Source organism: Desulfobulbus alkaliphilus (assembly GCF_016918545.1).
Lineage (GTDB): Bacteria > Desulfobacterota > Desulfobulbia > Desulfobulbales > Desulfobulbaceae > Desulfobulbus > Desulfobulbus alkaliphilus.
The window spans coordinates 1-57,671 of the sequence record NZ_JAFFQC010000002.1 but is presented as its reverse complement, the minus strand read 5'-3'; the positions used below and the strand labels follow the sequence as shown (position 1 = coordinate 57,671).

Below are 57,671 nucleotides of genomic sequence, written 5' to 3'. Positions count from 1 at the left end.
GAAAGCAGATCTCACACCGTATCTGGCCAGGGACAAGCCCGGAATAATGCTCGCTGAATTCGTGGCAAAAATCGATACCAACCCACAACAGACAATCGATTTTCTCGTTGCCCTGAATACCATGGTGGCCAATTCAGTTAAATATCTCATCCGCATGGCGCCAAACGTGCAAAGTTGTGAGCAGACGCTTTCCTTTGGCAGCGGTTCATGCAGGGATTCCGCGTGGCTACTGGTCAATATTCTCAGACATCTGGGACTGGCCGCCCGTTTTGTTTCCGGTTACCTGGTCCAGCTGAAACAGGATATTAAATCCCTGGACGGCCCTTCCGGTGCTGAAAATGATTTTACCGACCTGCATGCCTGGACCGAGGTGTATGTACCTGGGGCTGGATGGATCGGTATGGACCCGACCTCTGGTCTCTTTGCCGGTGAAGGGCATATCCCGCTTGCATGTTCTCCGGAGCCACAGAGCGCTGCACCGATCACCGGTGCTTTGGACAAATGTGAGGTTGTTTTCAGTCACACCATGTCGGTGCAGCGCATTCTTGAGGCGCCACGGTCAACCAGGCCCTATCCCGAAGAGGTCTGGTCTGCCATTACTGATCTGGGCGAGCTCGTTGACCGGGAACTGGAAAGTCAGGATGTTCGGCTGAGCATGGGCGGCGAACCCACCTTCGTGTCCATAGACAACATGGACGGTGCACAGTGGAATACGGAAGCACTTGGCGAAGAGAAACAACAACTTGCCGAGGCATTGATAAAAAAATTAAAAGAGGAATGGGCTCCGGGCGGACTGCTGCACTACGGCCAAGGCAAATGGTATCCTGGCGAATCCCTGCCCCGCTGGGCGCTTGGCTGCTACTGGCGCAGAGACGGTAAACCTATCTGGCAGGACAGCTCCCTGCTGGCGGATATTTCCAAGGATTACGGCTTCGGGATTACCGAGGCCCATGTTTTCATTGAGGCTCTGGCTGGTAATTTAGGGGTAAGTAATCGTTTTATCAGGGAAAGTTATGAGGATATATTTCATTTTCTCCATCAGGAACAACAGCTGCCGGTCAACCTTGATCCCAGTGATCCAAAACTCAATGATCCCGAGAAAAGGGCGCGGATGGTACACGCTTTTAACAAGGGACTCGGTTCTGTGGTTGGCTATGTCCTGCCTCTTCAGCATGGTTCCTGGAAGAGCGGTCCATGGCCCTTCAGGGGAGAGCATATGTTTCTGCTGCCGGGCGATTCACCCGCTGGTCTGAGATTGCCGCTGGATTCCCTGCCTTGGGTTTCACCGCAAGACCTGCCAGTACAGTTCAGCCTTGATCCGATGGCAGATCCAGGGCCTTTGCCGGATCTGCATAAAGGACAGCAGGCCTTGCCGGGAGAACCCGAAGAACACTTCAGTGAGACAATAACCTGCCAGCCTTCGCCATATACAGAACCCGAGATGGTTCAAGGCGAGTCCGCCGCTTGGGTTGTCCGAACAGCACTGTGTGTGCAGCCGCGCGATGGGCGAATCTATGTATTCATGCCTCCCATAACCACCTCGGACGGATATCTTGAGCTGACAGCAGCCATTGAAAAAACGGCTAAGGCAACTGATATTCCCGTAGTCATTGAGGGATATACGCCGCCCTTGGATTCAAGACTGGAATACCTCAAAGTTACCCCCGATCCCGGTGTCATTGAAGTCAATATTCAGCCGATGCACAACTGGCAGGAGATGGTCAAGTACACCACCAGATTATATGAGATTGCCAGGGAGTGCCGCCTTGGTTCAGAAAAATTCATGGTGGATGGACGCCATACCGGGACCGGGGGGGGCAATCATATCGTCGTTGGCGGTGCTACTCCAGCTGACAGTCCTTTTTTGCGCAGGCCGGATTTACTGCGCAGCTTCATCACTTTCTGGAACAATCATCCATCCCTCTCTTTCTTGTTTTCAGGCCTGTTTATCGGGCCAACCAGTCAGCAGCCCCGTATCGATGAAGCCCGGCACGACAGTCTCTATGAACTGGAAATCGCCTTCGCTCAGCAGGATCGTCACTCGAAATCCGGCCATCCCTGCCCACCATGGCTGGTCGACAGGTTGTACCGCCATCTGCTCGTTGATGTCAGTGGCAACACCCATCGGGCTGAATTCTGTATAGACAAGCTCTATTCACCCGATAGCTCTTCAGGACGACTGGGCCTGCTGGAATTTCGTGCCTTTGAAATGCCGCCGCATGCGCGTATGAGTCTGGCTCAGCAGCTTCTTCTGCGTATTTTCATCGCCTGGTTCTGGAAGGAGCCCTATCGCCAGGAATTGGTGCGCTGGGGGACCCGCCTGCACGATCGCTATATGCTCCCCCGCCTGGTTCGCGATGACTTCGAAGATGTTTTAGATATTCTGGTGCAGGCCGGCTATCCGGTATCCATGGAGTATTTTTATCCCCACTTCGAGTTCCGCTTTCCTGTTTACGGCAGAGTACATTTCCAGGGCATGGAACTCGAGCTGAGGCAGGCGCTGGAACCCTGGCATGTCCTTGGTGAAGAGCCTGGTGGCGGGGGCACGGCCAGATATGTTGATTCTTCTGTTGAGCGATTGCAGGTCAAGGTCTCCGGTATGACGGGAGAACGTTATATCGTCCTTTGCAACGGCAGACGGGTCCCACTCCAGCCGACCAGAACCGCAGGAGTCTTTGTCGCCGGAATCCGCTACCGGGCCTGGCAGCCGCCCGCCTGTCTCCATCCAACCATCGGTGTTCATGCACCCCTGACTATCGATCTTTTCGACACCTGGTCAATGCGCGCTACCGGCGGCTGCGTCTATCATGTTGGCCATCCCGGCGGGCGAAACTACGATGTGTTCCCAGTAAACGCATACGAAGCTGAAGGGCGGCGCAATGCCCGATTCCAGCCAGGTGGGCACACTCCGGGCAGCCGTCTGATAATGCCTCCAGAGGAAAAGAATCGCCATTTTCCGTACACGCTTGATTTGCGCAGGTGAGATAGTTTGATGTAACCGATCACGGGGTATGTAACTGTGCAGTTTATCCTACTCCTGTATGGAAAGCGGTCTCATTTGCCCCGGATTTTTGCAGACGTGGCTGCCGGCTGTAATCCTTCTGTGCGGGTAGTCGCGCCCGTGCAAAGATGGAATGCTCTGATCGCTTGCAGTTTGATAGATCTCTGTTCACATCATGTATATTTTGTAAACGTTCGCCGGGTGCAAGCAAAGGCTGCCTGACCTGGAAACTGGTTATTATATTCTTTTTTTATGAGGCTCCACCTGCATGGCTGATCGAGAGATTTCCAGTACGACCACGGTGCATCGCAAAGAAAATTCATTGTTCAGCGCAGTTACCTGGACCGATACGTATTATAACGAGGCTTTTTCTTCGCCCGGGCAAGCTCGTGAACACTGGCAGCAGATTGTAACCACCCTTGAAACAAGAGGGGCGACAGCGTTGAAAAAGGATGATGAACGTGCCAGGCAAATGCGCCACGAAGATGGTGCAACCATAAATCCTTTCGATGACCCTGCCAGACGAAGCACCGCCTGGGATCTGGATCCGATCCCCATCATCATTGATGCTCCTGAGTGGAGCGCTTTGGAAAAAGGGCTCATTCAACGAGCGCAGCTCTTGGAAAAAATACTTGCTGATGTATACGGAGGACAGCTGCTTCTGAGAGATGGTCATCTCCCCGTTGATCTCGTTTTTGCCAATCCCAACTATCTCTATTCCTGCCACAAAATACGTCCGCCCGGCAATCGTTTCCTGCCCATGTATTCCGCGGATCTCTACCGGGGCGTTGACGGACGTTTCAGGGTTCTTCGTGATTACGCGGCGTATCCAGCCGGATTGGGCTATGCACTTGAAAACAGAATCGTCATGTCCCGGATATTTTCCGAACTGTATCATCATACCCAAACTCTCAGGTTGGCGACATTTTTTAAAGCATTCCACAAAGCGCTCATCCAGCGTGCCTCGCTTGGCCACGAAAATCCAGGTATTGTCCTGCTCTCTCCAGGGCCGGAGAGTTATATATATTTTGAGCATGCCCTTCTCTCCCGCTATCTTGGCTATCCGCTGGTTGAGTCACAGGACCTGACAGTTCGAAACGGTAAAGTTTTTCTTAAAAAACTTGCCGGCCTTGAACCGGTTGAAGCTATATTTCGTCACTTATCTGATCTCAACTGCGATCCTTTTGCCCTGCGCCGGGAGACAGCAAGCGGTGTTGCCGGTCTTATTCAGGTTTGCCGAGAAAACAATATCGAAATAATCAACCCCATTGGCAGTGCTTTTGTGGACACTCCCGCGCTGTCTACAACGTTACCTGTACTCTGCAAGACCCTGCTTGGTCAGGATCTGTTGATTGATAATCATCCAGCCTGGTGGTGCGGTACTGATGAGGGGTATCATTTCGTTGTCAACAATCTCGATCAGTTGACGCTCTCGTATGCCATGGAACACAAAGGTATTGATGATCCGCCGGAGATTTTTTTAAATCGTATCATGTCAGCCCCCCGAAACTACATCGGGTCTGCGCCATTGACACCAGCTGTTGCACCTGGTTGGAACCAGCATGGCATCAGCAACAGCCATATTCTGCTTCGGGTATTTGTTTGTGCCACAGAGGAGGGATATACGGTTATGCCCGGCGGCTTGGCTATCACTGCCAGGGAGGCAGAAACACTGTTTTACAATTCTCCGACAATGCAGCGCAGCAAAGACGTCTGGGTATTGTCCGATAGACCGGTTGAACCCTTCAGTCTCATGAAAGATTTTCACTCGATTGATGAATTCAAGCGCAGTAACGATCTGCCCAGCAGAGTAGCCGACAATCTGCTCTGGCTGGGAAGATATCTTGAGCGTACGGAAGGGCTGGTGCGGCTCCTCCGGCATATTTTTGGTAAATTATCAGGGGAAGACCGCCCGCGGGACATCCCGGAACTCAGCTTTCTTCTCAAGCTGCTCAGCGTCAAAAATATTATCCCCACCCCCCCCGAAGACGTTACGGATACTCCTCTTTTCTCCACCTTATCAACCCAGCTCAATAATGCCATACTTCGACGCGATGGCGTGGAAAGTGTGAACTCTCTTCTGGGAAACGTTCGAAGGACCGCGCGCAAGGTGCGTGATCGCCTTTCTCTTGATTCTTCGAGGATTATTAATCATCTTGAAGACCTTGCCGGTTCCAGTTTTATTGATCCTCTTGAATTTCTCGATGAAACACTTTTCGCTCTCAACGCCTTTTCCGGTCTGACGCTCGAAAGCATGACCCGCAGTCTCGGTTGGCGTTTTATGGATATAGGTCGCCGGGTTGAACGGGCCATCAATCAGACGCATTTAATCCGTACTTCTCTTCCCCTGGTCTGCTGCGAGTCCCGCAACACCTTGGAAACCTTGCTGGAAATCTCGGACAGCATCATGACATACAGAGCACGATACCGCTCAGCCATTCAGCTCGCCCCGGTTCTGGATCTACTCCTGGTCGATGAAAGCAACCCAAGATCGCTGGCCTTTCAGCTCAGCACGATTAACGGCCATTTAGAACATCTGCCACGTCAGCATGAACGGCCTTTTGCTTATCAGGAAGAGCGTATTGCTCTGAAAATGCTGACTGAGATCCGTCTGCTTGAACTCCAGCCCATTAATTGTCAGGAAGAAAACAACAGCAACGAGGCATTGGCTGATTTTTTAGGTTCCACAGCGAAAAACCTCAAAGAGTTCTCTCAGCAGATTACCGGTCATTATCTGACCAGAGTGCAGACAACACCTCATTTCGCCATGATTCGTGGTAAAGAGAAACAATGAAATACGCGATCACGCATACAACCGGATACACCTATTCGGAACCTGCTTCACTTTCCCAAAACGAACTTTTTCTGAGTCCCCGCACCACTGCTTACCAATCCGTTTTGCAAAGCAGTCTGGAAATTCTTCCACAACCGCAGTACCGGCACCGGCGCACGGATTTTTTCGGAAACACCGTAGATGTCTTCATGATTCAGGAACCTCATAATGAACTTAAGGTGAAAGCTACCAGCATTGTGCAAACCTCCATTCAAGTACAACCAGATCCGTCTACGACCCCACCATGGGAATCAGTGGCTCAACGTTTGCTGTCATATAAACACCGGGATGACTTTGACGCCCTCCAGTTTCTTTTTGCCAGCCCGCTGATCACGGTCAGTTCGCAAACCGCAGCCTTTGCCAAAACATCTTTTACACCAGGAGCCCCGGTGCTGTTCGCCGCCCTGGACCTGATGCAGAGAATTTATAATGAATTTTCCTATGATAAAACCGTCAGTACCATTGATACAACGGTGAGCCAGATTCTAGAAAAGCGCAGAGGGGTGTGTCAGGACTTTGCCCACCTGACTATCAGTTGCCTGCGCGCTCTCGGCCTGGCCGCACGGTATGTCAGCGGGTATCTGGAAACAATACCGGCTCCGGGAAAACCCAAACTGATCGGTTCAGACGCATCTCATGCCTGGGTCTCTCTTTTCATTCCGGACTTCGGTTGGGTTGATTTCGATCCGACGAACAATCTCGTTGTTGGAGAACGACACATAACTCTGGCCTGGGGGCGTGATTATGGTGATGTTGCACCCGTCAAAGGTGTTGTTATGGGCGGCGGAACTCATCGACTCTCTGTCAACGTTGATGTGGCAGTTGAAAATATTTGGACACCAGCACGTTGCATGCAAAACGATTCTCAACCCATCAAATGTCGTGATTAACTACCATCAAGATTCAGATCAATGGGTCATCTACGACGACAATTGGAACGGCTGGTTTATAATAACCGGCATTGGTGTGATCGGTGACCGTAACTGATCTTTGGCCTACTTTATGAAAAGCACCGGTATCATCGAAGACAACGTAAACTCGCTGCTGGATGTGTATTTCAGATTGTGTTCTGTAGAGGTTAACTGTACGAACATTGCTCGAATGGCGGCTGTTTTGTCCTTTGACGGTCGAGCACCCTGGAGCAATGAGCGAATGTTCGTTAGCAAAACCGCACGAATAGTGAAGGCGGTCATGACCACCTGCGGTATGTACGACGGATCAGGAGAGTTTGCCGTGGACGTCGGTCTGCCCGGGAAAAGCGGGGTTGGCGGCGGTATTATGGCTATTTCACCACAGCGTCTGGGAATCGCTGTTTTTGGGCCGGGTTTGGACGTCAAAGGAAACAGCCTGGCAGGCTGGAAGCTCCTTGAATGCCTGTCGGATGAACTGGATTTAAGCATTTTTTCGTCACGGCGGGGCTGTGCGGATGATGTGGCCTTTGGGTAATCCTGCCATGGAAAGTGCGCTTTTCGCACCACCGATCTGTCGCCGCCCTTTTCTCCCTGCAGTAATATAAGCTCCGGTCGAGTAGCAATGGACGGCTTCGATCAAATCACCAGCATTATCGCCCTGACCATGGGAGTGGCCTGGGCCAGTGGTATCAACCTGTATGCCGCCATCCTGATGCTGGGGGTGATGGGATTGAACGGGACAGTCGACTTGCCCGCGGATCTGCAGGTATTGGCCCACCCCTGGGTGATCGGGGCGGCGGGCCTGATGTATGTGGTTGAGTTTGTTACCGACAAAATTCCGGGACTGGACACGCTCTGGGATTCGCTGCACACCTTTATCCGTATCCCAGCTGGAGCCGTGCTCGCTGTCGGGGCCGTGGGGCAGGTCGATCCGGCCATGATCACGGCCGCTGCAATCCTTGGCGGGACGGTGTCCGCCGGGACCCATGCGGTCAAGGCCGGCTCCAGGATTATGGTGAACACCTCTCCGGAACCGGTCAGCAATTGGACCTTGTCAATCAGTGAAGATCTGGCGGTGATTGCCGGCATCTGGGCCGCGGTCCAGTATCCCTGGGTGTTTTTAGCGTGTTTTCTTCTTTTCATCCTGGCGGCCATATGGCTGATCCCCCGAATCTGGCGGGGCATTGCTTCTCTTTTTCGTCGGTTGACAGGGGTGTTGAGAAAAGACCGTTCCAGATGAGAAATCTCCAACCAGCAAAGAGATTTTTCGATCTGCATCGTGGCGCACCGGCAAATGCTATCACAGGCATAGAGCCGATTGTCCTGTCCCTTGGGAAATGATATTGACGATGTGGACAAAATGCCTGCACGGTTTCCTGAAAACTTCAACCAACAATGAATATGGAGTCCCTTGATGGAACAGATCACCGCCCCACAACCATACAAGCCTACCCACAAAGTTCGCTTTGTCACCGCGGCCTCGCTCTTCGACGGTCACGACGCCACCATCAATATCATGCGCCGTATCCTGCAGAGTACCGGGGTGGAGGTGATCCATCTCGGCCATAACCGCTCGGTACAGGAGATCGTCAATGCCGCCCTGCAGGAAGATGTCCAGGGCATTGCCATCACCTCCTATCAGGGTGGACATGTCGAATTTTTTACCTACATGATCGATCTGTTCAAGGAAGGCGATGGGGCAAACATCAAGGTGTTCGGAGGTGGCGGCGGAGTCATTGTCGCTGAAGAGTTGCAGGAGCTGCACGCCTATGGTGTCTCCAGGATCTATACCCCTGAAGAGGGGCAGAATATGGGCTTGCAGGGCATGATTGACGAGGTGGTCAGTATAGCGGATGTCGATCTGTCCCCCCTTGCACCCCAGGATCTGGATGCCGTTCTCAGCGGACTGAAAAGCGGCAATCGGAGAGTCCTGGCCCGGGTGATAACCGCTCTGGAAAACAGCGCCTATCCGGAATCCCTGGGCCAAGGGATCAAGGAGGCCATCGCAGACATCAAGACGCCGGTCCTGGGGATCACCGGAACCGGCGGAGCTGGGAAGTCGTCGCTCACCGACGAACTGGTTCGCCGCTTCCGCCTTGACCAGGATGACCGCCTGAAAATAGCCATTATCAGCATCGATCCATCCCGGAAACGAACCGGCGGAGCCCTGTTGGGTGACCGTATCCGTATGAATGCCATCGAGCATCCCAATATTTACATGCGCTCGCTGGCCACCCGGGAGACCGGTTCGGAGCTTTCCACGGCCCTGCCCGAGGTGATTGCCGCCTGTAAACTGTCGGGTTTTGACCTGATCATTGTCGAAACCTCGGGTATTGGCCAGGGTAATGCGGCCATTGTGCCCTATGTGGACACTTCGCTCTACGTCATGACGCCGGAATTCGGGGCTGCTTCCCAATTGGAAAAGATCGATATGCTCGATTTTGCCCATTTCGTGGCCATCAATAAATTTGACCGGAGCGGTGCCGAGGATGCCCTGCGCGATGTGCGCAAGCAATACCAGCGCAACCATGGAGCCTTTGCCACCCCCGCTGACCGGATGCCGGTTTTTCCCACCATCGCCGCCCGCTTCAACGATGAGGGAGTGACCGCGTTGTTTCAGGCTCTGCTGCCCACCCTGCGTGAGCAGGGACTCGTCCTCAAGCCGGGCCGCCTGCCGACGGTGACCACGCCGCAATCAGCCGGTCATCGTGCCATAGTTCCGGCGGAACGCTCCCGCTATTTGGCTGAAATAGCAGCTTCGGTCCGTGACTATCATGCCCATACCGAGGACCAGGTGGACAAGATCCGTGAATGTCAGGCCCTGACCATCTCCAGGAAGTTGTTTTCCATCTGCGGCAAGCCGCTGGGCAGCTTCGATGAACTGCTTGGACGAAAGGAAGGGGAGCTGGATCCCCAGGTACGGAGAATGCTGGATCAATGGCCGGAGTTGGCTGCCCAGTACCGGGGGGAAGAACATGTGGTCAGGATCCGCGACAAAGAGATCCGCACCAGATTGACCCGAACCTCGTTGTCAGGATCGATCATCCGCAAAGTCTATCTGCCGCGCTATCAGGACCAGGGCGAACTCCTCCGTTTTCTGCGCAAGGAAAACCTGCCGGGACTGTTTCCCTTTACTGCCGGTGTTTTTCCCTTCAAGCGGGAGAATGAAGATCCAACCCGGATGTTTGCCGGAGAAGGGGATGCCTTCCGCACCAACAGGCGCTTCAAGACGGTCAGCGAGGGTATGCCGGCGCATCGTCTCTCCACGGCCTTTGACTCGGCCACCCTGTATGGCTGTGACCCGGACGAGCGGCCGGATATTTACGGCAAGATTGGCAATTCAGGCGTTTCCATTGCCACTCTGGATGACATGAAAGTGCTTTACAGCGGTTTTGACCTGTGTGCGCCGACCACCTCGGTCTCCATGACCATCAATGGACCGGCACCGATCATCCTTGCCTGTTTTTTCAACACCGCCCTTGATCAGCAGATCGACCGCTTTGCAGTCGACTACGGTCGCCAGCCGACCGCGGAAGAGGCAGCCGACATTCGCAGGCGGGTTTTTTCCTCGGTTCGCGGCACGGTCCAGGCGGACATCCTCAAGGAGGATCAGGGCCAGAACACCTGTATCTTCTCCACTGAGTTTGCCCTGAAAATGATGGGCGATATTCAGGAATACTTTGTCGAGCATCAGGTCCGTAATTTCTATTCAGTCTCCATCTCCGGCTATCATATTGCCGAGGCCGGGGCCAACCCGATTTCACAATTAGCCTTCACCTTGGCCAACGGGTTTACCTATGTCGAGGCCTACCTGGCGCGGGGGATGCACATCGATGATTTTGCTCCCAACTTAAGTTTCTTCTTCTCCAACGGCATGGAGCCGGAATACTCGGTGATCGGCCGGGTGGCCCGCCGTATCTGGGCCGTGGCCATGAAGAACAAGTATGGCGGCAATGAACGTTCACAGAAACTGAAGTACCACATTCAGACGTCGGGCCGTACCCTGCACGCCCAGGAGATGGCCTTCAACGACATCCGCACCACCCTGCAGGCCCTGATCGCCATCTATGACAACTGTAACAGCCTCCATACCAATGCCTATGACGAGGCGATCACCACCCCCACGGAAGAATCGGTGCGCCGGGCCATGGCCATTCAGCTGGTCATCAACCGTGAATGGGGCTTGGCCATGAACGAAAACCCCAATCAGGGTGCTTTTATCATCGACGAGTTGACCGACCTGGTTGAAGAGGCGGTGCTCAAGGAGTTCGAGGCCATTGCCGCCCGCGGCGGGGTGCTTGGCGCCATGGAAACCGGCTATCAGCGCAGCAAGATCCAGGAAGAGTCGCTCTACTACGAGCATAAAAAACATGACGGTTCCTATCCGATTATCGGGGTCAACACCTTCCGCAATCCCAAGGGTGAAGTCCCGATCGAGATCGAGCTGGCCCGTTCAACCGAGGAGGAAAAACAATCCCAGATCAAACGGCTGCGCGAATTCCAGGCGCGCAATCAGGATGCCGCCGGCCCCATGCTTGACCGACTCAAGGACACGGTGATCAACAACGGCAATGTCTTTGCCGACCTGATTGATGCGGTGCGGGTCTGTTCCCTTGGTCAGATCACCTCGACCCTCTATGAGGTGGGCGGCCAATACCGACGCTCCATGTAGTTGCTGCCGCCCCACGTGTGGGGCGGTTTTAAAAAGGGGGGATGATGCATTGGTCGTTGATGTTCAACGATCAATGCATCATCCCCCTTTTTTTATGTGCATGTTTTACGGAATCGGTCTGAATCGGCAAGTATCCTTTGACTTAGCACGGATACCATTTATATCTTGTAAGGCTTGCAAAGAGGAGAGTCGCACCTTCTCTCTCCTGTTACCCTCTTGGCGGACATGGCTGCTGGTCAAAACGTCCGTGGAGTTTTAAGCATGAACGAGATTGAGGACCGCTGGTTGTCGACATCGGAAAACTACAAACACCCCGAGATCAGCAATGACACCGTATACCAATGGATCAGATCAATACACATGAAATGCCCGCGCACCGCATGAGCCGTCTCTGGAAGTTCAACATAAGCCAGGTAGATGCCTGGGTCGAATCCGGCGGCGCGGCGGAGCCCGGCAACACCAGCCCCGGCGGCACACAATAAGGAATGGAGCATTCATGAATCTGACCGAACTTCTCACCACGCTCGAAGCGCCCATCGTGGTGCGCCCCACCCGGCGCATGACCCAGGGCGAGTTGGAGAGCTATCTCGACAAGGCCGCCGACATCCTGCGCGGCAATGCCGACCATTCCGAGTTTCGCGGCTATGTGTTCGCCCTGCTGTTCTACAAGCGCATCAACGACTGCTACGAGGAAGAGGTCCGCACCCAGGCCGATACCCTGATCAAGGCGGGCGTGGAGCAGGAGCAGGCGCTGCAACTGGCCCGCGATCCGCAGAACCACCATTTCATCGTCCCCGAGGCGGCGGACTGGGCCAAAGTCGCCCGCACCGCCAAGGGCCAGCTCGGCCAGGCGTTGAACGACGCCATGCTCGCCATCGAGCGGGCCAATGCCCACCGGCAGAACAATTTCGACGGCATCCTCACCGGCAAGATCGATTTCAACAAGCAGAACGAGTTGCCCCGCGACAAGCTGGTCAACCTGATCAACCACTTCGGCAGCAAACAGTTTGACCGCGCTCACGTCTCCGATGACCTGTTCGGCAACGCCTACGAGTACCTGATCCGCAACTTTGCCAGCAAGGCGGGCAAATCGAGTGGCGAGTTCTACACCCCGGCCGAGGTGGGTTTTCTCATGTCCGAGATGTTGGAGCCGAAACCCGGAATGAGCATCTGCGACTGGGCCAGCGGCTCCGGCGGACTGCTGCTGCAGTGTCTCCGCTATGTGAAGAAGCGCGGCGGCGACGTGCGACAGCTCTTTCTGCATGGCCAGGAATCCAACGTCGTCACCTACAACATCTCGCGTATCAACATGATCCTGCATGGCGTGCCGGTGTGGGAGCACAAACAGGGCGACTCCCTGCGCGACCCGCGTCATCTCACCAGTGCCAACCGCCTGAAAACCTTCGACCGCATCATCATGAATCCTCCTTTTTCACTGGAGGATTGGGGGCACGACACCGTGGCCAGCGGCGACAAGTTCGGCCGCCTTTCGTTTGGCATGCCGCCTGCCTCCAATGGCGACTGGGCCTGGCTGCAGCAGATCGCCAAGTCGTTAAAAGACTTCGTCCCCGAAAACGGCGAGTCCGGCAAGGGGATGGTGGTCATGTCCCAGGGGGTGCTCTTTCGCGGTCAGCCGGAACAGACCGAGGAAGAGGACGGCCAGAACCAGAAGGCCGACGCTGAATATGTGATCCGGCGCGGCTTCGTGGAAGCGGACTTGATCGAGTGCATCGTGGTGCTTCCCTCCAAGCTTTTCTACGGCAACGGCGTGCCCGCCTGCCTGCTGCTCTTGAACAAGAACAAGCCGGAGGCGCGCAAGGGCAAGACTCTGATGATCTGGGCCTCGCGTCACTTCCAGAAAGCCAACCCCCAGAACCTGCTGCGCCCCTCGGACCTGATGCGCATCCTGGTGCCCTGGCGCGCCTTTGGCGATCTGGACCGGGCCAAGACCTTGGTGGACAGCCATGCCGCGCTACTGATCCGCGAGGTGGAGCAGAACCGCGACCAGCGCTTGGCTGATATCGAGGATGTCTTCGGCCCTGTACTTGCGCCGCTGGCGCGACTGGTGGCTGAACAGGCCGAACTCGACGCGCTGGATCTCAAGGTGGCCGCCGTCAATGACGCCATCGCCCCCGAACACAAGTGGTTCGGCCCGCTCGCCACGCTCAAGGCCGAGGTGGAACAGGTGCAGGTCCAAATCGACGCCGCCGGGCGAGGCGACAAGGCGGCGCTCAAGGCCAAACTCGCCAAGCCCAAGAAGCAATTCGACGATGCCCGCAAACTGCTGATCGCCGCCATCAAGGCCCATTTGAAACAACTCAACAAGGCGATCAAGGAGCTGAACAAGCTCCAGGAGGAGCGCGAAAGCCGCGAGCAGGAGATCCGGATCGCCGCCGAGCGCGAGATCGCCCACCTGAACGAGGCGGCCGACGACCTGCGCCGCATCTGCAACGACCCCGATGAGGCCCGCCGCTACTTCGCCCTGGTGAACAAGGGCGAGATCGAGGAGAACGAATTCAACCTCAACCTGCCGCGTTATGTGGATACCTTTGAGCCGGAGGTGGTGGTGCCGCTTTCGGATGCGGTGCGAAATCTCAAAGCCGCTGAAATTTCTGCAGCTACAGCCAGGGCTGAGCTTGAGCGGATATTTGCGCATGTGGGAGTCGTTCAAGGATGAAGCCGCTTTACGACAACCCATTGCCTACAGGTTGGAACGAAAAGCCGCTGGCCCAAGTGGTCCAGCTTCGGCGCGGTTATACCTGGACGAAAGAGGACGAAACCGACCGCCCAGAAGAGGGGGCTGTGCCAGTCATTCGTATTCCGAATATCCAGGACCGGCTGGAATTGGGCAATCTGGTTTATCTACGCAATATTTCACTAGAGGCGCTTGAAAAAGCCGCCGTTACCAAAGGATGGCTGTTGTTTATAGGTTCCAATGGATCTCAGGACCGGATTGGCGATTCGGTATTGATGGAAGAAGATCGCGCAATGGTCTTTGCATCGTTCCTGATGGGGATGACGGTCAAAGACCAGGAAGAATTGATACCTGAATTCCTGGCGAGTTGGATGCGCATACACCTTGTGCATGAATGGTTCAGTAAAACTTCACAACAAACAACTGGGCTTGGTAACTATAGTTGGGGTGCGGTCAAGAAATTGCCGTTGCGCTCTCCAGCCGACCCCGACGAACAACGCCGCATTGCCGCCGCGCTGAAGCTGGCCGACGAAGCCATCGCCAAGGCCAAGGCCGAGTTGGAGGCGACACTGGAGTTGAAGCGCTCGCTGCTTCGATCCTTGTTCGCTGAGGGTCTTTCTCATCCGCAAGGTCTGCACTGTTCCAAATGGATTACCTGCCCTTCCCACTGGACGATCAAGCCTTTGAGGCATTTTGCAAAAGTTACTTCGGGTTTCACTATGGGGCGCGACTTGTCCCGTCACGAGACCGAGACCGTACCGTATGTGACGGTTGTAAATGTTCAAGATGGTCGATTTGAGTTGAGCAACATCAGCTCTATCGAGATCAAAAAAGAGGAATTGAATACTGACCTTCTCCAGTACGGCGACATTTTGATGACAGAAGGCGGGGACCGCGACAAGCTTGGTCGTGGTGGTATGTGGCGAAAGGAAATCGTGCCGTGTAGCTATCAAAACCATATTTTCAGGGTTCGTTTGGATGCCGACGAATTCAAACCAGAGTTATTTCATTTCCTGATTCAAACCTACCAGGCCAAGAACTATTTCTATGCCCACGCCAAGCAAACGAGCAATCTTTGCACCATCAATTCGCGGGAATTGAAAAACTGGCCGGTGGCAATACCGCCAATGCCAGAACAGGAAAAAATGGTTAAGGCGTTGCAAGCTGCTGAGAAGCAGGAAATAGCTGTGTCGGGGAAGGTCGAAGCTCTCCAGCAGGTCAAAAAATCCCTACTACAAAACCTGCTCACCGGCAAAATTCGCATACCCGAGGGGGCCATCCATGGTTGAGACAAGGGATATATCGCCCGGCTACCTCACGACGCCGCCCACGGTGGCGCGCCTGTTCAACGAGGAGACCACGGTCGAGCGGGAAATCATCGAGCATCTACAAACGCCGGCGCTGGGTTGGACCTACCACTCCCGCGAGCAAGTGGCCGGGCTACGCCCCGACGAGCGCGAGGTGCTGCTCTTGCCGCTGTTGCGAGAGAAGTTGAAAGCGCTCAACCCGGTCATCCTCACCGACGAGGCGCGGGTAGACGCCATCATTATCAAGCTGCGCGCCTGCCGCGACAACCGGCAGTGGCTGGCCTGGCTGCAGAACGGCGTCAATTATCAGTTCGACCCGTCCGAGAAGGCCAAGGATGTGCGACTGATTCACTTCGACGACCTCGACGCCAATGAATGGTGGGTGACCAACCAGTTTCCGGTGGAGGGCAACTCGTCCCGGCGGCCGGACATGGTGCTGTTGATCAACGGCATTCCGGTGGTGGTGATCGAGGCCAAGACTGCCAGCCGCAACAAGCCCGATTGGCGCGAGGGGGCCAAGCAGCTCGGTATGTATTCGGCAGAGATCGACCAGCTCTTCTACACCAATGCCTACGGCGTGGGGGTAAACGAGACCCGTATGATGTACGGCGTGCCGGGGCGGCGCTTGCAGTTCTGGTTGCAATGGCGCGACCCCTGGCCGCACGGCATCGACGAGTTCGACGAGATGAAGGTCTCGCTCTACGGCCTCTTCGATCGGGCCAACATGCTCGACTTCATCCGCCATTTCATTGTTTTTATGACCAAGGACGGCAAAACCGACAAGGTGGTGGTGCGCTATCAGCAGTATCTGGCGGTAAAGGACATCCTCGGCCGGGCCACCGATATGACCCTGCCACCGGAGAAACGGCGCGGGCTGATCTGGCACACGCAAGGCTCGGGCAAGACGCTGACCATGATCTATGCCGCCCGCAGCCTGTGGGAGGACCCAAAGCTTAACCAGCCCACGGTGATCCTGCTGGTGGACCGGGAGCAGCTCGGCAACCAGATGGACCGCGAATTGATGGCCACCGGCACTGAGAACGTGCATGTGGCGGCCAGCAAGCGCGACCTGGAAGCGAAGCTCGCGGGCGACTATCGCGGGGTGATTCTCACCACCGTGCACCTGTTCGAGGGAATGCCCAAGTACATCACCAAACAGCGCCAGAACGTCATCGTCATGGCCGACGAAGCCCACCGCACCCAGGAGCGCGAACTTGGCACCTATATGCGGGCGGCGGTGGACGGGGCCTCGTTGTTCGGCTTTACCGGCACCCCCATCGAGAAGGACGACCACAACACCCCGGTGGCCTGGGGCCAGGTGAAGGACGACGGCACCATCGAGCGCTACATGGGCCGCCCCTACACCGTCACCGATGCCCTGCGCGACGGCGTGGTCAAGCCGATCCACTGGCAGCCGCGCAAGACCGATTGGCAACTCTACGGGGCCAAGCTCGATCTCGCCTTCAAGCGGGAATTCGGCCACCTGCCTGAGGCCGAACAAAACAGGCTGGTGAGTCAGTCCTCCACCCTGGATGTGCTGTTGAAACTGCCCAAGCGTATCGAGCAGATCGTCGACGACGCGGTGATCCATTTCAACGAGCATGTGCGGCCCAATGGCTTCAAAGCAATGCTGGTCTGCAAGGATAAGGAAACGGTGCGGCTCTACACCGAGGCCCTGCGGGCGCGGTTGGGGGGTGAGGCGGTGATGGCGGTGATCTCCGAAGCGCCCAAGGACGATCCGGACGCGGTAAAGGCACTCTATCTCGGCGAGGTCAAGCGCAAGAAGCTGCTCAACGAATTCCTGATTCCAGTCCAGTCCGAAATGCCGGAACACCAGGACAAGGAGCTGCGCAAGGTGGAGCTGCTGGTGGTCTGCGACATGCTGCTGACCGGTTTCGACGCCCCCATCCTGCAGGCACTTTATCTCGATAAAAACCTGCGCGACCATGGTTTGCTGCAGACCATCGCCCGGGTGAACCGCCCCTATAACGAGCTGAAGGGGCAAGGTCTTGTCCTCGACTACTACGGCATCTTCGACCACCTGAACGAGGCGCTCAACTACCGGCCCGAGGAGCTGGGCGACATTGCCTTTCCCTTCGAGCGCATCCGTGAGCATTTCCGCCGTCAGTTCGACAGCCTGTGGGCGCTCTTCCCCGAGGAGACGGTGCCCCGTGACGGGTCGCACTCGGCTTTCATCGCCGCCATGAAGATCCTGCGTGACGGGGAAGGGGCGGAAAAGACCTTCGATACCGGCTACCGCAACCTGCGGGTACTCTACGAGGCGCTGCAACCGGACGAGCAGCTGCGTGACTATGTGCGTCCCTATGCCTGGCTGACCAAGCTCTATATGCTCTACCGCAAGAAGTTCTATCCCGATGCGGCCCTGGAGGCGACAGAGGAGGACGCGGCCCGTACCAGGGAGCTTATCCGCCAGCATATCGACGTGGAGGAGCTGGAAAAGGCGTTCCCCACCTATGTGCTGGACGAACATTTCCTGACCAAGCTCAGGGACAAGAAGCCCGACGCCAAGGCGCTGGACATCGAGGCGATGCTCACCGCCGAGTTGCGCGTCAGGCTGGATCAGGATGAAACCTTCCGGCCGTTGTCGGAAAAGCTGCAACGCATCATCGACGAAAAGCGGGCCGGAACCCTGGCAGGAATCGCCCTGATCGAGGAGTTGGAATCCCTCACCGAGGCGGTGCGTTCCGCCGTGGAAGAATCCAAACGCCCCATCGGCCAGCAACTGGCGCTCAAGATCAAGGCCCGTAACGTCGCCCTGACCGAGACCCAGGCCGCCGAGGTAGCTGCCGCTATCCTCGACGAGGCAGACAAACACTGCTTCTCCGGCTGGTGGAATGTAAGCTCCATCGATCCGGAACTTTCCAAGGCCTTGCTCCTGCTGGTCGCCGGGCGTTTCTCAGCGATGGGGCTGCTGGCGGGCGACGTCATGGAGTTCATCGGTCAATTGGTGCAGGTGCTCAAGCGCAAGCAGTACAAGCCGGGAAGTAAGGACGCATAAATGAGCCGACACGCCCACATCGAACTGCCAGACGGGCGGCAACTCGACTACGAGATCCGCCTTTCCTCCAAGGCCCGCAGCCTGCGTTTGAAGATGACGGCACGGGAGGGTTTGACGGTGATCGCGCCCAAGGGGCTCGATGAGCGGCAGGTGGTCGAGCTGGTGAGCGGCAAGCGGGATTGGATCGCGGCGAAACTCGATCAGTTTGAGGAGGTGCGGCACCTGCTCGTTGAAAAGATGTCGGCCCGGCCTGAGGCCTTTGACCTGCCCGCGCTGGCGGAGAGCTGGCGGGTGGAATATCGAACCACCAAGGGTAAGACCGTCGGGGCGCGCACCGATCAACAGGGTCGCATCCAGGTCTATGGCGCGGTAACGGACGATGAACGCTGCAAGGCTGCCCTGCGCCGCTGGCTGGCCAGACACGCCAAGGAAACATTGCCGCCGTGGCTGGAGTCGCTGGCCGTCGAGAGTGGTTTGCGTTTCAGTCGCGTCATCATCAAGAACCAACGCACCCGCTGGGGCAGCTGCTCGGCCGATGGCGTGATCAGCCTGAACGCCAAGCTGCTGTTTCTGCCGCCGAAGCTGGTCCGCTATGTCTTGATGCACGAGCTGTGTCACACCCTGGAGCGCAACCACACCAGCCGCTTCTGGACCCACCTGCGCCAGTTTGAGCCGCAATCCGACCTGCTGCACGGCCAGATGCGGGATGCCTGGAAACAGGTGCCGGTATGGGCGCACATGGTGCAGGCTGCCAGGGAGAGTGTTTGATGATGAACGTTTTTTTCAAAGGCATTATCAGGAACCGCATGGGTACCGGGATTCGTGGACGGCATGGCAATACAAACAGGAGAGGAAAATTATGCTGAAACAGTTACGAATAAAAAACTTCAAGGGCTGGAAGGATACCGGTACCATTCGCATGACTCCCATTTCCCTGTTTTTTGGCGCCAACAGTTCCGGTAAGTCCAGTATTGGCCAGTTTCTCATGATGCTGAAGCAAACCGTGGAGTCGCCAGACAGGAAGGCGGTTTTCTATCCCGGCGGCAAGAACTCCGCTGTCCAGCTTGGCTCTTATCAAGAGATGGTTTTCCACCGCGACCCGGCAAACAAAATCGCCTTCGATTATCGTTGGTCGTTGCCGGATATACTGAAGTTCAAAGACCCGGTGACCGGCCAGACCTTTTCCGGCGATAATCTCTCTTTTCAAGCCGAAGTCGGCTTAGGGGATAAGGACCAGCACACCCTGGTGCTTGATCAACTGAAATATGAGCTGCTTGAAGATGAGAAATCCCGGCTATCCATCGGCATGGAGCGGAAATCAGATTCCAAGTCCGAGTACAAAGTCGATGCGACCAACTACACGTTGAAACGCAAGCAGGGACGGGTCTGGTATCCTGGAGCCCCGGTCCGGTTTTACGGTTTTCCTGATGAGGTGGTTGCCTATCACCAGAACGCGGATTTCGTCCAGGCGCTGAACCTGCGCCATGAAAAGCTCTACCGATCTCTCTGTTATCTTGGACCGTTGCGCACCAAGGCGGAACGTCTATATTCGTGGACCGGCATGGAGCCTGAAAGTGTCGGCTATGCGGGGGAAAATACAGTTGCCGCGATTCTTGCGGCGCGAAGCCGGAAAATCAGCCTGGGATACAAACGCCCAGCTAAACCTTTCGAGGAGATTCTTGCTCTCAAGCTTAAGGATATGGGGCTGATTGAAGAATTCAAGGTCAACCCCATATCCGAGCAGCGGCAGGAGTACGAGGTCAAGGTCCGCACCAAGGGTTCAAGGGATTGGGTTGATCTTCCCGACGTCGGTTTTGGCATTTCACAGGTGTTGCCTGTCTTGGTGCAATGCTTCTATGCTCCGGCAAGGTCGATCATTCTCATGGAGCAGCCGGAGATTCACCTGCACCCGAATGCGCAATCGGCTCTTGCCGACGTGATGATTGATGTCATCAACTCCCGAGAAAACGGGACAGACAGGGATATTCAGCTGGTTATCGAGACCCATTCGGAGCATTTCCTTCGCCGCCTGCAGCGCCGTATCGCCGAAGATGCAGTCCCTCAGGGAAAAGTATCGGCCTATTTCGCCAATATTACCAAGACGCCCGCTACCCTGGAGCCATTGGAAATTGATATCTACGGTAACATCAAGAATTGGCCGGAAAACTTCTTCGGCGACGAGATGGGTGACATCACCGAGCAGGCCAAAGCCGCGATGAGAAAGCGGATGAAAAAAACTGACAAGTTGGAGGCCTCCGAATGAGCCTGCCGAAAAAATGCCTGGTGGACACCAATGTGCCCAAGACGGCCAATCTTGCCACCCAGCCTGATCCGGAGTCTGACGTATCCGATGCCTGTGTGCTGGCCTGCATCGAAGCGGTTGAGCATGTCATTAAAAAGCGTGGCCTGATCATCGATGCTGGAGGCGAAATTTTCGATGAGTACCGTCAGCAACTCTCCATGAAAGGACAGCCCGGCATCGGTGATCGTTTTATGAAATGGGTTCACGATAATCGCTGGAGTCTGCATAACACTCAGCGAGTGACCATCACCAGAAATGGCGACTCTTACGATGAATTTCCCACACATGACGGGTTGAATGATTTCGACCGATCAGATCGGAAGTTTGTCGCCGTGGCCAATGCCCATAAGGACAAACCGCCGATATTACAAGCCACCGACAGTAAGTGGTGGGGTTGGAAGGACGCCCTGGACGAAGTTGGGATTACCGTTCAGTTTCTTTGCCCGCAATACGTCGAAACTAAATATGCCGAGAAGATGGGGACGTGAAAAGAGACTTCTTCAAATTTCCTGCAACGCCTCACTTGGCGACCATGCCGGGTGTTGACATCAGGGGCGACAAAGTTCTGACAGAATCCGAACGTGAAGAATTCCTGCAGCATACACTGACTGTAGAAGAGAAGGTGGACGGGGCAAACCTGGGCATCTCGTTTGATACCGAGGGGAATATTTTCGCCCAGAACAGAGGTGCTTATTTGCAGTTACCCGGCTCGGGGCAATGGAAAAAACTCGGTGAATGGTTGGCGCTTCGCACCGATGTGCTTTTCGAACATCTCTATGACCGATATATCCTTTTTGGTGAGTGGTGCTATGCCCAGCATTCTATTTTCTATAATCGTCTGCCCGACTGGTTTCTTGCTTTTGATGTGTATGACCGAGAGTCACGTCGTTTTCTGTCATTGGCGCGCCGGGATAACTTTTTAAATATAATGCATATCTCCAAAGTACCAAGCCTTGCTCACGGGCAGTTTACCTTTCCCGAAATTGAAAACCTCGTATCACAGTCGAGATTAACTGATCAATCTGCCGAAGGCGTATACCTGAGAATTGACCAAGGTGACTGGCTTGAACAACGGGCCAAACTTGTTCGCCCCGCATTTATCCAGGCGGTCGAGCAGCACTGGTCGCGTTCCGCCATCAGGCCAAACCATCTGACTATCGCTATTGAGGATGAAGGAAGGTGAGCGATAGATCAAGTTGAGAGGTGTTGTAACTCTTTGACATTGTTGGAGGTCTATCCTGTGCTGTGGATCAAAAGATATCCACGGGAGGACCGTTTAGCTTTATTGTCTGTGATCGTTTGATTAATGGACACTCTATCTGGCGGTTTCGGGCAATGAAGATGGCGTGCGGACAGACCCCCGGAAGGGCGGCTGGTGGAGGGTATTATCAAGAATTCATCTGCATTTATAATATGATTACAGTAAAATATATCCAAAAAATGAATCCAGCCGTCACGGATTCAGGATTGTATCTGGTACGACTTTAATCAGGACAGGTCTATCGAATTTCTCCTGTTTCGCTTCTGCCGGACGTGGCCGTTGATCAAAAAGATCTTTTATCGCGGGCATGGCCCGCTCCTACCCCGCTGACCCGCTCCAGTTCCGTTTCGTCCCGAATGCATGAAATCTCAGGCGGCCTCTCCCGTGTCTGACAAGCGTCCGCACTTTCAGTACCTTCAGCTTTTCAAAATCCAACCGGGACGACTGAGGATGCAATCATGGAAATCAATCACCTGCCCACGATAACAGAGGAGACAATAACGCCGGTCAAGATCGTTTTTTTTTGGTCTTGGCGCGGTCGGTTCGGCCATGCTGATTTGTTTATCCGAACTGGCCGAGAGAGTGGGTCTGCCGATTCGTTTCGTTGCCCATGTCCGTAACCCGGATGCAGCCCCGAATGTGTTGTTCCTGGCCGAAAAACTGTACGAGCACATCGAAGTTGTCCGGCTTGCGGATTTCAATAGAATCCGGTTTTTGCAATGATACCAACGCATGAGAAGGAACTGGCCGGAGCGAAAACTGCTGCCCCCTCATCCCTGCCCAGACCCTTGCCAATCACCTGTTCCATCACCCGGTAAAATGCGATGGCTGATGGATGCACGAGTTCTCCAGCAAAGGTTGTACAGAAAGACACATCTTACCCAATTCTCATCATTCGCTAACCTCCTGCTCACAGTTCCCGGATAGATTGACGGACCAATCAAACCGTACGAGATACGGTATTTGTCTCATCAATCATTCATGAGAAGGAGAATCCAGTCATGTCCATTGCTCTGTGCAGAAAAATCCTGCTCCATCTGGTCGTTTTGGCGGTGCTTTTGCCGTGCGTTGCCGCCCGGGCGAACGAAATTACCGTTTATACCTCCTACGAGGAAGACGAGGCCGCTGCGTTTCTTGCCGCTATGCAGCGTGATCTGCCTGATCTAAAAGTGCACTTGCTGCGTCTTTCCACCGGGGATCTGCATGCCCGCATGCTGGCTGAGGCAGCCAATCCGCGTCACGATGTCATCTGGGGGTGGGCGGTGACCAATATGGTTGACCCGCGTATCCTTGATATGCTCGAACCGTATCAGCCCAAAGGTATTGACAAGGTCCCGGCCCGTTTCCGTGCCGACGATGATCGCTGGTTTGCCACTACCGGATACATGGCAGCATTTTGTGTGAACAATGAGGTGTTGTCCCGCAAGAATCTGCCCATGCCGTCTTCCTGGGAGGATCTGCTCAATCCTGCTTTCAAAGGGGAAGTGGTTATGCCCAATCCGGCCAGTTCAGGAACAGGATATCTGCAGATCGCCTCGATTCTGCAGATGAAAGGAGAAGAACAGGGCTGGGAATACCTGCAGCAACTGGACAACAACATCGCCCAATACATCAAAAGTGGTTCGCGGCCGTGTAACTCGGCCAGTGCGGGAGAATTTGCCGTCGGCGCTTCCTTTGCTCTCCGGGCCATCAAAAATATTCAGGAGGGATATCCGATTACCATGGTTATCCCGGCTGAGGGTGCCGGTAATGAGTTGGAGGCAACGGGGCTGATGAAAAGCTCCCGCAACAAGGAGGCTGCCAAGCGCTTCATTGATTGGACGCTTTCCGATGCTGCTGTCAAGGAATACTACATCTGGAAAGAGATTGTCACGGTCAGCGGTGGCACCATGCCTGAATCGTTCCGTCAGGCCGGTCTTCCCGAAGATATTGGTTCGGTAATGGTGGATATGGATTTTTCCTGGTCCGCGGCCAATCGGGATCGCATTCTGCAGCAGTGGCAACAGAAACTGGAGAGATGATGTACACAGGGGGGCGATCGTGCCCCCTGCATACCGTCACTCCGGCGCCCCTTGTTATTTTTACCTGAATCCGTGACGGCTTAAGTCTTGTTTGGAGTATATTTAACTGTAAATAGGTTATAAATGCGGCGATTTTCTTTGCAATATGTCGTCACCCGCCGCCCTTCGGGGCGGCGGGATTAACGGTATTCGAGCAGGAGATTAGGCATTGCAGGTGATGGGTATGGCCCTTGAACTACGGCAGATAACAAAACGATTTGGTCGAATTAAAGCCCTGGACGATGTGTCCATAACCATTGAGAATGGAGCTCTGGTCTGTTTTCTCGGTCCATCCGGATGCGGCAAGACCACTTTGCTGCGGGTGATTGCCGGATTGGAGCGGCCCGATAGCGGAGATATGCGTCTTGCCGGTCGGAATCTCTTTTCCGTTCCCGCGCGCAAACGCAATTTCGGAGTGGTTTTCCAGTCCTATTCTCTGTTTCCCAACATGACCATTGCCGCCAATGTCGCCTATGGTCTGGAGTGCCGGCAATGGCGCAAAAAGGACATTGTGCAGCGGGTGGAGGAAATGCTCGAAATGGTCCATCTCAAGGATCAGGCGGAGAAATTTCCCCACCAGCTCTCCGGTGGGCAGCAGCAGCGGATCGCCCTGGCGCGGGCACTGGCTCCCAAACCGGAGATGCTGCTGCTTGACGAGCCTCTTTCCGCTCTGGATGCCAAGGTTCGCGAGGAATTACGGGGAGAAATCCGCCTGTTGCAGCAGCACCTGGGCATTACCACCATCATGGTCACCCATGATCAGGAAGAGGCTCTGACCATGGCCGATATCATTGTGGTCATGCAAAACGGCCGGGTCATGCAGAGCGGTCCGCCAATGATCCTGTACCAGCAGCCGGAAAATCGTTTTGTGGCTGAGTTTCTCGGCAGAATGAACGTGGTGCCCGCCGGACTGGGTGTTCCCGTTCCCATTGGCACACATCCCACCGGTGGGCAACCGAGGATTCTGGGCATACGTCCGGAGGACATCAGGCTGGTCAGTGACCAGAAAAAAAACGGCCATCTGGCTGGGGTTATCGACCAGGTGACCCGGCTGGGAAACCTCACCCGGGTCACTGTACGGGTACAGGCAAACAACACCGGTTGCCATCCCGATGAGGGATGGTGCAATGGGGAAACGCTGCGTATTGTTGCCGAAATGCAGGGTGTCCATGAGGATCTGCGGGTGGGAATGCCCGGGTTCATCGATATTCCATTCCAGTCTGTACGTGTTCTCGAATGGCAATGAGGAGTTTTGGTTGGCCGCGGTCACTGCATGGCGAGACCCTGTTCAAGGTTTTGCTGGCAACGGTCATAGCCGTTCCTCTGGTCGTCTTTGTCCTGTATCCCCTTATCCATATTCTCGGGCGCAGTTTTCAGACCCCCGAAGGATTGGGCCTGGCCAATTATGCCGCGGTCCTCGGAACGGAACGATTTCTTCGCCTGGTATACAATAGTTTCGCGGTCACTCTGACCACCACGGTTGTCACTGTGGTGTTGGCCTATGTTTTTGCCTACGCGGTGCAGCGGACCTGTCTGCCGTTGAAAAATCTCCTGCGCCTCATCGCCTTGGTGCCTCTTTTTGCTCCTTCCCTGGTTCAGGCGCAGGGATTGGTTCTGCTGTTGGGGCGTAATGGCCTGGTCAACAGGACCTTGGGCACGGATTTTTCCATATACGGTTTCTGGGGGATTGTCATTGCCAGTATTCTCTATGTCTTTCCCTACGCTTTTCTCATTTTTTCGGCTGCACTGGCAACAGCGGACAATCGCCTGTACGAGTCATCCCGTATTCTGGGGGCCAACCGCCTCCGGACTTTTCTGACCGTGACCCTGCCTTCGTCCCGTTTTGCCCTTATTGCGGCATCCTTTGTGGTTTTCACCCTGGTGATTACTGATTTCGGCAATCCCATGGTGGTAGGCGGTGATTACAGTGTGTTGGCCACAGAGGTCTATAATCAGGTGATAGGACAGGCCAACTTTGAACTCGGCACGGTCATCGGCATGGTGCTGCTGCTGCCAGTGGCTCTGGCCGTGGCCGGAGAAAAATGGGTGCATCAAAGGGAATATGCACAGATCTCAGCCGGGTCGCTTCCTTTGCAACTCCGGCCAGATCGATTGCGCGACACCGTGTTTACAGTCTATGCTCTGCTGATCTGTGCAGTGATTCTCATGGTGGTGGGGGTGGTTATTTTTGCCAGCTTCACGCACCTGTGGCCGTATCACATGGGTTTTTCCCTGCGTCATTATGCCTTTGACGTGCAAAACGGGATTCAGCCACTCTGGAACAGCGTTTATATTGGCCTGATGGCAGCTGGAATCGGGGTCGCGGCAACCGGACTGGCCGCCTATGTCATTGAAAAATTCGCCACCCTTGTCCGAGCCCCTTTATCTTTTCTCTGCATCGTGCCGGCAGCGGTCCCCGGCATGGTTCTCGGCCTGGGATATGTGCTGGCGTTCAACAAACCGGATACCCCTTTGTCTTTTTTGTACGGGTCCCTGCTGCTGATTGCCCTGTGCAATGTGTATTACTATCATGCCCAGGGGTTTCTGATTGCCTCCACCAGCATGAAACAGATCAGCAGCTCCTTTGATGAGGCCTCGGCAACCCTGGGGGCTTCATTGCTGCGGACCATGGGCAAAATAACCCTGCCTCTGATGTGGCCGACCCTGGTGGGTATCGCGGTGTTCTTCTTTATGCGCAGCATGGTGACGCTCTCCGCGGTGATTTTTCTCATCACCCCATCCACCCAGGTCGCGGCCGTGTCGGTGCTGATGCTCGAAGATCGCGGCGCGGTGAATCAGGCGGCCGCCTTTTCGGTGTGCATTATGGCCGTGGTGATTATCGCTTTGCTGATGGCCAGGATCATTCTTAATGTTTTAGGATTTCGGCATGTTACCTTGATTCGCTGAATTCCAGCACGGTTTTCTCTCTTCTTCTCTGTAAAAAAGGGGACAGATTCATTTTTTGCCGCTGAGCCTAAGCGACGAAAATGAATCTGTCCCCTTTTTTATATCCTGAATCCGTGAGCGTTCGTCCGTTCGTCAGCTTCGTTGTTCGTGACTTACGGGCAATGAAGATGGCGTGCGAACGGATGCCCCGAAGGGCGGCTGGTGAAAGGTATTACCAAGGATTCCGCTGCAATTATAAAATGATTACAGCAAAATATGTCCAAAACAAGCGTTCAGTCGTCACGGATTCAGGTGTATGAAAGTGTTGGTCCCGGTGGCGGTACCATGCCGGAGTTCCGACCTTTCATTGTCCGTTGTGGCTGACCAATCTGATCCAGCCATGTTGGTTGGATCTGTTTAGCCTTCAAGGGAGTTTTGTACAAAACAGACGGTTTTGTCGCTTCCAAGGTTGTCATCGAAACTTCAATCCGTGGAAAATCAGGGAGTTTTCACTTTCCGTCTACACGGAAATGACTACAAAAGTCGCCAGCGATTCATAGTGTAAGAGGCTCAAGGGTATTGACAGCAGGGCTTGAATATTCCTATCGTACCGGACAGTGCATTGGATAGTCCGGATGACGGGGGCAACCTTTGGTTTACTGCTCCTCAAAAACAGGCATGAGGTGGATGCTTGCACTTAGAAAAAATTCCAAGGATCAATCGTAACTCGCGGCATGGTCACAAACTGCTCGCGGTCCTGATACGAACCGCACTGCTTGTGGTTATCTGGTGGGTGCTGACCGAGAATCAGGGAGGGTGGGTTTTTGGTATACTATCTGCCTTAATGATAGCCTGCTGCAGTCTGCTGCTGACCCCGCCCGCGACTCATAGGTTGCGTGTCCATCGCCTTCCAGGTTTTTTCCTTTTTTTTCTTGTCCAGTCGCTGCGGGCCGGGTGGGACGTCGCGGTGCGGACGGTCAGGCCGAGCCTGCCTTTGCAGCCCGCGATTCTGAGTGTACCGTTGATGCTGCCAGCCGGTGCGCCCACCTGGTGGTTGATGCTGGTGGTCAGCCTGTTGCCTGGCACCTTGAGTGCCCACCTCGACGGCCGGACCCTTGAACTGCACTGTCTGGACGAGGGCCTGGATGTTGTTGCTGATGTTCGCGAGGCTGAACGTCATCTTGCCCTGCTCTTTGGGCAGATTCCATCTTCAGTGGCGGCATCATGAACAGTGCCCTGACTGGAATCGCCATAGTGTTGATGCTGTCGCTGGGAATCGGTCTGGTGCGCATCTGGCGGGGTCCTGGCTTTGCCGATCGTATGCTGGCCGCCCAGCTGCTTGGCACGACCGGTATTGCGATCCTCCTGGTACTGGCCGCCAAGTCCGGGCTGCCGGCATTGCGTGATGTTGCCCTGGTACTGGCCTTGCTGGCGGTACTGGCGGTGCTGGCATTTGTAGCCCGGGTGTGGGAGCCGGATGCGGATGGTGGTGATGTTGATTTGATTCGTCCAGATGGCTCAGAGCTGCGCAGTCAACAAAAAGATGATCAATATCCGGGCCGGTGAACGGATCATGAATCTCCTGGCTGCAATCCAATTGATTTTGATCATCGTGGGCGCAGGATTTTTCCTGGTCGGTTCGGTTGGTCTGCTGCGGTTTCCCGATGTCTACACCCGCATCCATGCCCTTACCAAGGCGGATAACCTTGGCCTTGGCCTTATTGTGCTGGGCCTTCTGCCGGGTGCGGAATCCTTGGCTGCAGCCTGTAAAATGCTGCTTATCTGGATGCTGGCGCTGATTGCCAGTGCTAGTTCCGGATATCTGGTCGCCCGCGCGGCGAGAAGACGCGGTAGTGTACCGTGGTCAACGCAGGGGGAGACCCGGGAGAAATAATAATGATGGGCTGGTTTGATCTTGTGCTTGGCCTGATGCTGTGCGCAACAGCAATATGCGTCCTCGCTTCCCGCGACCTGTTTCGTGCCATTGTCATGTTTATTGTTTTCGGTTTACTCATGGCGCTGGTCTGGGTGCGACTGGAGGCTCCGGATATCGCCCTTGCCGAAGCCGCTATCGGAGCCGGTCTCACTGGTGTGCTGCTTCTGGATACCCTGGGCTATCTGCGGCGCCGTTTTACCGCCGCCGTCAAGGAGGAGAAACCGTGATCCGCCTGCTTGCTGCCTTGTTTGCCTGCCTGACGGTCAGTGTTGTCCTGGTGGTCGCGATTATCAACCGATCCTTGCCTGAAGGCAATCTCCCTGCTCAGGTGGCAGAGCGATTACCCGAGACGGGGGTCAGCCATGCCGTCACCGCTGTGCTGCTGGATTTTCGCAGCTATGATACCCTGCTTGAAGTGGCGGTGCTCCTGGTGGCGGTTGTGGTGGCGATGGCTCTGCGTGAGGCGCAGCCCGATGGTCCGGATCGCATGGGCCTTGCCAATCCACTTTTGCGTGCGGTGGTAAGTTGGCTGCTGCCTCTGATGCTGCTGGTCGCCGCATACCTGTTGTGGGCAGGCAGTAGTATGCCCGGAGGTGCTTTTCAGGCCGGAGCGGTCCTGGCCGCGGCAGGCGTTTTGCTTCGCCTGGCCGGGGTTGGATTCAACTGGATGGAGCATCCGATGCGCTTACGGGTTGTCCTGGCTGCCGGACTGGCGGTTTTCGTCGCGGTCGGTACAGGATGCTTGATTGCCGGACGTGCCTTTCTCGATTATCCGCCGAAATTTGCCGGCAGTCTGATTCTGTTTATCGAATGCGCCGTGACCCTGTCCATTGCCCTGGCCTTGGTATCGCTTTTGCAGCTCGCTCCACCGCAGGAGGATGGTCCACTTTTGCCTGAGCGACGCCGGAGGTTCCGAAAGTGAGTGTCGCTGCCTTTTATGCCTGGATAGGTGTCGGGTTGTGCGTGCTCGGTTTGTTCGGGTTCATCATGCACCGCCATCTGGTGCGTCGTCTGCTTGCCTTCAACATCATGGGCAGTGGCAGTTTTCTCCTGCTTGTGGGCCTGGCCCAGGATGATCGCGGTGTTGACCCGGTGCCACAGGCCATGGTGCTGACCGGCATTGTCGTTGCAGTCGCTTCCACGGCCCTGGCTCTGGTGGTTTTCCGGCGCTGGTTCAGGGTAAGCGGAGAAAGTATCCTGCCGGAGGACGTGTGAACCCGCTTCCCTGGCTGGTCGTGCTACCGCTCATGACTGCCCTTGTCATCTTCCTGCTGCCCACCCGTTGGCGGGCTCCTGGCAGTCTGCTTGCCGCCGTTTTTCTCAGTCTGATCAGCATATATACACTCGTTGAAGTTATCAGGCTGGGAATACTTGTCCATGCGTTGGCCGGGTATGCCGCTCCCCTGGGCATTCGGCTGCGGGCGGATGGGTTTACCGCCGTCATGGCAGTGCTCACCGCACTGGTGACCATGTTTTGTGCGGTGCAGGCCGCGGCCTATTTGCGCGGCAAGCCGGAGGAAGAAGGCTTCTGGCCGCTGTTGTGGTTCATGTGGGCGGCCCTGAACAGCATCTGGCTGTCGACCGATCTTTTTAACCTGTATGTGGGGGTCGAGCTGCTCGGCCTGACCGCTGTCGGCCTGGTCGCATTGAGCGGCAATGCGCAATCCCTTGCCGCGGCAATGCGGTATCTGCTTGCTGCTCTGCTGGGTTCGCTTTCCTACCTGATCGGCGTAGCCCTGATCTATGGCGAACTGGGAAGTCTTGCCCTATCTGATCTTGCATTGCATGGAATCGGCCTGCCAACCGTACTGATCGCGTTGGTCATGATGACCTTTGGCCTGGTATTGAAGACAGCACTCTTTCCACTCCATGGCTGGTTGCCTCCGGCGCATGGCGGTGCTCTGACTCCGGTGAGCGCCTTGTTGTCGGCCTTGGTGATCAAAGCCTCGCTGTACATCCTGATGCGACTCTGGATGACCCTTGATGTGGCTGTCCTGCCGGTTTATCTGGCTTGGATACTGGGCCTGATGGGATCCGGGGCTGTTCTCTGGGGTGGCTGGATGGCCTTACGCCAGAACCGGCTCAAGCACCTGGTGGCCTATTCAACCGTGGCCCAGGTAGGCTATCTGTTTCTGTTTTTTCCGCTTGTCACCGGCACCGCGGCGACCGCGGCAGTACTGGCCTGGGATGCCACGATGCTGATGCTCATCTCGCATGCGCTTGCCAAGGCGGGTATGTTTCTGGCCGCGGGGAACCTGGTCTTTGCCATCGGCAGTCCCCGAATTGCCGACCTGGCCGGTGTCTGCCGTTTTCGACCTTTTTCCCTGCTGAGTTTCGGCGTTGCCGGGGTCAGCCTGGCGGGACTGCCTCCCAGTGGCGGGTTTAACGCCAAGTGGCTGCTCTTGCAGAGTACGCTGGCGAGCGGGCAGTGGGTCTGGTTGCCGGTGCTCTTCATCGGTGGTCTGCTCAGTGCTGCCTATGTGATCAAGGTGCTAGGTCATTCGTTTATCGAAGGACCCCTTCGCGATCATTTTCGGACACCGCCATTGACCCAGGAGTTCTCGGCCTTTATTCTCGCCAGTGCGAGCCTGGTCCTCGGTTTCGTTTCCCAGGTACCGCTGACCTGGCTGCGCATCGGCGGACCTTTCGCGGGAGGGGGCTGATGGACGGCCAGACCTTGCTCCCGGTAGCTGTTGTCAGCACCTCCTTTCTGGCGGCCATTGGTATTTTCCTGCTCAGAGAGCATCGTCATCGCCTGCGTGGCATCTTCAATCTCACCGCTGCCCTGGTTAAACTGGCCCTGGTGGTGTGGATGCAGTTCGGCGTTTTGGCGGGCATCCCGTACGAATTCCGTTTTCCCCTGGTGCAGGGCGTGCACTTCATTCTGCGGGCCGATGCCTTGGGCATTATGTTCAGCGGCCTGTCATCGGTGCTGTGGTTATTCACGACGATCTATGCCATCGGCTATCTCGAAGATTCACCCAACCGCAGCCGTTTTTTTGGTTTTTTCAGTTTGTGCGTGACCAGTACGGTGGGCATTGCCCTGGCGGGCAATCTGTTCACTTTTTTTCTTTTTTATGAACTGCTGACCCTGTCGACCTATCCCCTGGTGGTCCATCGCGGCACGGAAAAAGCCTTACGTGCCGGCAGGGTGTATCTTATCTACACCTTGTGTGGCGGAGCGGTTCTGCTGCTTGGGGTAGCGGGGTTGCATGGACTTGTCGGGGATATCGAGTTCGCAAAGGCCACGGTATTGCCCTCGCTTGCCCCGGAATACTCACCCCTGTTGATCGTGCTTTTTATGCTGCTCATTGCCGGACTGGGGGTCAAGGCAGCTCTGTTGCCGGTCCATGGCTGGCTGCCGATCGCCATGGTCGCGCCGGCCCCGGTGAGCGCCTTGTTGCATGCTGTAGCGGTTGTCAAGGCCGGCGCCTTTGGCATCGTTCGCGTGGTCCATGATGTTTATGGAGTGGAGTTCGCCTGGCGACTGGGAGTGCTCGAGCCCCTGGGGTGGCTTGCCGGCGCGACCATCCTCTATGGATCTGTTCGCGCCCTGTCCCAGAACGATCTCAAGCGGCGGCTCGCCTTTTCCACCGTCAGTCAGGTCTCATATGTGGTGCTTGGTCTGTGCCTGTTCAGTCCGGTGGCCCTTGCCGGTGGCCTGGTACACCTCGTTCATCAGGGATTGATGAAAATTACCCTGTTTTTCTGTGCTGGTAACTACGCTGAAACCTTGGGAGTGCACCATGTCGATGAACTGGACGGCACCGGTCGGCGGATGCCGGCGACCAGTATCGCTTTCTCCATTGGCGCTTTCGGCATGATAGGGGTACCGCCGCTGGCCGGATTTGTCACCAAGTGGTACCTTGGCATAGGTGCCCTGGAAGCTGGAGCGGGCTGGGTGATAGTGGTCCTGGTTGCCAGCAGTATACTCAATGCCGCGTATTTTCTCCCCATCCTTCATCGTATCTGGTTTCGGCCCCAGGTGAGCCCCTGGCCGGAGGAGCAATTTCTCTCTCACCGCGATACCCACCCATGGCTGCTGTTGCCGCCATTGATTACCGCTGGTTTCTGTATCGCTGCCGCTGTATTCGCCGGGCTCACTTTTTCCCCTTTGCATTGGGCTGAAGTTGTCGTCACCAGGGGAGGGCTGCCATGAACGCGACCATGACCGCCTTTGGCCTGGTGCTGGCACCGATTCTGCCGCTGCTCCTGCTGTTGTTCTGGTGCGTGCCGGCTTTGCGGCCACGTGTCGAAGTCCTGACGCCGTGGGCCGCGGTACCGGCTGTGCTGCTGGTCTTGTTCGGGGAGACCGGCATGCGGGTCGAACTGAGTTGGCTGCTCTTTGGCAGCGCCCTGGCCATGGATACCCTGACACGGGTTTTTCTCGCCTTCACCGCCTTGTTATGGCTGGGTGCCGGTCTATACAGTCAGGGCATGTTGGTCAACGATGAGCGGGCAGGGTCCTTTCGTTTGGCATGGCTGGCGACCATGGCCGGAAATTTCACCTTGCTCCTTGCCGTTGATGTCGTCACCTTTTATGTCGGCTTTGCCCTGATGACCTTTGCCGCCTATGGGCTGATCATTCATTCCCGCGACCCTGAGGCCTTATTTGCCGGCCGGGTCTATCTCATCATGGCCATCCTTGGTGAAGGCCTGATCATCGCCGGCCTGTTGCTTGCCGCCAGCCGGACGGCCGCGCCATTGGCTGCAATGCTGGCTGACATTCCCGCTGCCGTGATGGATGCTCCGTATCGCGATTTGATCATCGCCTGTTTTTTTCTCGGATTCGGGGTAAAAGCAGGGGTGCCGTTGGTACATATGTGGCTGCCGCTTGCTCACCCTGCAGCCCCGACTCCCGCCAGCGCCGTGCTTTCCGGGGCGATGATCAAGGCCGGTTTGTTCGGTTGGATGGCCACCTTGCCCTTTGGCCTGGTCGCCTTGCCGCAATGGGGCCTGGGTGTCATTACAACCGGTTTTGTGGCGGCTTTTGGAGGAGCGCTGATCGGGGTGCACCAGCGCAAGGCCAAGACCGTGCTCGCCTATTCAAGCATCAGCCAGATGGGGCTCATCACCGCCGGCATCGGAGCCGGCCTGTATCAACCGGCCTTGTGGCCGGCCCTGGCGCCGGCGCTCGCTCTCTATGCTTTTCACCATGGATTGGCAAAGGGAGCCCTCTTTCTCGGGGTCGGCGTGGCCAATCAGGCTGCAGCGCATTGGCGATTCGGATTATGGCTGGCCCTTGCCCTGCCAGGATTGTCGCTTGCCGGGCCCATGGTGAGCGGAGCGGTGGCCAAGGTCAGTCTCAAAATCGTTCTCGAGGCTGGCATCGCAACACCGACCTGGTGGCGTTATCTGCCACTGTTGTTGAGTCTTGCCGCCATCGGCACCACCACCCTGATCGCCCGGTATCTGTGGCTCCTGTCGCAAAGCGAGCCGCGCGCAAAAATTTCCGGCATTCAATGGCTGGGCTGGGGACTACTCCTCGCCGTCAGCGTGGTCGGCCTTATTCTGCTGCCCTGGGTGCCGACGATATCAGGAATACCCCCGGACCCGATTTATCTGCCTGACCTTATCTGGCCGGTGCTGGTCGGTCTGGTGCTGGCTGTTTGCGCCAGCAGATTTCTCCGTTCCTGGCCCGTGCCGGAAGGTGATTTGATTATTGTATTTCCGATGGCGGCCAGGGGGGTATGGAATTTTCTCCAGTACGTCTTGCTGAAGGTTACTCATTTTTTTATCTGGAGACGTCAGATCCGGCACCAGCGAAAATCGGTTGAGGCCGATACCCGCCTGGAGCGCAGCGATGTTGAATACCTGTTGCGGCGTAACGCCGCTCTTGTCTTTGCCTTGCTGCTTGCCGTCGGTCTCATTGCATCTATCCTGAATCCGTGACGGCTGGACTCTTGTTTTGGATATATCTTGCTGTAATCGTGTTATAATTGCAGTGGAATCCTTGATGGCATCTTTTACCAGCCGCCCTTCGGGGCATCCGTCCGCACGCCATCTTCATTGCCCGTAACCGTCCGATAAAGTGTTTTTTAATCGAACGGCCACGAACAACGAAGCTGACGCACGGACGAACGCTCACGGATTCAGGATGTATATCTGGCTTCTGACCCGTTGGGAGTGATTAGGCCTTCAAGAGGCTGTTTCGTCCTGATTGAGTGCTTTCCGGTTGCCGAAAAAGTGCATGTTTTAGCTGAGCAATTATATTTTAAAAAATTGTTTTATCATTACTATTCATCAATATTTTTTCATTTGGAGAAGCGTATGAAAAAACTGACGATACACCTGCTTTGGATTATCCTTCTCGTCTGTACGGTTCCTGCCCATGGCAGCGAATCGGTCCAGGGTCTCTTTCAGGCAACCCGCAACTGCGAAGCTTACCTTTCATTCCGCAAAGGGACCAATCCCGGGCTGGTTCAGACCGTGGCCGGTTCGGAATATGCCATCAAAGAGGTGCATGCCAGGGCGTACCACTGGGTGCGGATTGAAATTCCGGGTATTACCAATCCGCTGCGATGGGTTGCTGCTGAATGCGGGGTGGTGAGAGATCTCATTTTTACCAGTGACCTGCCCCCACCCGCGGACCCGGCGGCAACATGCACCACGCCCGGTCTGCATGACAGCTATGTCCTGGCGGTTTCCTGGCAGCCGGGGTTTTGCGCTCATTTCCCATACCAGGGCAGCAAGCCCGAGTGTGACTGGCTGGCAAGCGGGAATCTGGCCATTGCCCATGTCACCCTGCATGGTCTCTGGCCCAACCGGATCGAATGCGGTCACGGCTACGGCTATTGCGGGACAGACGACATGCAGCTCGATGAGGACACCCTGGCCTTTATCAAACCCTGGATGCCTAATTTCTATTTCGAGGAGACTTTCGGCAGGTATCAGTGGCACAAACACGGTACCTGCCAGAAGGATATGGATGCGAATGCCTATTTCCGGACCGCTGTAGCCGCCGTGATCAAGATCAATGAGTCTGACTTCGGGCGGTATATCATTGAAAACAAAGGCAACGCCATCTCAAGAGAGCAATTGTTTGCAAAGATCAACCAGACTGCTGGTGATCAACGGGCTGCCAACAGTTTTCAGCTGCTTTGCAAAGGGCCATACCTCTATGAAATGCGGATCAAACTTCCCAGGGAATTCCAGGTGGACGGCGATTGGACTGATTTTCTCGGTGAAGATCTGCCGGACCAGAGGGAACCCCATCGCCATGCATGCCGGGATGACCGTATCCTCATAGAGGGAAGTGCTCCTGCCGCCTTCTCACCCGGTGCAGGCCGATAAAAGCCCTTACGATCATTCCATTCGTGGACCATCTGGCTGTCGCGTGGGACGTCTGGGGAACGGCCGCCTAATGGTCGTGTCATGACAAACCGCATGGATTGGTGAGCTGCGGGCGTAGGGAAATAGGACAACATGCGCCCGTCTTCATACTTTTCGCGCAACAAATAGAGCTAATCCATAATAATCCCAGCCGTCACGAAGTCAGGCATCGGTACACTGGGGTGGGGCAGGAGCATCGACCTCGAATCCGCCCAATCTTGTCACATTGTGTCGCATATCGGCTGCAATGCTTTGTATCTCCTCAATGTTTCATGAGCATTTGTGAAAAGAGCCTTGACACCTGCTTGCATGAATGCTACACAACGATTGACCAATGAGAGAGACAAACATCCATCCCTCATCCTATCGCGTCTCTCTCCAGTACAGGTTGTTTTTCCCTGATTCTTTGTTGTGCTGCTCAATTCAATCATGGGAATAATGGCTCTCCTCCCCCCTCTGATTGAATGCTCCAGCTCGCCTCGATTCAGAACACGATATTTGGAAAAAAATGGGTGATCGACCGGTTGCTCATACTGCGGTCTACTCTCGTCAGCAGGGGAAGAGGACCGCTGAAGTCGTACCCCGGTTGGCTGCATGCGGGTTACAAAGAGGCACATGTCCCTCCGCGGCAACACATACCCTGCGATGTGTGCGGGGATGGCAGGGCTGACCGGCGAGGATGATCCGCATTGCGGATCCATAAGAAGATTTCTGGTGCGAGACTGCTCAATATCCATTTCTTCCCGGGAGGCAGCCATGACCCCACACCGTTTCCGTCCTTTTTTTCTTTTTTTTCTCGCTGTTACCCTTCTTTTAGCTGGACCGGTACGAGCCTACGAGCTGACAGGGGGTGAAATTGTCGACTTGTTCAAGTTCGGTTTCCCCGAAGAGGAAATACGAATAGAGGTGCAGGCGGCCGACCCGCCGATTGCGTTAGCCCCTGAAGATCTTCAGGCGCTCCGCGATGCCGGGGCCAGTGAAGAGTTCATTTCTTTGTTTGCGGGCCAACCAGACCACCAAGTGGTGATAACCATCACCGAGGTGGCGGATCTGGTCTCGACCGGTCAGCCCGTAGGTGAGATTCTCGACCGGATTGCGGCCGGTGCCGAGCCCTTATCCCTGGCCGGGGCGGTGGCACTGGCCCGTGCGGAAGCGCCTCTTGCCGTGATTATGGCCCTGCAGGCAAGGCCCTTGACTGCAACCGACCTGAAGCGACTTGGCTCCACGGGGCTGGATACGACCGATTATCGTAAACTTTTGAGAATAGTCGGATTTACTGGACATCTTTCGGCCGCCGATGCGCTGAGCCTGCAACGAGCCGGTGTGCCGGCTGAGATCATTGCGGATGTTCGCAAGGCACTGGTGGTTGTTGAAAGTACTGAAACAATCGATCCTTCCCGCGTACAACGTCCTCAACAGATAGACCCTTCACCAGCAAAGCAAACGCGGGATTTAAAGCCCGCGACCGTGACCGAAATCGAGGATGGCGTCTACACCCACCCGGGCCGACGGTTTCGCATTGCCGTCCCCGAGGGTTGGATTCTTCTGCGCGACATCGATGACGGTCAGGTCCGTTATACCTTTACCCCTGAAAGAGGGAAGACAAGTATTGATGCCCTGGAGATCGGTCTCGCTGTCCAGGTCTCCCCCCTTGATCGTGAATCCGTTTATGGAGATAAAAGTCCCACAGCCATTCTTGAATACCTTCTGCCGGCAATAGCGGCACTTGAGCCGGGAATGTTTCAGGATGGGGCAGTGGCTGAAACCACCTTGGGTACCGTGCCCGGTGCCCGTGCTCTTTTCCATGGTTTTCTCAAAGACAAGGAAGGAGAGTTTACCGTTGAGGTCAACCTGGCCGAGAGGGACGGGGTCGTTTACACGGTGGTAGCCATGGCTCCGCGCGCCGGTTTTGTCGAGATCCGTCCCATGTTCGAGAACATACTGGCTGAATCGAAGTTCCAGCACCTCGACTATGCCCGTCGCGGGCCACCCTTGGAGGAGAGTGAACTGGTGGCGCGTTACAAGGGATCGGTGGTTTATGTTGAAACCGAATACGAAGGCCTGGGAAACATGGGGCAGGGGACGGGCTTCATAATCTCACCTGACGGGTATGTGTTAACCAATTGGCATGTCGTCTGGGACATGGACAATGACCGGCCGGGTAAGTCTTTTACGATCCATTGGGATGACTCACTCAAGCGGCCGCCGGTCAAGGCGGAACTCATCGGTGTCGACCAGCGGCAGGGTCGCTCGGGGGCCGCCATCGGCGGAGTGGATGTCGCTTTGTTGAAGATTCCCCCCGGTGATTACGAACCGGTGCCCTTGAGTCCCTCTTCCGAGGTGCGGCTCGGTGATTCGGTGCTCGCTTTGGGATTTCCCAAAAGTTTCGATTTGACCGGACTGTCCATGTTCATCACCAAAGGGGTTCTGGTGCGCTTCAACCGCGCCCTGGACGGTAACCTGGAGTCGCTGACCACTGACGCCAAGATCACGCACGGGAATAGTGGTGGTCCCTGTCTCAGTCTGGCTACGGGCGGGGTTGTCGGACTCAACACCTGGGGCAATACCCAGAAAGATTACGCCGGATACAGCTTTCTCTGCCCGATCGATGCTGCTTTGGCGCGTTTTTCCCTGGTGGCTGATGCAGGACTTTCCGCAAAGCCGGCAGTCGATTACCTGGACAGCTTCGAACTGGCTCACCTTTTTGTCGGCATGAAGGGGTTCAAGGATGCGGTGGGGATGGCCGAGAGAGCTGTTGCGCTGCAGCCGGATTCGCCCGATGCCCATACCCTGCTGGCAATCTGCCTCCAGGCACTGGGCATGGATTACCTGGAGCGCTGGAACCGGGAAGAAGCGATGAACTGGCTAAATAAAGCCAGGACAGCTTTTGAGAGCGCCCTGGAGCGTGATTCAACGCATCCTGATGCGCTGGTGGGATTTACCGCCTTTCTCCTGGGCATAGGTGAACTCGAAAAAGCAGCGGCCATGGCGGCAAGGACGGTGGAGGCTCATCCGGATCTGTGGACAGCTCACTTCCTTGCAGCTCAGGCAGCAGCGGGGAACAACAAAATGGAGGAGGCTCTCGGCTACCTGGATCGTGCGCGTGACGTCACCCGTGGTATTGTCCCCCAGGTCTTCATCCTCATGGGGGAGATTCACTACGAGCAGGGAAAGATTGCCGAAGGGCGAGCGGCTTATCAGGCAGCAGTGCAGCTGCACCCGGGCAATCTTGGCGCTCGTATCGGACTTGCCCGCTCTTTCGAACTGGAGAAAAAATGGGATCAGGCGATTGATGCGTACCAGAATATGCTTGGCGACTTCCCCCGCCACTATGAGGTACTTTACCGCATTGGTCTTTGTCAGCGGGAAAAGGGTGACCTTGATGCGGCCGTTGACGCATTCCTTCGCGCGGCCCAGACAATGGAGACGGCCGGCGAGGCGGCATCGGAAAATTTCTACTTTGAATATGCCGAGGTGCTCGTCGAAAAAGGGGAGCGCCGGGAGGCACTGCGTAACCTGGCGATGCTCATGGGGTTTTACGGCACAAGTCCCGGGGTGGTCGACGCGCATCTCAAAGCCGCTGAAATTTTTGCCAAGGATCAAGCTATGTCGCTTGCCTCGGCCCACTATACCATGGCGGTACTGGCCGGCAAGGAATTCGAGCGGAGCATTCCGGCCCCCTCCTTCCAGTTGCAGGACCTCGACCTCAACGGCATCCGTACCTTGATGCGTTTGAGATATCCGCCTCTGGTCATCAAAAACGTGATTGAAAGCAACCGTATTGATGCCGATGTGGCCGGTGCCGTTGCCAAGATCGCCAGGGAGCAAGGCATCCAGGAATTCAATCTGGAGACTCTCCAACCTATCATTGCCCGGATTGCCGAGGAGTTGAACTTTCCCCTTGAGGTGGTTTTCTGGATGTTCAATTCCAACCTCAACCACCAACCAGCTCCGAAACCTCACGACGACCCGCAGCCCGGCCCTCAACCTGGTCCTCAACCCAGTCCTTTAGCCGGTGAGTGGGAAGCTCAGGGGATGATTCCCTATGTGGGGTATTTTCAGTCCTGGATCGTGCTCAGGCCGGACTGGACCTTTTACTACCGGACACAGATAGGATACCACATGGAGCAGGGCGGAGGAAACTACCAGATCCAGGGCGATGTCATCACTCAATATTTCTCCGAAACCGGTCAGATCTTTCATCGTCCCTTTCAGGTGATCGGTCCCAACGAAATATCGATCTATCATGCGGAGATCAACCAGTGGATCACCTGGGTCCGAGGGGGGATGGCGCCGCCGGCCTGGAGGTAATCCACCGGGACAGGCGTCTTGAATTCTTTTGGAGGTAAGCGATCACAGGTACCCCATCTTTGCACGAACGCGGCTGCCCGCATAGAAGAGCTATAGCGGACAACCGCGTCTGCACAAATCTGGGGCACCTGTGACCGCTTACAGTACCCGAGCTTTATAAAACAAGCCGTTACAAACCCCGTGATCGGTAACTTTTGGAGGAATGATTTCGTCGGGTCCAAAACAACATCTGGAGACCAGGAATGACCTGCTATATGCCGCCCTGAAGCGGAATCAGACACTTTTAAGAGGGTCAGGCGGGTGTGTTGCCAGAACAAACAGGGCTTGTTTTGTGTTGTCGGCAGTGACTGCTACCGGTGTTGGCACTTGCCTGGATATGGAGGACGGGTTTTGAGCAGTTGCTGGTTCATTTCGGACAGGAGAGGCGTGTCAATGCGGAACGTTTTGATCGTGATTGTGGCGACCGTTTTGGGTGCGGGATTCGGATACGCCCAGGATTTGAAGACGCATGTGGAGTTTTACCCGGCCACCGGGAATCTGGTGCGGTTCGTCTATCCTGCAACCTGGAGCGCCTTGTCCACAGCAGGAGGTATGGGCGAAACGAACGGTCCCAACGGTGAATATGTTTTCATGGGCATCACCGGTCAGTTCATGACTCCGGAAGCCATGGAAGCCATGGTCACGCAGCAGAAAAGGATCCTGATTCAGTCAGGGATGCCACCGCGGCAGGTAGACATGCTGATACGCAACCTGCGGCAATCGGTCGGACCCACCGGTTCTCAACCATTCCATAGTCCGGAGGAGGTTATCACGCGCCTGTTTCCTCTTTTTGCATCACTGCAGAACAAGCAGGTCACCAATACACGAATTGACCAATCCGAAACGCATGCTGGTCTCCACGGTCCCATGCCCGGTGCGCTGCATTTGGTGTCGTATACTCTCAATGGTGTCGTCCATCGAGGTTTGTATTACGTGGCAACGCAATGGATCACACCGGGGCAGACGTGGATGTTTTACAGCAGTGGATGCTCAGCCCCTATGGAAGGATTTGATGCGACGCTGCCGATGATGCTGACGATATGGAAGAGCTATTTGGAAGATACGGTGCGGAGTGACTGGGCGGAGGAAAGCGTTCGTGAAGGACTCAATGCGGCGGAACGCTGGGCCCTCGAGTGGGGGAAAGTGCTCAGAGGATACGACGCTGTCGGTGATGTTGATAATAGGGAATAATCAGCTCAAGCAGGTGACAACCCCGTGGGCGATGAACCATGGAAATGATGAATCTGTTTGATTTGTCGTGCTCTTGGTTTGTCATCGCTCACAGGCGGATCCAGATTTGTCCATACCCGGCTGACCGCTGGAGCCTTTCCATGAGCGCAGCCGGGTAGGTATAAGGTTGGTGCCTGTGATCACAGACGGTAAATCCTGAACGTTCGTCTCACGAAAAAAAGACAAGGTCGCAACCTGACCTTCCGGATCAGGCTCGATGCGGAGGGATCGGCAGGTTCTTTAGCGTAAGGTATTTTCAATGCTGACCAGGTCCAGTTTTTCAGCCACTTCCTTGGCCATACCTTCATCGACATATCCCCGGGTGGTAATGGTTACACGACTCCCACCGTCCAGATTGAAAATCAGGGTGCCTTCGTCGGAGTTGGTATCCATGGTAAAGGTACCACGATAGCCTTTTTGAACGATGGTTTTTGCAGGTTTGCTCGGATCCATACCGCCCATGGCCATAGCCATTCCGAAAATAGCGCCCAGTCCGGTTCCAGCGTCGCCGGTTGCCCCTTTCATGATCTCAATAGAGATGGAGTGGCCGGCATCCTGATCCCGATAGGTCTTGCTGACAGTATGAAACCCCATCATGGCTCCACTGTCATCGTCCCGGCCTTGCATTCCTTTGATTTCATCCGGTAAAAACCCTTTCATTTCCGCCAATTGCAGGCTGACAATTTCCTTCCGCGCCCATTCAAGATCCGCAAGAGCCCGGGAATATCTCTGAGCCTTGTAATTCTGTTCAGTGGAATTGAGAAATTCCAGAACGTTGTCAGCAAAAACAGGTTTGGTGGTGCCGAACATGGTGATCAACAGTGCGGCAGTGATCATACTTACTTGTTTTTTAATCATTTTTATCTCCTGCTTTTTGTTGATAAAAAAGAACAGCGAAGCAACATTGAGATAATTAATCGTTTTTTCAGATATTTGCAAATTCAAAGATACGAGCGTTTTCTCCGCGGAGAGGGTGGTATCCTTCTCGAGGCAGACATCGGGAATCCAGCCATGGAAAAATCAGAAAATTCCGGATTCTTGTTGAGCGTGAAGACGACAACCCCGTCAATCAATTATCGTTCAACATGCTCATAGCTCTGAGGAGGTATCCTGGGTGTTCCTTCCGATCTCTCGGAAGACTTCGTGAAGCAACAGCCAACACCCGTTGGTGGAATTCAGGTCGTGCCGTTCTTTTTGCGCGAGCTTACGAAAAAGGATTCCAGTGCCCGCACAAATTGATGAAAGGCGTCACTGCCTCCGGCCAGCAGACCTGAGGTGAGAATAATATCCATGCCGCGCATGAATGGTTTATTGGCATTGGATGTATCAACAATGGTATCGAGAATGCCGATCCCGCCGGCGCAGGCAATGACAGACAGGGTAAAGCCGATGAGTAGGGCGATCCCTTTGGTTTCGGCCTGATAGGCAAGCAGATCAGCTGTCTTTGCAGCGGCAGCGTCGCTTGCCGTCGAATCCTCCGACAGGGTGTTTATTTCCTGTTGCAGTCTCTGGGTCGGAGCTTCACGCCAGATAGCAATGGCAATTTCCGTGGCACGTTCAATCAGAAGGACAAGTACAAAGAGACCGCCAAGCATGCCGAGAATGGTCTCGAATTGCAGATCTCCCCGTATGGGGGCCGATTGCGGATGTATTGACCAATAAAGCACGATTAGAAAGAGTATCGAGATAACGAGGGTTTTGGCAAAACGATTCATCGTAGTCCTCCAATTGGCGCAATAGGGGTCAGGTCTTGAAATATCACTTTTTTGCCTTTCCTCTCACCACCTTGCTGACCGTTGTATAATTGCGCGAACCGTGACGGACGAGAAATCTTCCGCACGGGTCGAAAAAAACTCTTCCAGTTTGATCCTTTTCCCGTACTTTGGTGGTCGGCCTCGGCCACTATACGCTTGCGGTTGTTCCTCGTACGCAACGATGTTGTTCTTGGCTCGGGTGATGATATTGAGCAATTGCTGCCCTTGGCTTCCCAGCAAGGTTTTCACAACCTTGAAAACCGGACCAACAGCAAAATACGCATCCAGCACCACCATGCATGGTTCCTTCAGCTTCATCGCAACGGTCTTGGCGAGACTGGCCATCAATGTACAAACAGTATACCTCTCTGCTCCCGTTCGCTCGACGTCCTTTTGTTGCAGGTGTCGCAACGCCTCCGCGCCTTCATGCAGCTCAGCGACAACCGGAACACAGAAGGTTTTCTCTCGATTGGCCGCCAGCATACCGATAACGCCGAAATGATGGCCAAGGATCCATGGCGCCTTGCCGGAATTCTCAGACACCTGGTGCAGTCTTTTCACGCCGGGCATGCATTCAGCCTCTTTGGCAACTTTAATTCCGTCGCCGATCAATATGAAGGCACCGGCACGGGTACGTACAGCTCCGTGACGCGAAATCAAAACCAGCCAATGGGCAAGGATTTGTTCGTACTTCAGCGCCTCGGAGCGGAAAAAAGCCAGGAATCCCTCATAGGAATTGGGAAGGATCCGCAACCAGCGAATGCTCGACGATACACCGTGATGATCAAGCCGCACGATGAAGCCGAAAACAGCAACCACGAACCACTCAAACGTTGCTCTTCTGGGAAAAGCCCCTCGCAAGGTCTTCAGCAAAAGACACAGTTGTCCTATCATGTTGCTCCCCTCCAATATTCTTGCAGACAATATTCCTGGAGCACCGATTTGATTGCGCGCCGTTATATCTGTCGCAATCCAAAGGTGTTGGGAGCTACGCGAATGAATCGCGCCTCTTTACGAATTTGCTTGGCAAGCGCCGAGGACAAGGAATCACGGTCCAGTTGTATACCAAAATCCTTTTCGACAGCTGCGATAATTTCCGAGATGTGCAAAGGGCTTCCCGCGTCCGCGAGTATCTTTTCGACCATGTCCATATTTGACGTACGTTTTCGTTCTGTTCTGTCGGCAGCAGGCAACTCCTTGGTCAAGCGCCGGATCAACCCAAGCTTGAATTCCGCAACCTCCTTTTCGTACGTTAAAAAAATCTCATCTCGTTTCATGGAGAGCTCCCGGTTAAGTATTATTATGGATGTGTCCTCAGAAATACCGCACCGACGCTGTCACGTCAATGATTATGGACGTACTTCGTGTAAAAAATGAAAAGATAATTTCTTCAAAATAAATGTGCTGCTACGGCTAGATACATGGTCAAGGCAAGTGCTTTTGAGTACGTAAAATTAACAGAACTTTTGACTGTCAAGATAGGTAACGTGTCACCTGAATTCTATGTTCAAACCGGACGGATTGGCCCAGAGTACTTGGCAACCAACGAATCTGTCGTTAACAGGGTGATTCCCTCAACGATCGCTTGGGCGATGAGAATCCGGTCGAAAGGATCTTTGTGGATTAGCGGCAAAGAGTCAATGGCAACAGCATGTTCACTGGTGATTGGCAATTCGCCGTATCCATTGTCTTGCAGACACCGGCGCAATACCCGGGAATCGACATGAAAATCAGCCCTGCCGAGGCCGCATTTGATGGCAATCTCCCAAAGGCTTGCGGCGCTGAAAATCATTTCGTTTTCAGGGTCTTCGATCAGAGCACGAGCAGCATGCGAGAGACGGTCAGGATCGCCGGCGGCCCATAAAAGTAGATGGGTATCAAGCAGCAGCTTCACTCCTTGCCCTCAAACAGTCGTTCGATTTCCTCGCTGCCCATGCGGTCGAAATCGTCAGGCACCGTGATCTGGCCAGTCAGGAAGCCCAACCGTTTTACGGGGGTACCTTCAATAGCATCAAGCCGAGACACCTTCACAAGAGGCTTGCCTGCCTTAGCAATAATAAATGGCTCCCCTTTGACGGCCTTCTCAATCAGGCGCGAAAGGTTGGTTTTTGCTTCATGGATGTTGATTGTCTGCATAACTCCTCCGGGTAAACTTAGTTCGTTCAACTTAGTTTAATATTCTTCCTGCTGAATGGCAAAAGGAAAAAATCAAAACGTGACCCGCAAAGCTGTGTGAGCAGGCAGGGCAACTTTTTAATGGTTTTCATTTAAATATACTGTCCCCGGAACTCACAAGGATCCCTCACTGCTTGCCTTTGAGCATCGGCGACAGGATGAGCCGGAAAGTCTCCACGGTGTGTACGGCGTGGGGATTATCCCCAGTGACACGCACATGCGGACTATTCTGGATGAAATAGTGCCGACCCATATCCGGCGGCCGTTCCGCAGTGTCTTCCACCAGATGCAACGGGGCAAGGTGCTGCCGCGGATGACTTGCCTGGGCGGTCACCTGCTCTTGGCCATCGATGGAACCGGCATTCACAGTTCAGAAAACATCGGTGCTGACTACTGTTTGACCAAAGAGCGACGCAACGGCACAATCGAGTATCACCTGCAGATGGTGAAAGGGGCCTTTGTTTCACCGGACCACAAGGAGGTGTTGCCGCTCTGCCCGGAGCTCATCCGACGGCAGGACGGGAGCACCAAGAACGATTGCGAGCGGAACGCCATCAAGCGCTTGCTTACTGATTTCCGTCGAGAACATCCGCACCTGAAGGTTATCGTTACCGAAGATGGTCTGAGCGCCAACGCCCCGCATATCAAGGACTTGAAGGCCCATGACTGCCGCTTCATCCTTGCGGCCAAGCCTGGAAATCACGTCTTTCTGTTTAACCTGATCGACGAGCAAGCGCAAAGAGACCGCCAAGCATGCCGAGAATGGTCTCGAATTGCAGATCTCCCCGTATGGGAGCCGATAGCGGATACATTGACCAATAAAGCACGATTAGAAAGAGTATCGAGATAACGAGGGTTTTGGCAAAACGATTCATCGTAGTCCTCCAATTGGCACAATAAGGGTCAGGTCTTGAAATATCACTTTTTTGCCTTTCCTCTCACCACCTTGCTGACCGTTGTATAATGCCTGAATCCGTGAGCTTTCGTCCGTGCGTCAGCTTCGTTGTTCGTGACCTTTCGATTAAAGTACACTTTATCGAACGGTTACGGGCAATGAAGATGGCGTGCGGACGGATGCCCCGAAGGGCGGCGGGTGAAAGTTATTGCCAAGGATCCCGCTGCAATTATAAAATGATTACAGTGAGATATGCCCAAAACAAGCGTCCAGCCGTCACGGATTCAGGTTAATGAACACCGAGACAATCCCCAATTCCTTTCAGGGTATACCCATGCGTACGATGTGCCTCCACAATTCTTGCGTTGCGCATACGCTTGTTCGAAGGTGATTGAGACCTCATCTTTGTAGCATCTAAAATTTCTGATGCGGACTTCCTGGAGCTTCATTCTATTCCCTCACGCGCAACCAATTGTAGCCCTAACAGAAAATTAAGCGGCGCCTGCTGTTCGGCGTCCGCTTGAATGCCGGGTTGGCGTTCAACTCGCTGGTTCCTTTGGAAGCTGCGCACCGTGCCACACTGCAACAATCCAAACGGTGTCGGCTTTGATTTTATAAAAAAATCGATACGGCGAAATAATCACCTCCCGATAGGGAAGTTCTGGAAACTCCGGTATAATTCTTTCCGATTCAGGAAAATCCTCAAGCCTTCGCAAGATTTTTTCGGTTCTATCTCGAAAACTGGTTGCAGCTGAAGGTTTATCCCGTTGAATATATAAGAGAGCACAATGAAATTGTGTCCGGGCAGAAGGGGTAAAGCGGATCTTCACGAGGGTTTCTCGGCTAAGAATGAATCAGCTTCAGCAAGAATAGTGTCCAGATCATATCCCTCACCGATTTCTATTTCCCTGTCTCCCTTGGCTAAAAGGCGCAGAATCTCTTTTTCATGTTCAGATTTCTCATACGCCTCAACACTGATTATCACGGCAGCTGCCCGCCCCCGCTGTGTAATGATCAATGGCTCTTTTTTGTTTCGTAATTGTTTCAATACCTTGGCAGCATCCTGCCTCAAATCGCTTACAGGAATGATGTTTAATAGTTTACCCATAGCGTGGGATGTTTGTATGTTTGCGATGTTTGGGGTCGGACCAAGTCAACACATCGATATTTATGGAAAAATACCTCATGGAAAGCGATTAATTGGCGTTATAGGCCGATTTTTCGGGGTCAAAATTGGCCTCATAGGTTTCTGACGACTCTCGGAGCACATAGGCATCGCCCGTCGCCACAATACCTCTCCCTATTCCCCGCACTCCAAGATTCTCCTGGACCTTCTGCACGAAGTGCTCGCTGCCGACGGCGAGACTCATCGTCCACATTTCCGCACGTTCGCTGTTATATATCAATTGATTGTATTGATCGAGACTGATTGGGCTGTTGCTAGGTCGATCCCTTTAGCATCAAGTCGTGCTTCAACCTTCCAATTGAGACGTGTTGATCTGTTGCTAAGTAGGCTAACAGCTGCAGTCAGTGCCTGACCAACTGTAGAGTTCAGGAATTCTGGAGACTGCATGTTCGGGGCGGGTATCTCGAAGTTGTATTTTGCTTTATATCCAGCAGCGTATGCCTTTGCATCTTCAACGAGAACTTCGTCTCTGTAAATCTCTTGAGAATGCATTCGCTTCTTCCCGTCTTTATAGGTCTTGGAAACCTGTGTTCCAATCAATCTCACAATAAGTTTGTTTCCCTGAATAGCTTTCTTCGTGTGCAGATCAAAACTCCCGGTCATGGTTTCGCCCGGATTGAACACTGTACGGGTGAGCGAAAGCTTGATGGACCCCCGCATGAAGCGAGCAATGTAATACGCCATGACGGCAAGCACTCCGCAACCAACTACAACTGCAATGACAACCAATACTGTGTTTTCTGACATATGTCTCTCCTTTGTTTATTTTAGCGAACGTTTGTCATCAACGGCGTGGATGAAACGCAGTGGAATCCACGTCTGTGTGCATTGCATTGTTCTGTAAAGGACTACGCCCTCTTGGCGATGACCGCAAATTCATTTGATTTCTGATCGTACGGTGTTCCGGCAACGTCTGAATAGATCAGGCGTTGGTCCGGGGTCGGACCAAGTCAACCCTTTGATTTTTCGATGCAATCACTCAAACAATAGGCACTATTCAGTGCTATGGCTCGATTATCGGGGGTGAAATTGACGCCATAGCTTTCCTGGGATTCGCGCAGCACGAATGAATCCCCCACCGACACAACGTCACGACCTCTCCCGCGCATTCCGAGCATCTGCTGTGTTTTCCTGACGAATTCAGCGCTCCCCCACCGCGATGCTCTTCGACCAGAGATCCTCCCGCTTGTGTCCGTCAGTACTTAACGCCTCTTCGATCCATTCGCGATGGGCTCTTGCCAGATCTTCACGGCTCCCTGCCTCAACGGCCCCGGCGAGCACATCGAGCGACAGTATCGTATTGCGGCGACGCTGCCCCTGAATTTCGTGATAACCACCGTGGACCCAGTCACCAGGATGCTTGACCACGCCGGCCCGAACCATATTCAGATCGATGTAAACAAGGCAGCGCCGCAGGTGTTCCCCGGTTTCAATGACCGTGGCATGATAACGGTCTTCCCAGAAGGCGCCCTTACGATGTTTGCGGTGATTGTATTCCTGGCCCAAGCGCCCGGCGACGAGCTGCATGGCGGAAGGAATGGCGCCGGCATCGCCCCTGTCCTTTACAAGAAGGTGGACATGGTTGGAGGTCACGGCATAGTTCAGGATCTGGATCCCAAAGCGCTTGCGCGCTTCTCGAAGCCACATCACAAACCGCGTGCGGTCATGGGCGAACTTCAGCAGGAACTCCTTTTTGTGGCAGCGATGCGTGATGTGCCATACGCCACCCGGGATGAAATGCCTGTTAGCCCTCGCCATTCCCCCTCCTTCTGTCTAAAACGCTAATTTCACCCCTGAAAATCGGGCCATAGCCTGTTTAAAGGGGGTCATTTCCAAGGATTCCCTCACAGTTTCGGGCACTTGACTTGGTCCGACCCCGGGGCGCCACCCCGGGGCGCCGCCCGGGGCGTAGACGCGCTTCCGGAGGAAGCTGGAGAGCAAAACTATGAGTCGACGAACAGAAATGGCATACAAGGCCGAGTCTCCGGGTAAGTCAGCACAACATGATCAAGCCCCCGGAGTCTTCGCTTACCTGGTTTAGGAGATACGGTACATGCCGCGATTGCATAGAGAAAGATTATCCCGCCGACCCCGAACCATGCTGCTGAAAGACCACCCACTCGTGAGCGCATTTCTGGCAGGTCGAGGTGTACACGGGACCAGATTTGCGTATGCGGACCTGACGGAACTGGCATGACGGGCAGTCGGTCTTCATCGAGGTATTCGTCCCACATGGGCCGCAGCGGACGTAATACCCGAACTTGCCGTACTGGCCATGAAGATTGTTGGTTTCGCCGCACTTCTTGCAGGCAAACCCAGGTTCAGTTGTCGGGGAGGGTATTTTCTGCTCCGTCTTCCCAGACATTGGATTTGAGTTTTCCATTGGAGCTGGTTCTAACTGCGTGCGAATGGCCGTTTGCTGTGGCAGAGCTTTGGCAGTTGGTTTGGCCTGAACAGGTGTGGTCTGCGGGTGCGGCTCCGGTTCGGCGATCGAGAAAGATGTTTGGGCATCGTCAAGGTGGCATTTGATTAAAAATTCGCCGATTCCCTCGATCTCCTTCTGGTTGAAACGTGGTTTCGAGGAAATAAGACCCATTACCCGAGAGCCCAACAGGTCCCGTACTTTTTCAGCTACAAACTCGCTCTTCACCACCTGATCGGCAATCGCACGGGGCATTTCGTCCCGGTGCAGGATCGCACTGCTGGACACCGCACACAGCGTCCGCCAGTCACGTCCTCCTATCTGTGTCTGGAGCCCCAGAACCCGCCTGAGAAATTTTTCGACATTATTACTCAGCAGTCTCTTCAGCAATGCTTTCTGCAACTCCGCCTGTCGCACGGGGGAGGGAATACCGTACCACTCGCCCCGATAGCTGCGCGACCATTCCCCGTGACTGTTCACTTTCACTTCCCCGTAAACGCTCTTTGACTCAATCACCACCAGGCCATATGGGTGGACCACCAGATGATCGATCTGCGCGCGTTCACCGGTATGTTCCACACGCAGATCGTTGATAATTAGAACCGAGGGTTCGTCGCCAAACTCGCGCCTCAGGTAGAACGCAACATCCTGCTCCTGCTGATAGCCGGCCTTCGAACGTTCGTCCTGCCCGACTAACTCTCCTTTCTCCTTAAGAATCATCTTTCCTCCTGGAAGGTATTATTCCAGTCTTGCCTTACTTTGGTCACTTCCTCCAGCTTCTTCCTGATCCGGCTCCTTTCGTTGCTCCCAATAGTCGATAGACGCAGGACCGGCAGGCCACATTTCTTCAACACTGAGTCCTTGAGCGCATCACGCTCAGATTGACGCGTTCCTTCACGATGGAATGCATAGCCATCGACTTCAATGACCAGCACTGGATTTTTGTCGACTTTTCGATAGAGCAGAAAATCGGTTTTAGTCCAAGGATGGGTCGCATAAGCGGATTCCTCAGTGGTCAAGCCCATTGTATCCTGGACGAGCATCGACAGTGGAAATTGGAGCACGACACTATAGCCCCGAAAAGCTTTTTCTTGCAGGACCGCCTCGATTTCCCTGTAGGTAAGGTTTTCGGAATCATACTTCGAAACTCGTTTTCGTTTTTTCAGTATCTCCAAACGCGCTGTGGTATATTCACTGTAAAGAAGATCGAAGACGGAACGGACCTTGCCAGGTATGACCTCACAATTGCTGTAGCGAATATAACGTACAAAATCAGCAACATTACCATTACCCTCGGCCATCTCCTTCGAAACGACCAACCGCAACTTCTCCTGTGCACGGGATATAGCAACATTCAGCAAATTCGGGTTATCGACGAATTCGTTAGCTTCGTTCGACACCGTCGTAATAATCATGACACGCTTTTCTCGGCCCTGGTACTTATGCACCGTGTCGACCTCAATTTCCTTCGAGCTGACAGAGGCCTGCATCCGGGCGGTCTGGGCTTTATATGGCGAAACAATACCTATGTCCCCTGGTTCGACCGAGCCTAGTTCGGGCAAAACATTTTCGAGAATTTCGTCAATCTGGCGCTGATTAATCGTGCCACGCGCATGCCGTCCCTCGACAGTCATGTAGGCCTTGAGAACATCGGACTCGTCCTGGTCTCGGGTCATAACAAGCAGTTCGCCCTCATAGAATTTTTGGTTGCAAAACTGAATGATCTTCGGGTGACACCGATAATGTTCTCGCAAAAGCGTTTCGGGAATATTCCGAAAAGCTGCGCGCACCGCGGAAAGCAAGTTGTGTCGCTCGAACCGGGCATGTCTTGGCACTTCGTATCGCTCAGCGACTAGTTTTGCCCGCTTTTTGTCCTGCTCTGTCAGTACGTTGGGAAGCTGCATGGGATCGCCGACGACCACGAGCTTCTCTGCGCAGGCCATCGCGAGAACGCCATTGAGCAGATCGACTTGGCTCGCCTCGTCCACAATGACGCAATCAAACAGATAGCCATTCTGGACCGAGGTGATAACAGAAAACGTTGTGCTCAGTACAATAGGATATTCGTCGAGGAATTTTTCCGGTTGCCGCCAGAGATCTTCGGGGGTGAACACCGTCCGTGCACGGTTGTTGTAGCGCTCCGCAAGGCAATGCTGCATCAGCTGCATCGAAAGCGTGGTCAGTCGTTTCAGTTGCTTGTCGAAACTGAACTTTTCGAGCGAATCCTCAAGCGTTTTTTGTCTGCTCTCCAGCTCCGCCAGCTTGCGTTGGTAGTAGGCCTCCTGTAACAGTGAAATACGTTCCGCGTCGCTGAGCTGGAAGAAGACTCGCCCTGCCATGCCGAACCGGAGCAGAAGGCGAATTTTCTCCAGAAGGCCGACATGACGGCTCGCCGCTCTTGTGGGAAGTGAAGCAAAAGAAGCATTGGATGATAGGGGGGGATTTGAAAAAGATGATGCATTCGTGTCAGCATAACGCTTGGCTTCTCGTTCACAAGCCAGCCAAGAATTCATCAGCTTCAGCGCTGATACTTTTGGCCGGAAAGTACGAACCCTTGTATCCGAGTCGCGGTCCTGCTTTTGCTGCTGGAATCTTTCAAAATGCGTCAATTCAAGCCGGAGCGCATCGATCTGCTGAATCACGGCTGCCAACTCGTTTTTGGTTTCGAACTTCTTGTCGAGCTCTTGGTTCAGGCGGAGAATTTCCTCACGCACAGAATTTTCCTGGCCTGCCCCGTCGAGCGTCGGCATCCGAACCGTTGTACCTGTCTGTCCCTCAATGAACGCTTGTTTGTTTTGTGCGCTGCCGAGAAATGCGACCACGAAATCCAGCTCGTATTTCTGAAGCTTTTCGAGCACGTTAGCGGTGGCGGAATTGTTGTTTGAGACCACAGCGACTCGTTTCTTCTGGAGCAGCATGTTGCCTATCAAATTCAGGATTGTTTGCGTCTTACCTGTACCCGGCGGCCCCTGAATCAGCGAGACAGGGTGCTGAAGCGCCCTCTGGACCGCCGTTTTCTGGGTCATATTACAGCCGAACGGGAAGATAATGAGCGATGTACTGTCCGACGTACCTGGCTCTGGACCTGGATATCGGGCCTGCAAAAAACGGGAAAGGATGCTGTGATGAGATACTGTGTTGAGCTGTCGGTATTTCATCGCCAACAAAGAATCGCCATCGTCGGTCCTGAGCGTAACGCCCTCGGCAAGTTCCCTGAAATAGGCAAGCATATCCATGCTGCGACCGTTGGAAGATTCCATCGGTTTAGCTGAAAATTCAGAGAACCGGCAGCATCGGCTACCTCCACTTCCGTGGAATATCTTCACCCAATTTCCGAAGCGTAAAACCTCAGCCACGTCGGACAACACATCGCCCGCGACTATAAAGCGGTAATTATCAACTGGTATGTGTTCGGGACTGGAAAAACATTCAACATTGGTGCTGGTATAGCGATACGTCTTTCCTTTTTTGAAGGTCACGACCGTGTGTTTGGATTCGTGGGTGATTCGAAGAATATTATCCGTATGGTCCACACCTTTGATGATGACAAGGTTTTGCCTTGGCTTGATGGTCATCGTTCTACATCATGCTTCATTTTCTCAACCTGGTTCAAAAGTTGCCCTGATATCAGGAAAATCCAATGACATTTGATTTCGTTTCAATATGAGCAGCACCTGCGGATTTAGTAATTCGAGACAGGTGCGGTTTCTATCCTATCCGTCAATCCATGTAACCTTGGGCGATTTTTCTTATTCAATCTCTCTCATTCAGCAGCGGCTTGCAGTGCTGGCTGTTGTATGTTGTTGGGCTCTGTCTTAGACACAGAAACTGCATCTTCCGGTATCAAAATCTCGTTTCGCCGCAAAAACCATGGGGTGAAAGGGGAATTGTAGCGCGCCCATACGGGATCGCCCCCAATAGCAAGGCCTCTTTCATGAATCCACGATTCGAGTTCCATCTTGTACCGAAAGTAATTCTTTTCGCTCCACAAGCCAGAGTAGCGCACTGCGGCCATCTATCGGACTGGAACCTGACGCAAGGTGACATTCGGATCCTCAGGCACTGGAAGGGTTTCCAGAGTATACGAAGCCGGCATCATGAAACTGACAACCCAATGTCCTCGTAATGCTGCTTTCTTTTTGTGACAACGATGGGGAATGTGCCACGCACCATCTGGAATAAAATACCGATTGGCCCTTGTCATTCTCACCCCTATCGATCAAAGCGCTGATTTTAGCCTCAAAAGTCGGTCTATAGCCTATTTTGGAGGGTTTATTTCTCATGTTTATCTCATAACTTCAATAAGTTGATATGGTCCGACCCCGAACCCCGCCCCGGTCCGCGTGAAAGGCATGGTTGTGTGCAGATAATTTATTGGCTCAGTTTGGAACTGGCAATACGATTAAGGCTTACGCCGGACTCAGCAGCTTGTATGGCCAATTTTCGATGTACCTCTGGAGGCACCCGGACCATAAATTTCCCGCTGAAATTTTTACTTGAGATTGGCTCGGGAATTGGCTCATCGGTTTTGCCCATGTCCAATAACACATCCGCTACAAGATTTCGGATGCCTTTTAGAGCCTTTTCCGGCGTATCGGCCAGCCAACTTAAGCTGGGGAATTCAGCACACAGGCCCACATACTCATTATCATCTTCAGACCAGGTAACCCGGTACGTATATTTATCATTTTTTGTGGCCATGGCTTACCTCCAATTTCTCAATAGCCAATAGCACCTGCTTAACTTGATATGCTTTGGCCTTTCCTTTGTGATTCTGGATATTTATCCTTGGGTCTCCTTGCCAAGGTGTTTTGTAAATTCGATGACTGCTTTTTTCCTGACGTGGCTCACCGAAATAATGATCACATATTTTGCACAAATCCGAAAACCGGACATCCTTCGGATTTCGTTTAAATATCAATAGCAGGTCATCAATTTTTTTCATAGTTATATAGTATCAATATTGGTATCATTGTCAAGAGCTGGAATCGAAGCCGGAATTGGAATTATTTGAGCGTCCGCCTTTACTCGAGTTTTCGGCCTGTAGGTCGATTTTTGATCAATGCCGGAAAAATTTCCTGCAAATTTAGGCTGTTAATTTCTCGGCGGCCGGTTTTTGCTCGAAAACCGTAGGCACACGCATTGCAATCGTATAGTTGACATAGCTGGTTTTTGACTGTATTTTTGCAGGCAATCATGTACCTGCGAACAACACAGCGAAAGAACAAGGACGGCACCGTCACCCAATACTACCAGCTGGCCCATAACGTTGGTCCTGAGCGTAACGCCCTCGGCAAGTTCCCTGAAATAGGCAAGAATATCCATGCTGCGACCGTTGGAAGCTTCCATCGGTTTAGCTGAAAATTCAGAGAACCGGCAGCATCGGCTACCTCCACTTCCGTGGAATATCTTCACCCAATTTCCGAAGCGTAAAACCTCAGCCACGTCGGACAACACATCGCCCGCGACTATAAAGCGGTAATTATCAACTGGTATGTTTTCGGGACTGGAAAAACATTCAACATTGGTGCTGGTATAGCGATACGTCTTTCCTTTTTTGAAGGTCACGACCGTGTGTTTGGATTCGTGGGTGATTCGAAGAATATTATCCGTATGGTCCACACCTTTGATGATAACAAGGTTTTGCCTTGGCTTGATGGTCATCGTTCTACATCATGCTTCATTTTCTCAACCTGGTTCAAAAGTTGCCCTGATATCAGGAAAATTCAGTGATATTTGATTTCGTTTCAATATGAGCAGCACCTGCGGATTTAGTAATTCGAGACAGGTGCGGTTTCTATCCTATCCGTCATCCATGGTTACCTTGGGCGATTTTTTTTATTCAATCTCTCTCATTCAGCAGCGGCTTGTAGCGCTGGCTGTTGTATGTCGTTGGGCTCTGTCTTAGTCACAGAAACTGCATCTTCCGGTATCAAAATCTCGTTTTGCCGAAAAAACCATGGGGCGAAAGGGGAATTGTAGCGCCCATACGGGATCGGCCACCATGGCAAGGCCTCTTTCGTGAATCCACGGTTCGAGTTCCACCTTGCACCGAGGGTAATTTTTTTCGTTCCACAAGCCGGAGTAGCGAACTGCGGCAATCTATCGGACTGGAACATGACGAAAGGTGACATTCGGATCCTCCGGCACTGGAAGGGTTTCCGGAGTATACGAAGCCGGCATCATGAGACCGACAACCCAATGCCCTCGACACGCTGCTGTCCTTTTTGTGACAACGATGGGTAATGTGCCACGCACCATCTGGAATAAAATACCGATTGGTCCTTGCCATTCTCACCCCTATCGATCAAAGCGCTGATTTTAGCCTCAAAAGTCGGTCTATAGCCTATTGTTGAGGGGTTATTTCTCATGTTTATCTCATAACTTCAATAAGTTGACTTGGTCCGACCCCGAACCTCCGAACCTCGGCCCCGGATGTGAGATTTGCACTTCCAATCAGCGCTTCCCATCGATCCTCACTGCGAAAAAGGTAGAGCTTTGGGTGAAATACACCACTCGGCTGAAGCACAAACCGGGCGTTTCCCTTTCCCTGAAATGCGTCGAGTACATCAGGGTGTGTTTGGTAGAAGTGGGTTCCAATGATGGCCCGCGTAATCCGCGATGAGTGTTCTTGAATGAGGTCAAAAACGGAGTTTCCCGATGAAGCCCATGCAACCGCAAATGTGGCCTCGGAATGGCTTTCAATAAGGCGCGATAGTGTTCGAACCAGCTTCTTGTTGCTTGATATCAGCTTCAACGGTTCATCTCCTTAAGGCCCAACGCCGACCATCAGCGGCGCGCGCTTTTTGCGCGTCCGCTGGATGGTTTTGGTTAACTTATTAGTTTAAAATATGGATCATTCTCAAGGCCTTGTATATCAACTATGTTTTCATCATTGAGTTTCAATGCACCTGGTTCATTTGGTAAATTATGTTCTCGAATGGCGATATGTGTTTGTGCCGTATCGAATACGTCCTTATCAAGTTTATTAACAAGATCAAAAACATTATCAAAATCAAGCTGATCGACCAAATATTGAAGATCACTAATACTAGTTAGGTCCGACCCCATAAGAATACAGCAGTTCCCGCTTTGTCCTGAACCCCAGTGAATACGTGGTTCCTTAAAACAGTTTTCGCAAACTTTACCAGCCCGCCAAGGAGGAGGGCTGTTGTAAGATATTAAAATTACATCATTATTTTTTTCGGTGGCTTGTCGATTTTTCTTGACAATCTATAAAAGGTCGAATCGTTTTTTCTTTGTAATATCAAATACTTACAAAGGAGAAGCGCCATGTCCGTCAAAAAAATCGCCAAGCGTACCCGCCAGGAAACCCAAACATTCCGTCGAATCAAAATGCGTGCTCATCTCAATGCCGATGCCCTCTTTGCCATCATCCGTAAGGATCTGCAGCGGGTGCCCGATCATCGGGCCGCCAATACAT

49 protein-coding genes and 2 pseudogenes (1 of these 51 running past the window's edge) are annotated in these 57,671 nt (G+C 53.9%); 31 read left to right on the top strand and 20 right to left on the bottom strand.

Annotated elements, in window-relative coordinates; all coding sequences use genetic code 11:
* The 30 genes and pseudogenes from JWG43_RS01310 to JWG43_RS01165 form a co-directional block, all read left to right on the top strand.
* Positions 1-2,983, top strand: partial view of a transglutaminase family protein gene (locus tag JWG43_RS01310; protein WP_205241005.1) — the 3' portion only. Its footprint begins 329 nt before the window's first position; the window shows 2,983 of its 3,312 coding nt (coding positions 330-3,312); the start codon falls outside the window, past its left edge; its stop codon occupies positions 2,981-2,983.
* A 286-nt stretch (positions 2,984-3,269) separates the two neighbouring features.
* Positions 3,270-5,795, top strand: a complete 2,526-nt coding sequence (locus JWG43_RS01305; RefSeq protein WP_205241004.1) for a circularly permuted type 2 ATP-grasp protein — start codon at positions 3,270-3,272, stop codon at positions 5,793-5,795.
* Entirely contained in the window at positions 5,792-6,724 is a 933-nt protein-coding gene (locus JWG43_RS01300) for a transglutaminase family protein (protein ID WP_205241003.1), read from the top strand. Before JWG43_RS01305 ends, JWG43_RS01300 begins: the two co-directional genes overlap by 4 nt.
* Before the next feature lie 100 nt (positions 6,725-6,824).
* Positions 6,825-7,280: a glutaminase gene (locus tag JWG43_RS01295; protein WP_338033210.1), complete on the top strand. Its 456-nt coding sequence runs from the start codon at positions 6,825-6,827 to the stop codon at positions 7,278-7,280.
* A gap of 87 nt (positions 7,281-7,367) precedes the next feature.
* Entirely contained in the window at positions 7,368-7,985 is a 618-nt protein-coding gene (locus JWG43_RS01290; protein WP_205241001.1) for a DUF4126 domain-containing protein, read from the top strand.
* 174 nt (positions 7,986-8,159) lie between these two features.
* Complete coding sequence (gene icmF / locus JWG43_RS01285; protein ID WP_205241000.1) at positions 8,160-11,417, top strand: fused isobutyryl-CoA mutase/GTPase IcmF; 3,258 nt, start codon at positions 8,160-8,162, stop codon at positions 11,415-11,417.
* Between the two features lie 261 nt (positions 11,418-11,678).
* Positions 11,679-11,899: pseudogene (locus JWG43_RS20160) on the top strand (excisionase family DNA-binding protein).
* Between the two features lie 14 nt (positions 11,900-11,913).
* Positions 11,914-14,094 (top strand): type I restriction-modification system subunit M, encoded by a 2,181-nt coding sequence (locus JWG43_RS01275; RefSeq protein WP_205240999.1) that lies wholly within the window; start codon positions 11,914-11,916, stop codon positions 14,092-14,094.
* Entirely contained in the window at positions 14,091-15,401 is a 1,311-nt protein-coding gene (locus JWG43_RS01270; protein WP_205240998.1) for a restriction endonuclease subunit S, read from the top strand. The genes JWG43_RS01275 and JWG43_RS01270 overlap by 4 nt, the downstream gene beginning before the upstream one ends.
* On the top strand, positions 15,394-18,438 hold the full coding sequence (locus JWG43_RS01265; RefSeq protein WP_205240997.1) for a type I restriction endonuclease subunit R: 3,045 nt from the start codon (positions 15,394-15,396) through the stop codon (positions 18,436-18,438). Before JWG43_RS01270 ends, JWG43_RS01265 begins: the two co-directional genes overlap by 8 nt.
* The gene (locus tag JWG43_RS01260; protein WP_205240996.1) at positions 18,439-19,206 is read left to right on the top strand and encodes a M48 family metallopeptidase; all 768 of its coding nucleotides are present in this window, start codon (positions 18,439-18,441) and stop codon (positions 19,204-19,206) included.
* A 91-nt stretch (positions 19,207-19,297) separates the two neighbouring features.
* Positions 19,298-20,701 carry an AAA family ATPase gene (locus JWG43_RS01255; protein WP_205240995.1) on the top strand — a complete coding sequence of 468 codons (1,404 nt, stop codon included), beginning with the start codon at positions 19,298-19,300 and terminating at the stop codon, positions 20,699-20,701.
* Positions 20,698-21,228, top strand: coding sequence for a hypothetical protein (locus JWG43_RS01250; RefSeq protein WP_205240994.1), 531 nt, complete (start codon positions 20,698-20,700; stop codon positions 21,226-21,228). Before JWG43_RS01255 ends, JWG43_RS01250 begins: the two co-directional genes overlap by 4 nt.
* Positions 21,225-21,923 carry an RNA ligase family protein gene (locus JWG43_RS01245; RefSeq protein WP_338033209.1) on the top strand — a complete coding sequence of 233 codons (699 nt, stop codon included), beginning with the start codon at positions 21,225-21,227 and terminating at the stop codon, positions 21,921-21,923. The genes JWG43_RS01250 and JWG43_RS01245 overlap by 4 nt, the downstream gene beginning before the upstream one ends.
* A gap of 627 nt (positions 21,924-22,550) precedes the next feature.
* Entirely contained in the window at positions 22,551-22,724 is a 174-nt protein-coding gene (locus JWG43_RS01240; RefSeq protein ID WP_205240993.1) for a hypothetical protein, read from the top strand.
* A 278-nt stretch (positions 22,725-23,002) separates the two neighbouring features.
* Positions 23,003-24,022: an ABC transporter substrate-binding protein gene (locus tag JWG43_RS01235; protein ID WP_205240992.1), complete on the top strand. Its 1,020-nt coding sequence runs from the start codon at positions 23,003-23,005 to the stop codon at positions 24,020-24,022.
* A gap of 223 nt (positions 24,023-24,245) precedes the next feature.
* Positions 24,246-25,307, top strand: a complete 1,062-nt coding sequence (locus JWG43_RS01230; RefSeq protein WP_205240991.1) for an ABC transporter ATP-binding protein — start codon at positions 24,246-24,248, stop codon at positions 25,305-25,307.
* The gene (locus JWG43_RS01225; RefSeq protein ID WP_205240990.1) at positions 25,298-26,968 is read left to right on the top strand and encodes an ABC transporter permease subunit; all 1,671 of its coding nucleotides are present in this window, start codon (positions 25,298-25,300) and stop codon (positions 26,966-26,968) included. Before JWG43_RS01230 ends, JWG43_RS01225 begins: the two co-directional genes overlap by 10 nt.
* 670 nt (positions 26,969-27,638) lie before the next feature.
* On the top strand, positions 27,639-28,175 hold the full coding sequence (locus JWG43_RS01220; RefSeq protein ID WP_205240989.1) for a Na+/H+ antiporter subunit E: 537 nt from the start codon (positions 27,639-27,641) through the stop codon (positions 28,173-28,175).
* A complete protein-coding gene (locus JWG43_RS01215; protein ID WP_205240988.1) occupies positions 28,172-28,513 on the top strand; it encodes an MrpF/PhaF family protein in 342 nt (113 codons plus the stop codon). Before JWG43_RS01220 ends, JWG43_RS01215 begins: the two co-directional genes overlap by 4 nt.
* Before the next feature lie 7 nt (positions 28,514-28,520).
* A complete protein-coding gene (gene mnhG, locus JWG43_RS01210) occupies positions 28,521-28,841 on the top strand; it encodes a monovalent cation/H(+) antiporter subunit G (protein ID WP_205241153.1) in 321 nt (106 codons plus the stop codon).
* 2 nt (positions 28,842-28,843) lie between these two features.
* Positions 28,844-29,110 carry a Na(+)/H(+) antiporter subunit B gene (locus JWG43_RS01205; protein WP_205240987.1) on the top strand — a complete coding sequence of 89 codons (267 nt, stop codon included), beginning with the start codon at positions 28,844-28,846 and terminating at the stop codon, positions 29,108-29,110.
* The gene (locus JWG43_RS01200) at positions 29,107-29,805 is read left to right on the top strand and encodes an MnhB domain-containing protein (protein ID WP_205240986.1); all 699 of its coding nucleotides are present in this window, start codon (positions 29,107-29,109) and stop codon (positions 29,803-29,805) included. The genes JWG43_RS01205 and JWG43_RS01200 overlap by 4 nt, the downstream gene beginning before the upstream one ends.
* The gene (locus JWG43_RS01195; protein WP_205240985.1) at positions 29,802-30,098 is read left to right on the top strand and encodes an NADH-quinone oxidoreductase subunit K; all 297 of its coding nucleotides are present in this window, start codon (positions 29,802-29,804) and stop codon (positions 30,096-30,098) included. The genes JWG43_RS01200 and JWG43_RS01195 overlap by 4 nt, the downstream gene beginning before the upstream one ends.
* Positions 30,095-31,546, top strand: a complete 1,452-nt coding sequence (locus tag JWG43_RS01190; protein WP_205240984.1) for a proton-conducting transporter transmembrane domain-containing protein — start codon at positions 30,095-30,097, stop codon at positions 31,544-31,546. The genes JWG43_RS01195 and JWG43_RS01190 overlap by 4 nt, the downstream gene beginning before the upstream one ends.
* Entirely contained in the window at positions 31,546-33,042 is a 1,497-nt protein-coding gene (locus tag JWG43_RS01185) for a complex I subunit 5 family protein (protein WP_205240983.1), read from the top strand. The genes JWG43_RS01190 and JWG43_RS01185 overlap by 1 nt, the downstream gene beginning before the upstream one ends.
* Positions 33,039-34,775: a complex I subunit 5 family protein gene (locus JWG43_RS01180; RefSeq protein ID WP_205240982.1), complete on the top strand. Its 1,737-nt coding sequence runs from the start codon at positions 33,039-33,041 to the stop codon at positions 34,773-34,775. The genes JWG43_RS01185 and JWG43_RS01180 overlap by 4 nt, the downstream gene beginning before the upstream one ends.
* Before the next feature lie 378 nt (positions 34,776-35,153).
* The gene (locus tag JWG43_RS01175) at positions 35,154-36,176 is read left to right on the top strand and encodes a ribonuclease T2 family protein (RefSeq protein WP_205240981.1); all 1,023 of its coding nucleotides are present in this window, start codon (positions 35,154-35,156) and stop codon (positions 36,174-36,176) included.
* A gap of 795 nt (positions 36,177-36,971) precedes the next feature.
* Positions 36,972-40,526, top strand: coding sequence for a serine protease (locus tag JWG43_RS01170; RefSeq protein WP_205240980.1), 3,555 nt, complete (start codon positions 36,972-36,974; stop codon positions 40,524-40,526).
* Positions 40,527-40,958: 432 nt separating this feature from the next.
* Positions 40,959-41,756, top strand: coding sequence for a hypothetical protein (locus JWG43_RS01165; RefSeq protein WP_205240979.1), 798 nt, complete (start codon positions 40,959-40,961; stop codon positions 41,754-41,756).
* Between the two features lie 279 nt (positions 41,757-42,035).
* On the opposite strand, the gene JWG43_RS01160 is transcribed toward JWG43_RS01165, so the two are convergent.
* From JWG43_RS01160 to JWG43_RS01135, 6 genes are all read right to left on the bottom strand, one after another.
* Positions 42,036-42,653, bottom strand: coding sequence for a hypothetical protein (locus tag JWG43_RS01160; protein ID WP_205240978.1), 618 nt, complete (start codon positions 42,651-42,653; stop codon positions 42,036-42,038).
* Positions 42,654-42,970: 317 nt separating this feature from the next.
* A complete protein-coding gene (locus JWG43_RS01155; RefSeq protein ID WP_205240977.1) occupies positions 42,971-43,510 on the bottom strand; it encodes a hypothetical protein in 540 nt (179 codons plus the stop codon).
* Positions 43,511-43,573: 63 nt separating this feature from the next.
* Positions 43,574-44,443, bottom strand: coding sequence for a transposase (locus tag JWG43_RS01150; RefSeq protein ID WP_205240976.1), 870 nt, complete (start codon positions 44,441-44,443; stop codon positions 43,574-43,576).
* A 62-nt stretch (positions 44,444-44,505) separates the two neighbouring features.
* The gene (locus JWG43_RS01145) at positions 44,506-44,826 is read right to left on the bottom strand and encodes a winged helix-turn-helix domain-containing protein (RefSeq protein ID WP_205240975.1); all 321 of its coding nucleotides are present in this window, start codon (positions 44,824-44,826) and stop codon (positions 44,506-44,508) included.
* Between the two features lie 230 nt (positions 44,827-45,056).
* Positions 45,057-45,443, bottom strand: coding sequence for a type II toxin-antitoxin system VapC family toxin (locus tag JWG43_RS01140; RefSeq protein WP_205240974.1), 387 nt, complete (start codon positions 45,441-45,443; stop codon positions 45,057-45,059).
* The gene (locus tag JWG43_RS01135; RefSeq protein WP_205240973.1) at positions 45,440-45,685 is read right to left on the bottom strand and encodes a type II toxin-antitoxin system Phd/YefM family antitoxin; all 246 of its coding nucleotides are present in this window, start codon (positions 45,683-45,685) and stop codon (positions 45,440-45,442) included. Before JWG43_RS01135 ends, JWG43_RS01140 begins: the two co-directional genes overlap by 4 nt.
* A 256-nt stretch (positions 45,686-45,941) precedes the next feature.
* Between JWG43_RS01135 and JWG43_RS01130 the strand changes: the two genes are divergently transcribed.
* Positions 45,942-46,574: a hypothetical protein gene (locus tag JWG43_RS01130; protein WP_205240972.1), complete on the top strand. Its 633-nt coding sequence runs from the start codon at positions 45,942-45,944 to the stop codon at positions 46,572-46,574.
* 584 nt (positions 46,575-47,158) lie between these two features.
* Here the strand turns inward: JWG43_RS01130 and JWG43_RS01125 are convergent.
* The 14 genes and pseudogenes from JWG43_RS01125 to JWG43_RS01065 all read right to left on the bottom strand — a co-directional run bounded on the left by JWG43_RS01125 (position 47,159) and on the right by JWG43_RS01065 (position 57,259).
* Positions 47,159-47,449 (bottom strand): type II toxin-antitoxin system RelE/ParE family toxin, encoded by a 291-nt coding sequence (locus JWG43_RS01125; protein ID WP_205240971.1) that lies wholly within the window; start codon positions 47,447-47,449, stop codon positions 47,159-47,161.
* Positions 47,446-47,727 (bottom strand): type II toxin-antitoxin system Phd/YefM family antitoxin, encoded by a 282-nt coding sequence (locus tag JWG43_RS01120; protein WP_205240970.1) that lies wholly within the window; start codon positions 47,725-47,727, stop codon positions 47,446-47,448. The genes JWG43_RS01125 and JWG43_RS01120 overlap by 4 nt, the downstream gene beginning before the upstream one ends.
* An 88-nt stretch (positions 47,728-47,815) precedes the next feature.
* Positions 47,816-47,989: a hypothetical protein gene (locus JWG43_RS01115; RefSeq protein WP_205240969.1), complete on the bottom strand. Its 174-nt coding sequence runs from the start codon at positions 47,987-47,989 to the stop codon at positions 47,816-47,818.
* A 32-nt stretch (positions 47,990-48,021) separates the two neighbouring features.
* The gene (locus tag JWG43_RS01110) at positions 48,022-48,552 is read right to left on the bottom strand and encodes a hypothetical protein (RefSeq protein WP_205240968.1); all 531 of its coding nucleotides are present in this window, start codon (positions 48,550-48,552) and stop codon (positions 48,022-48,024) included.
* Positions 48,553-48,755: 203 nt separating this feature from the next.
* A pseudogene (locus JWG43_RS01105) lies at positions 48,756-49,563 on the bottom strand (transposase).
* Between the two features lie 319 nt (positions 49,564-49,882).
* Complete coding sequence (locus JWG43_RS01100) at positions 49,883-50,947, bottom strand: NERD domain-containing protein (protein ID WP_205240966.1); 1,065 nt, start codon at positions 50,945-50,947, stop codon at positions 49,883-49,885.
* Positions 50,944-53,802, bottom strand: coding sequence for a DEAD/DEAH box helicase (locus JWG43_RS01095; RefSeq protein ID WP_205240965.1), 2,859 nt, complete (start codon positions 53,800-53,802; stop codon positions 50,944-50,946). Before JWG43_RS01095 ends, JWG43_RS01100 begins: the two co-directional genes overlap by 4 nt.
* Positions 53,803-53,990: 188 nt before the next feature.
* Complete coding sequence (locus JWG43_RS20155) at positions 53,991-54,242, bottom strand: heme-binding protein (protein ID WP_205240964.1); 252 nt, start codon at positions 54,240-54,242, stop codon at positions 53,991-53,993.
* Positions 54,243-54,598: 356 nt separating this feature from the next.
* Complete coding sequence (locus JWG43_RS01080; RefSeq protein ID WP_205240962.1) at positions 54,599-54,928, bottom strand: type II toxin-antitoxin system HicB family antitoxin; 330 nt, start codon at positions 54,926-54,928, stop codon at positions 54,599-54,601.
* A complete protein-coding gene (locus JWG43_RS01075) occupies positions 54,912-55,172 on the bottom strand; it encodes a toxin HicA (protein ID WP_205240961.1) in 261 nt (86 codons plus the stop codon). Before JWG43_RS01075 ends, JWG43_RS01080 begins: the two co-directional genes overlap by 17 nt.
* Before the next feature lie 149 nt (positions 55,173-55,321).
* Positions 55,322-55,891, bottom strand: a complete 570-nt coding sequence (locus JWG43_RS01070) for a hypothetical protein (protein ID WP_205240960.1) — start codon at positions 55,889-55,891, stop codon at positions 55,322-55,324.
* A 438-nt stretch (positions 55,892-56,329) separates the two neighbouring features.
* Positions 56,330-56,488: a heme-binding protein gene (locus JWG43_RS20150; protein WP_371925136.1), complete on the bottom strand. Its 159-nt coding sequence runs from the start codon at positions 56,486-56,488 to the stop codon at positions 56,330-56,332.
* Between the two features lie 112 nt (positions 56,489-56,600).
* Positions 56,601-56,984 carry a phospholipase D family protein gene (locus JWG43_RS20585; RefSeq protein ID WP_504208208.1) on the bottom strand — a complete coding sequence of 128 codons (384 nt, stop codon included), beginning with the start codon at positions 56,982-56,984 and terminating at the stop codon, positions 56,601-56,603.
* 74 nt (positions 56,985-57,058) lie between these two features.
* Positions 57,059-57,259, bottom strand: coding sequence for a hypothetical protein (locus JWG43_RS01065; protein WP_205240959.1), 201 nt, complete (start codon positions 57,257-57,259; stop codon positions 57,059-57,061).
* Between the last annotated feature and the right edge of the window lie 412 nt (positions 57,260-57,671).

Bases quoted from the DNA above. Each gene is read 5' to 3' on its own strand.
- JWG43_RS01225 (WP_205240990.1), top strand. From the start codon at position 25,298: ATGGCAATGAGGAGTTTTGGTTGGCCGCGGTCACTGCATGGCGAGACC.
- JWG43_RS01170 (WP_205240980.1), top strand. From the start codon at position 36,972: ATGACCCCACACCGTTTCCGTCCTTTTTTTCTTTTTTTTCTCGCTGTT.
- JWG43_RS01260 (WP_205240996.1), top strand. From the start codon at position 18,439: ATGAGCCGACACGCCCACATCGAACTGCCAGACGGGCGGCAACTCGAC.
- JWG43_RS01300 (WP_205241003.1), top strand. From the start codon at position 5,792: ATGAAATACGCGATCACGCATACAACCGGATACACCTATTCGGAACCT.
- JWG43_RS01180 (WP_205240982.1), top strand. From the start codon at position 33,039: ATGAACGCGACCATGACCGCCTTTGGCCTGGTGCTGGCACCGATTCTG.
- JWG43_RS01230 (WP_205240991.1), top strand. From the start codon at position 24,246: ATGGCCCTTGAACTACGGCAGATAACAAAACGATTTGGTCGAATTAAA.
- JWG43_RS01250 (WP_205240994.1), top strand. From the start codon at position 20,698: ATGAGCCTGCCGAAAAAATGCCTGGTGGACACCAATGTGCCCAAGACG.
- JWG43_RS01075 (WP_205240961.1), bottom strand. From the start codon at position 55,172: ATGAAAAAAATTGATGACCTGCTATTGATATTTAAACGAAATCCGAAG.
- icmF (WP_205241000.1), top strand. From the start codon at position 8,160: ATGGAACAGATCACCGCCCCACAACCATACAAGCCTACCCACAAAGTT.
- JWG43_RS01275 (WP_205240999.1), top strand. From the start codon at position 11,914: ATGAATCTGACCGAACTTCTCACCACGCTCGAAGCGCCCATCGTGGTG.
- JWG43_RS01070 (WP_205240960.1), bottom strand. From the start codon at position 55,891: ATGACCATCAAGCCAAGGCAAAACCTTGTTATCATCAAAGGTGTGGAC.
- JWG43_RS01115 (WP_205240969.1), bottom strand. From the start codon at position 47,989: ATGAGTCTCGCCGTCGGCAGCGAGCACTTCGTGCAGAAGGTCCAGGAG.
- JWG43_RS20155 (WP_205240964.1), bottom strand. From the start codon at position 54,242: ATGGCCGCAGTGCGCTACTCTGGCTTGTGGAGCGAAAAGAATTACTTT.
- JWG43_RS01120 (WP_205240970.1), bottom strand. From the start codon at position 47,727: ATGGGTAAACTATTAAACATCATTCCTGTAAGCGATTTGAGGCAGGAT.
- JWG43_RS01240 (WP_205240993.1), top strand. From the start codon at position 22,551: ATGCTGATTTGTTTATCCGAACTGGCCGAGAGAGTGGGTCTGCCGATT.
- JWG43_RS01100 (WP_205240966.1), bottom strand. From the start codon at position 50,947: ATGATTCTTAAGGAGAAAGGAGAGTTAGTCGGGCAGGACGAACGTTCG.
- JWG43_RS01215 (WP_205240988.1), top strand. From the start codon at position 28,172: ATGAACAGTGCCCTGACTGGAATCGCCATAGTGTTGATGCTGTCGCTG.
- JWG43_RS01255 (WP_205240995.1), top strand. From the start codon at position 19,298: ATGCTGAAACAGTTACGAATAAAAAACTTCAAGGGCTGGAAGGATACC.
- JWG43_RS01130 (WP_205240972.1), top strand. From the start codon at position 45,942: ATGCGGACTATTCTGGATGAAATAGTGCCGACCCATATCCGGCGGCCG.
- JWG43_RS01175 (WP_205240981.1), top strand. From the start codon at position 35,154: ATGAAAAAACTGACGATACACCTGCTTTGGATTATCCTTCTCGTCTGT.
- JWG43_RS01305 (WP_205241004.1), top strand. From the start codon at position 3,270: ATGGCTGATCGAGAGATTTCCAGTACGACCACGGTGCATCGCAAAGAA.
- JWG43_RS01265 (WP_205240997.1), top strand. From the start codon at position 15,394: ATGGTTGAGACAAGGGATATATCGCCCGGCTACCTCACGACGCCGCCC.
- JWG43_RS01290 (WP_205241001.1), top strand. From the start codon at position 7,368: ATGGACGGCTTCGATCAAATCACCAGCATTATCGCCCTGACCATGGGA.
- JWG43_RS01080 (WP_205240962.1), bottom strand. From the start codon at position 54,928: ATGGCCACAAAAAATGATAAATATACGTACCGGGTTACCTGGTCTGAA.
- JWG43_RS01145 (WP_205240975.1), bottom strand. From the start codon at position 44,826: ATGAAACGAGATGAGATTTTTTTAACGTACGAAAAGGAGGTTGCGGAA.
- JWG43_RS01110 (WP_205240968.1), bottom strand. From the start codon at position 48,552: ATGTCAGAAAACACAGTATTGGTTGTCATTGCAGTTGTAGTTGGTTGC.
- JWG43_RS01235 (WP_205240992.1), top strand. From the start codon at position 23,003: ATGTCCATTGCTCTGTGCAGAAAAATCCTGCTCCATCTGGTCGTTTTG.
- JWG43_RS01150 (WP_205240976.1), bottom strand. From the start codon at position 44,443: ATGATAGGACAACTGTGTCTTTTGCTGAAGACCTTGCGAGGGGCTTTT.
- JWG43_RS01165 (WP_205240979.1), top strand. From the start codon at position 40,959: ATGCGGAACGTTTTGATCGTGATTGTGGCGACCGTTTTGGGTGCGGGA.
- JWG43_RS01095 (WP_205240965.1), bottom strand. From the start codon at position 53,802: ATGACCATCAAGCCAAGGCAAAACCTTGTCATCATCAAAGGTGTGGAC.
- JWG43_RS01135 (WP_205240973.1), bottom strand. From the start codon at position 45,685: ATGCAGACAATCAACATCCATGAAGCAAAAACCAACCTTTCGCGCCTG.
- mnhG (WP_205241153.1), top strand. From the start codon at position 28,521: ATGAATCTCCTGGCTGCAATCCAATTGATTTTGATCATCGTGGGCGCA.
- JWG43_RS01205 (WP_205240987.1), top strand. From the start codon at position 28,844: ATGATGGGCTGGTTTGATCTTGTGCTTGGCCTGATGCTGTGCGCAACA.
- JWG43_RS01270 (WP_205240998.1), top strand. From the start codon at position 14,091: ATGAAGCCGCTTTACGACAACCCATTGCCTACAGGTTGGAACGAAAAG.
- JWG43_RS20150 (WP_371925136.1), bottom strand. From the start codon at position 56,488: ATGGTGCGTGGCACATTACCCATCGTTGTCACAAAAAGGACAGCAGCG.
- JWG43_RS01155 (WP_205240977.1), bottom strand. From the start codon at position 43,510: ATGAATCGTTTTGCCAAAACCCTCGTTATCTCGATACTCTTTCTAATC.
- JWG43_RS01160 (WP_205240978.1), bottom strand. From the start codon at position 42,653: ATGATTAAAAAACAAGTAAGTATGATCACTGCCGCACTGTTGATCACC.
- JWG43_RS01185 (WP_205240983.1), top strand. From the start codon at position 31,546: ATGGACGGCCAGACCTTGCTCCCGGTAGCTGTTGTCAGCACCTCCTTT.